This is a genomic window from Parendozoicomonas verongulae (assembly GCF_009711465.1).
GTDB lineage: Bacteria > Pseudomonadota > Gammaproteobacteria > Pseudomonadales > Endozoicomonadaceae > Sansalvadorimonas > Sansalvadorimonas verongulae.
This window is the reverse complement of sequence record NZ_SMME01000867.1, coordinates 1-57,671: the sequence shown is the minus strand read 5'-3', so window position 1 is coordinate 57,671 and position 57,671 is coordinate 1. Positions and strand designations below refer to the sequence as shown.

General features: G+C 51.4%; 48 protein-coding genes, 2 tRNA genes, 1 other RNA gene and 2 pseudogenes (1 of these 53 running past the window's edge). 33 read left to right on the top strand and 20 right to left on the bottom strand.

Annotation, left to right across the window (positions count from 1 at the left end; genetic code table 11):
* The 4 genes from E1189_RS19380 to E1189_RS19365 all read right to left on the bottom strand — a co-directional run.
* Positions 1–978 carry the 5' end (the start) of an AAA family ATPase gene (locus E1189_RS19380; protein WP_155162614.1) on the bottom strand. It extends 1,092 nt beyond the left edge of the window, so 978 of the gene's 2,070 nt are visible here — the first part of the coding sequence; its start codon is at positions 976–978; its stop codon lies beyond the left edge, outside the window.
* 20 nt (positions 979–998) lie between these two features.
* Positions 999–1,217 carry a helix-turn-helix domain-containing protein gene (locus E1189_RS19375; protein WP_155162612.1) on the bottom strand — a complete coding sequence of 73 codons (219 nt, stop codon included), beginning with the start codon at positions 1,215–1,217 and terminating at the stop codon, positions 999–1,001.
* Between the two features lie 119 nt (positions 1,218–1,336).
* Positions 1,337–2,218 (bottom strand): hypothetical protein, encoded by an 882-nt coding sequence (locus E1189_RS19370; protein ID WP_155162610.1) that lies wholly within the window; start codon positions 2,216–2,218, stop codon positions 1,337–1,339.
* On the bottom strand, positions 2,215–3,450 hold the full coding sequence (locus tag E1189_RS19365) for a hypothetical protein (protein ID WP_155162607.1): 1,236 nt from the start codon (positions 3,448–3,450) through the stop codon (positions 2,215–2,217). The genes E1189_RS19370 and E1189_RS19365 overlap by 4 nt, the downstream gene beginning before the upstream one ends.
* A 294-nt stretch (positions 3,451–3,744) precedes the next feature.
* On the opposite strand from E1189_RS19365, the gene E1189_RS19360 reads away from it, so the two are divergent.
* Positions 3,745–5,070 (top strand): site-specific integrase, encoded by a 1,326-nt coding sequence (locus tag E1189_RS19360; RefSeq protein ID WP_155162605.1) that lies wholly within the window; start codon positions 3,745–3,747, stop codon positions 5,068–5,070.
* A gap of 292 nt (positions 5,071–5,362) precedes the next feature.
* Positions 5,363–5,468, top strand: a pseudogene (locus E1189_RS26315) (pilin); the annotation flags it as partial.
* 620 nt (positions 5,469–6,088) lie between these two features.
* Here the strand turns inward: E1189_RS26315 and E1189_RS19350 are convergent.
* Positions 6,089–6,673 carry a tropomyosin gene (locus E1189_RS19350; protein ID WP_155162602.1) on the bottom strand — a complete coding sequence of 195 codons (585 nt, stop codon included), beginning with the start codon at positions 6,671–6,673 and terminating at the stop codon, positions 6,089–6,091.
* Positions 6,674–7,082: 409 nt separating this feature from the next.
* On the opposite strand from E1189_RS19350, the gene xisR reads away from it, so the two are divergent.
* Together xisR and E1189_RS19340 are read left to right on the top strand one after the other, a co-directional pair.
* Positions 7,083–7,274 carry an excisionase family protein gene (gene xisR, locus E1189_RS19345; RefSeq protein WP_155162600.1) on the top strand — a complete coding sequence of 64 codons (192 nt, stop codon included), beginning with the start codon at positions 7,083–7,085 and terminating at the stop codon, positions 7,272–7,274.
* A 4-nt stretch (positions 7,275–7,278) separates the two neighbouring features.
* Entirely contained in the window at positions 7,279–8,529 is a 1,251-nt protein-coding gene (locus E1189_RS19340) for a tyrosine-type recombinase/integrase (protein ID WP_155162598.1), read from the top strand.
* A gap of 310 nt (positions 8,530–8,839) precedes the next feature.
* On the opposite strand, the gene ssrA is transcribed toward E1189_RS19340, so the two are convergent.
* Positions 8,840–9,204: a transfer-messenger RNA gene (gene ssrA, locus E1189_RS19335) on the bottom strand.
* 85 nt (positions 9,205–9,289) lie between these two features.
* Positions 9,290–9,763, bottom strand: a complete 474-nt coding sequence (smpB, locus tag E1189_RS19330; RefSeq protein WP_155162596.1) for an SsrA-binding protein SmpB — start codon at positions 9,761–9,763, stop codon at positions 9,290–9,292.
* Positions 9,764–9,935: 172 nt separating this feature from the next.
* Between smpB and E1189_RS19325 the strand changes: the two genes are divergently transcribed.
* The 4 genes from E1189_RS19325 to E1189_RS19310 all read left to right on the top strand — a co-directional run bounded on the left by E1189_RS19325 (position 9,936) and on the right by E1189_RS19310 (position 12,760).
* A complete protein-coding gene (locus tag E1189_RS19325) occupies positions 9,936–11,339 on the top strand; it encodes a sodium-dependent transporter (protein ID WP_155162594.1) in 1,404 nt (467 codons plus the stop codon).
* A gap of 27 nt (positions 11,340–11,366) precedes the next feature.
* Positions 11,367–11,798: a type II toxin-antitoxin system RatA family toxin gene (locus tag E1189_RS19320; protein WP_329602128.1), complete on the top strand. Its 432-nt coding sequence runs from the start codon at positions 11,367–11,369 to the stop codon at positions 11,796–11,798.
* On the top strand, positions 11,791–12,114 hold the full coding sequence (locus E1189_RS19315) for an RnfH family protein (RefSeq protein WP_155162592.1): 324 nt from the start codon (positions 11,791–11,793) through the stop codon (positions 12,112–12,114). Before E1189_RS19320 ends, E1189_RS19315 begins: the two co-directional genes overlap by 8 nt.
* Positions 12,115–12,202: 88 nt before the next feature.
* Positions 12,203–12,760, top strand: a complete 558-nt coding sequence (locus E1189_RS19310) for a Uma2 family endonuclease (protein ID WP_196221530.1) — start codon at positions 12,203–12,205, stop codon at positions 12,758–12,760.
* A gap of 49 nt (positions 12,761–12,809) precedes the next feature.
* On the opposite strand, the gene E1189_RS19305 is transcribed toward E1189_RS19310, so the two are convergent.
* Entirely contained in the window at positions 12,810–13,268 is a 459-nt protein-coding gene (locus tag E1189_RS19305) for an outer membrane protein assembly factor BamE (RefSeq protein WP_155162588.1), read from the bottom strand.
* Between the two features lie 85 nt (positions 13,269–13,353).
* On the opposite strand from E1189_RS19305, the gene fur reads away from it, so the two are divergent.
* The gene (gene fur, locus E1189_RS19300) at positions 13,354–13,755 is read left to right on the top strand and encodes a ferric iron uptake transcriptional regulator (RefSeq protein WP_329602127.1); all 402 of its coding nucleotides are present in this window, start codon (positions 13,354–13,356) and stop codon (positions 13,753–13,755) included.
* A 64-nt stretch (positions 13,756–13,819) separates the two neighbouring features.
* Here the strand turns inward: fur and E1189_RS19295 are convergent, their stop codons facing one another.
* The 3 genes from E1189_RS19295 to recN all read right to left on the bottom strand — a co-directional run bounded on the left by E1189_RS19295 (position 13,820) and on the right by recN (position 18,240).
* The gene (locus tag E1189_RS19295; RefSeq protein WP_155162586.1) at positions 13,820–15,058 is read right to left on the bottom strand and encodes a hypothetical protein; all 1,239 of its coding nucleotides are present in this window, start codon (positions 15,056–15,058) and stop codon (positions 13,820–13,822) included.
* Entirely contained in the window at positions 15,059–16,453 is a 1,395-nt protein-coding gene (locus tag E1189_RS19290; RefSeq protein WP_155162583.1) for a hypothetical protein, read from the bottom strand.
* An 83-nt stretch (positions 16,454–16,536) separates the two neighbouring features.
* Complete coding sequence (gene recN / locus E1189_RS19285; RefSeq protein ID WP_155162581.1) at positions 16,537–18,240, bottom strand: DNA repair protein RecN; 1,704 nt, start codon at positions 18,238–18,240, stop codon at positions 16,537–16,539.
* Positions 18,241–18,440: 200 nt separating this feature from the next.
* On the opposite strand from recN, the gene grpE reads away from it, so the two are divergent.
* Positions 18,441–19,049, top strand: a complete 609-nt coding sequence (gene grpE / locus E1189_RS19280; RefSeq protein WP_155162579.1) for a nucleotide exchange factor GrpE — start codon at positions 18,441–18,443, stop codon at positions 19,047–19,049.
* 77 nt (positions 19,050–19,126) lie between these two features.
* Here grpE and E1189_RS19275 read toward each other — a convergent pair whose 3' ends face one another.
* Entirely contained in the window at positions 19,127–20,254 is a 1,128-nt protein-coding gene (locus E1189_RS19275) for a hypothetical protein (protein ID WP_155162577.1), read from the bottom strand.
* Between the two features lie 2 nt (positions 20,255–20,256).
* On the bottom strand, positions 20,257–20,757 hold the full coding sequence (locus E1189_RS19270; protein WP_196221529.1) for a tetratricopeptide repeat protein: 501 nt from the start codon (positions 20,755–20,757) through the stop codon (positions 20,257–20,259).
* A 438-nt stretch (positions 20,758–21,195) separates the two neighbouring features.
* Between E1189_RS19270 and dnaK the strand changes: the two genes are divergently transcribed.
* Together dnaK and dnaJ are read left to right on the top strand one after the other, a co-directional pair.
* On the top strand, positions 21,196–23,121 hold the full coding sequence (dnaK, locus tag E1189_RS19265; RefSeq protein WP_155162572.1) for a molecular chaperone DnaK: 1,926 nt from the start codon (positions 21,196–21,198) through the stop codon (positions 23,119–23,121).
* Positions 23,122–23,227: 106 nt separating this feature from the next.
* Positions 23,228–24,379, top strand: a complete 1,152-nt coding sequence (gene dnaJ / locus E1189_RS19260) for a molecular chaperone DnaJ (protein WP_155162569.1) — start codon at positions 23,228–23,230, stop codon at positions 24,377–24,379.
* Positions 24,380–24,445: 66 nt separating this feature from the next.
* Here dnaJ and pdxY read toward each other — a convergent pair whose 3' ends face one another.
* Complete coding sequence (pdxY, locus tag E1189_RS19255; protein ID WP_155162567.1) at positions 24,446–25,309, bottom strand: pyridoxal kinase PdxY; 864 nt, start codon at positions 25,307–25,309, stop codon at positions 24,446–24,448.
* Between the two features lie 152 nt (positions 25,310–25,461).
* Here pdxY and dapB point away from each other — a divergent pair, with 152 nt between their 5' ends.
* The 4 genes and pseudogenes from dapB to greA all read left to right on the top strand — a co-directional run bounded on the left by dapB (position 25,462) and on the right by greA (position 31,483).
* Positions 25,462–26,265 (top strand): 4-hydroxy-tetrahydrodipicolinate reductase, encoded by an 804-nt coding sequence (dapB, locus tag E1189_RS19250; protein ID WP_155162565.1) that lies wholly within the window; start codon positions 25,462–25,464, stop codon positions 26,263–26,265.
* A gap of 258 nt (positions 26,266–26,523) precedes the next feature.
* Positions 26,524–27,657 carry a glutamine-hydrolyzing carbamoyl-phosphate synthase small subunit gene (carA, locus tag E1189_RS19245; RefSeq protein WP_155162563.1) on the top strand — a complete coding sequence of 378 codons (1,134 nt, stop codon included), beginning with the start codon at positions 26,524–26,526 and terminating at the stop codon, positions 27,655–27,657.
* A 131-nt stretch (positions 27,658–27,788) separates the two neighbouring features.
* Positions 27,789–31,002, top strand: a pseudogene (gene carB / locus E1189_RS19240) (carbamoyl-phosphate synthase large subunit).
* Positions 31,003–31,006: 4 nt separating this feature from the next.
* A complete protein-coding gene (gene greA, locus E1189_RS19235; protein ID WP_155162561.1) occupies positions 31,007–31,483 on the top strand; it encodes a transcription elongation factor GreA in 477 nt (158 codons plus the stop codon).
* A 72-nt stretch (positions 31,484–31,555) separates the two neighbouring features.
* On the opposite strand, the gene yhbY is transcribed toward greA, so the two are convergent.
* Positions 31,556–31,867, bottom strand: coding sequence for a ribosome assembly RNA-binding protein YhbY (gene yhbY, locus E1189_RS19230; protein WP_155162559.1), 312 nt, complete (start codon positions 31,865–31,867; stop codon positions 31,556–31,558).
* A 158-nt stretch (positions 31,868–32,025) separates the two neighbouring features.
* On the opposite strand from yhbY, the gene rlmE reads away from it, so the two are divergent.
* The 13 genes from rlmE (at position 32,026) to truB (ending at position 45,570) form a co-directional block, all read left to right on the top strand.
* On the top strand, positions 32,026–32,646 hold the full coding sequence (gene rlmE / locus E1189_RS19225) for a 23S rRNA (uridine(2552)-2'-O)-methyltransferase RlmE (RefSeq protein WP_329602126.1): 621 nt from the start codon (positions 32,026–32,028) through the stop codon (positions 32,644–32,646).
* Positions 32,647–33,010: 364 nt separating this feature from the next.
* The gene (gene ftsH / locus E1189_RS19220) at positions 33,011–34,975 is read left to right on the top strand and encodes an ATP-dependent zinc metalloprotease FtsH (RefSeq protein WP_155162557.1); all 1,965 of its coding nucleotides are present in this window, start codon (positions 33,011–33,013) and stop codon (positions 34,973–34,975) included.
* 144 nt (positions 34,976–35,119) lie between these two features.
* Complete coding sequence (gene folP / locus E1189_RS19215; RefSeq protein WP_196221528.1) at positions 35,120–35,974, top strand: dihydropteroate synthase; 855 nt, start codon at positions 35,120–35,122, stop codon at positions 35,972–35,974.
* Between the two features lie 76 nt (positions 35,975–36,050).
* The gene (gene glmM, locus E1189_RS19210; RefSeq protein WP_155162555.1) at positions 36,051–37,388 is read left to right on the top strand and encodes a phosphoglucosamine mutase; all 1,338 of its coding nucleotides are present in this window, start codon (positions 36,051–36,053) and stop codon (positions 37,386–37,388) included.
* 150 nt (positions 37,389–37,538) lie between these two features.
* Entirely contained in the window at positions 37,539–38,303 is a 765-nt protein-coding gene (tpiA, locus tag E1189_RS19205; RefSeq protein ID WP_155162553.1) for a triose-phosphate isomerase, read from the top strand.
* Positions 38,304–38,306: 3 nt separating this feature from the next.
* Positions 38,307–38,756 carry a preprotein translocase subunit SecG gene (gene secG, locus E1189_RS19200; RefSeq protein ID WP_155162551.1) on the top strand — a complete coding sequence of 150 codons (450 nt, stop codon included), beginning with the start codon at positions 38,307–38,309 and terminating at the stop codon, positions 38,754–38,756.
* A gap of 61 nt (positions 38,757–38,817) precedes the next feature.
* A tRNA-Leu gene (locus E1189_RS19195) sits at positions 38,818–38,903 on the top strand.
* A 146-nt stretch (positions 38,904–39,049) separates the two neighbouring features.
* Positions 39,050–39,126, top strand: a tRNA-Met gene (locus tag E1189_RS19190).
* A 385-nt stretch (positions 39,127–39,511) separates the two neighbouring features.
* A complete protein-coding gene (gene rimP, locus E1189_RS19185) occupies positions 39,512–39,967 on the top strand; it encodes a ribosome maturation factor RimP (protein WP_329602125.1) in 456 nt (151 codons plus the stop codon).
* Between the two features lie 77 nt (positions 39,968–40,044).
* Positions 40,045–41,538, top strand: a complete 1,494-nt coding sequence (gene nusA, locus E1189_RS19180; protein WP_155162546.1) for a transcription termination factor NusA — start codon at positions 40,045–40,047, stop codon at positions 41,536–41,538.
* A 25-nt stretch (positions 41,539–41,563) separates the two neighbouring features.
* Positions 41,564–44,143 carry a translation initiation factor IF-2 gene (gene infB, locus E1189_RS19175; protein WP_155162544.1) on the top strand — a complete coding sequence of 860 codons (2,580 nt, stop codon included), beginning with the start codon at positions 41,564–41,566 and terminating at the stop codon, positions 44,141–44,143.
* Positions 44,144–44,233: 90 nt separating this feature from the next.
* On the top strand, positions 44,234–44,632 hold the full coding sequence (gene rbfA, locus E1189_RS19170) for a 30S ribosome-binding factor RbfA (protein ID WP_155162542.1): 399 nt from the start codon (positions 44,234–44,236) through the stop codon (positions 44,630–44,632).
* A gap of 2 nt (positions 44,633–44,634) precedes the next feature.
* Positions 44,635–45,570 (top strand): tRNA pseudouridine(55) synthase TruB, encoded by a 936-nt coding sequence (truB, locus tag E1189_RS19165; protein ID WP_155162540.1) that lies wholly within the window; start codon positions 44,635–44,637, stop codon positions 45,568–45,570.
* Between the two features lie 76 nt (positions 45,571–45,646).
* On the opposite strand, the gene E1189_RS19160 is transcribed toward truB, so the two are convergent.
* Positions 45,647–47,185, bottom strand: a complete 1,539-nt coding sequence (locus E1189_RS19160; RefSeq protein ID WP_155162537.1) for a BCCT family transporter — start codon at positions 47,183–47,185, stop codon at positions 45,647–45,649.
* Between the two features lie 93 nt (positions 47,186–47,278).
* Positions 47,279–48,244, bottom strand: coding sequence for an agmatinase (gene speB / locus E1189_RS19155; protein WP_155162535.1), 966 nt, complete (start codon positions 48,242–48,244; stop codon positions 47,279–47,281).
* 163 nt (positions 48,245–48,407) lie between these two features.
* Between speB and E1189_RS19150 the strand changes: the two genes are divergently transcribed.
* From E1189_RS19150 to E1189_RS19135, 4 genes are all read left to right on the top strand, one after another.
* On the top strand, positions 48,408–49,331 hold the full coding sequence (locus E1189_RS19150) for a LysR family transcriptional regulator (RefSeq protein ID WP_155162533.1): 924 nt from the start codon (positions 48,408–48,410) through the stop codon (positions 49,329–49,331).
* 262 nt (positions 49,332–49,593) lie between these two features.
* Positions 49,594–49,863, top strand: coding sequence for a 30S ribosomal protein S15 (gene rpsO / locus E1189_RS19145; protein WP_155162531.1), 270 nt, complete (start codon positions 49,594–49,596; stop codon positions 49,861–49,863).
* Positions 49,864–50,276: 413 nt separating this feature from the next.
* The gene (pnp, locus tag E1189_RS19140) at positions 50,277–52,376 is read left to right on the top strand and encodes a polyribonucleotide nucleotidyltransferase (protein WP_329602124.1); all 2,100 of its coding nucleotides are present in this window, start codon (positions 50,277–50,279) and stop codon (positions 52,374–52,376) included.
* 108 nt (positions 52,377–52,484) lie between these two features.
* Positions 52,485–52,766, top strand: coding sequence for a hypothetical protein (locus tag E1189_RS19135; protein ID WP_155162529.1), 282 nt, complete (start codon positions 52,485–52,487; stop codon positions 52,764–52,766).
* Between the two features lie 65 nt (positions 52,767–52,831).
* Here E1189_RS19135 and rpoD read toward each other — a convergent pair whose 3' ends face one another.
* From rpoD to rpsU, 3 genes are all read right to left on the bottom strand, one after another.
* Positions 52,832–54,655 carry an RNA polymerase sigma factor RpoD gene (gene rpoD / locus E1189_RS19130; protein WP_155162527.1) on the bottom strand — a complete coding sequence of 608 codons (1,824 nt, stop codon included), beginning with the start codon at positions 54,653–54,655 and terminating at the stop codon, positions 52,832–52,834.
* Positions 54,656–54,929: 274 nt separating this feature from the next.
* A complete protein-coding gene (gene dnaG, locus E1189_RS19125) occupies positions 54,930–56,840 on the bottom strand; it encodes a DNA primase (RefSeq protein WP_230460535.1) in 1,911 nt (636 codons plus the stop codon).
* A gap of 288 nt (positions 56,841–57,128) precedes the next feature.
* Complete coding sequence (rpsU, locus tag E1189_RS19120; RefSeq protein WP_155162525.1) at positions 57,129–57,344, bottom strand: 30S ribosomal protein S21; 216 nt, start codon at positions 57,342–57,344, stop codon at positions 57,129–57,131.
* Between the last annotated feature and the right edge of the window lie 327 nt (positions 57,345–57,671).

Below are 57,671 nucleotides of genomic sequence, written 5' to 3'. Positions count from 1 at the left end.
ACCGGCCAGCAGAAGAATGCCACCCGGTGTGAGAACCCTTGGGGCGAGCAAGTCCTCCGGCATTGGGCGCTGGTCGTCCAGCAGTTCGGCAAAGCTGTAAGTGGGGATGACGGGTGGTTTGTCGGGAGGTGCGGGAATTGTGGCTGTCGAGAGAAGAGCTTCACAATCCATGCCCTCAGCCAGAGCATCAGCAGCATCCCACTTCTCTGGTTTGTTGTCTGGAATGGTTATTGTGCGAACCTTTTTTGCCCCTGCGTAACGAATCACTGATGCGATGCGCTGGGCGTAATCCTGCCCTGGCTTGTCGTTGTCTGGCCAGATGATGATGTCTTTATCGGCTAACGGTGACCAGTCGGTTTTCTCTACGGGAGCATTGGCCCCGCCGATAGCTGTGGTGGCGCAAATGCCCTTATTGATCAAAGCCTGAGCACACTTCTCTCCCTCCACCAGCACCACGGAATCACATCTGGCTATGCCTGCAAGGTTGTAAAGCGGGCGAGGGTTGGGAGCTTTCCAGCGCTGGGTTTTGGCATCCCGCACTCGGAACTCTTTGCGGTGTGCTTTTACCGAGTTGCTGCGATGGAAGTGATCGTAACGGGTAACAGTGGCAAGCAAAGTGCCGTCGGTATCGTGGTAGTGCCAGTGGGTCGTTTTCTTTCTGGAGAGTTTTGGGAGATCGGGTACGGTGCCCAGCCATTGCTGGACATTCTCCAGTGAGGCAGGAAAGTCACATCCTTTCACCTGCTGGATAAGATGAAAAATATCCCCACCTTCTCCGGTAGCGAAATCAATCCATAACCCAGCCCGTTCTCCCGAGAGTGTCACCTTCAGGCTTTTGCCCGGCTTGCCGCTGATGTCCCCAACCAGAAACTCATTGCCCGCTAACCGACCGGTGGGCAGGAGTGTCTGGAGGAACTCGGGAAAGGATGGCAGAAGGCGGTGTAAAAGCTCCTGGGGTTTCGGAGTCCCTGTGGGCATCCCTGATGTCCTGTTGAGTGTTAATTCTTGCGAGGTGGCAGAGAGGTGCCCTGACGCAGGCGGGTCTCTTCATAGCGCAAAATATCCTGCTCCCGATAAAGGATGCGCCCGGTGATTTTCAGGTACTCTGGCCCGAGACCCTGTGTGCGCCAGGTTTTCAGTGTGACGGCCGACATCTTCCAGCGGTCGGAAAGTTCGTCGGTGGTGTAGAGCTTTTGTTCTTTCGATTGGCTGTCCATGCCTGTTCCTCGTTTTTTGTTGTGTACTCTTTGAGCGTGGAACAGGTTGGGCAGATGAATGGGCAGTTGAGGGCAGGTGAACGGGCAGATGAGGTTGTGAGGCTTCATTTTATGCGCGGTCAGGGTTTACGGATGCGGTATTCTCCGTGCTTCCGTGTTTCAAAGTAGGTTTTGAGAAACGTGGAATTCAGCAGAACACTCAGCCTTGGTTTTTGGCTGGTGCTTCCCGCCATCAGCATCATTTCAGAGCCTTTGCGCCATGGATTGCTGGAATGATAGGCGTCCACATAGAGTTCAATGATTTGAGAGGTCATGCCGCCGTTGACCGGTTCACGCCTGTTGCCCCAGTGGAACGTACGTGTTTCGTCATCCCAGTCCACATCCCTGTATGTGTGGCGAGAGAGGTGTTCCAGTACAGTGCACAGCCTTTGACGGGACAAGCCTGTGTCTTCCATCAGAAGCTGGTCGGTGATGCTGAACAGTTTTTGAGAAACCGGCGACTGGTGTTTATGGGTGTAACCCGTGAGTACCAAGCCGTTTGGGAGTGTCTGTCGGCCATAGTAGCGTTTTATCGCTGTGAAAATTTCAGAATTGGGTATCTGGCCGCGGCTTTGAAAAATACTGTAAGACCGGTGATTGAACGGGATATGCCCAAGCAGCCAGATCTGGTTATCCCGCAAGGTAGTGAGAGCACCTTTGAGTTGGAAGCTGTCGCGGACTCTGGTCAGCCATTGCTTTGGGGTAAAGTGGTATTGACGAAAATAACTCGCGTCCTCCTCTTCCAGTATTCCATCGTGTGTCTGAGTGTACCACCTGCCATTCCGCTTACCGCTCCAGTGTGGATGGTGGGGAAGGTTTGTTCGAAAGCCGACAGGTGTATAGCAGCCGCTGCCAAGAAGCGCATGGGTGTTGGTTTGCCCAAAGCTCTCCACCAGCTCGCTGTAGTAGTGGAGATGAGTGTTGCGATGAAATACCTGTTGGTGGCATGCGTCAAGGTTCATGCCGGTTGCTCCCCGGTGCTCACAAAAATTTCAGACAGTAAGCTTTCAAAGCTCACGTCTTCAGGCTGACTGTCATGGAGCCAGCGGGGGAGCAGTTCATTCAGAATGCGTATAAAGCGTTCATGGGTAGGGTGAAGGCTGATAGTTCCGTCGGCCATGACATCAAAGACGACACTCCCGGGATGGCCCGAGGTATAGATAACCTCAAAGGTCATTTCCCTGATCCGGTAGTGGAGGGGCACAGCCTCGGAACCGGTGAGGTTGAGCATTTCAGCATAGGCATCATGTTCCTGACTGATCCCTTCAAAGGATGCGTTTCCTGTTGTATGGGTATTGGCAAGAATGAACTTTTTGATAAACACGCTTTGGATATCATCGGTTGCATCCCAGTCGAAGGTGGGGCGGGTGCGCAGGAGGTGTAAGGGCAAAGGCTCTCGCGGGATAAGCCTGGGGTGGTTGTCGGCTGGAATACCCAGAATAGTTTCAGCAAAGGCACTGGATAGCAGCTTTTGCTCGCTCTTTTCCTTGGCTAACACCTCATACTGTTGCTGTTCGGGCGTGTAAAGAATGACGCTCTCTCGCACGGGATAAATCGTAGACCCAACTAATTCCAGCCCTTGGTTTTGCAACTCTGTCAGCAGTGTTCCTTCCCCCTCGCGGTAAATCACAAAGTGGTGGCGTGTGACAGGCTCTCCGTTTGTGAACTCTTTACGGGTAAATGCTCGAACCTGTATGTCTTCCTTTTGCGTCTGGAGCAAGCGAGCCAGTTCTTCCTGAAATGGTTTGCAGTCAGGAGACTGAGGAAGAGGGATGACTCTGTGTGTCTGGAAGAGAGTGCCCTGACCGCTGTCGCAGAGATTAAGGCTGTAGCGGATATCTTCAGCTTCTACAAAGTGCTCATTATGGAAGATAAAGCACCAGAGCAGCTGGTTGACGGGCTGTTTATCGAACGCATGAAACTCCGGTGTGAGCACCATAGATTTACGCAGCGTATCTATTCCTCCTTTGTAGTTCATCAGCTTAATCCGTTTGGCGACAGTGGTGAGGTATTGGTAGTGAGCAACAGGGGCTGTTTCACAAAACTTAACCAGCTGATCCGCGACTTCCGAGGCGGGTTGCTCCCAGTCCACGTCTGGCAAATCCATTTTATGTCGCAAGTGAAGCTCTTTGATGAGCTGAGAGTCGGTATTGCTAAGGAGAAACAGCAGATTAAGAAATTCTCGAGTATCCATAGGAAAAATCACTCAATAGATTGCAAAGCCTCTTTTCGAGGAACGAATTGGATAAAAAGTGCAGGAAAGGTATCAAAGGGTAAATAGGTATCGATTGGGGTAAATAGGTATCGATTGGGGTAAATGCGGCTCTTGTGAAAAGGCGCAGCTGTTTCAAGAGTTAATAAGGAGGGATAAGAAAGACGGAATACTGGTCGAGGTAGATGGTTTCCCTGACTTCGACTTGCTATAGGCGCAGTGTTTAGCCTGAATGTCCGGCACCAAAAACGTCATCCATAAAAAGGAAAAAGGGCTATGACCAGAAGTGTGAGCGAGCTAAATTTCGATCATTTGCCTCGCCCCAAAAGTGTACGGCTGCGGGTGTTTGCCCATACTCTGGCCGTTGTCGTGAATTTCACCTATCGCGGCCACCGCATACGGGAAGTGTTTGTTCGCCGTGACCTGCCTGTGGGAGGAAGCTCCTCTGAACTGTTCGCCTTTGAGAACCGGCTACTGCGGGATATGAAAGAAGCGGCCGCTCTTCTGAAGAGTATTCGTGATGAAATTGCCCACGGGATTTTTGATTTGTCGCTGCACTTTCCTGAATCCAAAAGTCTCGAAATACTGGGTATGGCCACCACTAAACCGAGAGACACGACGGTTGCTGGTTATCTGAACCGTTATCTGGAAAGGGCGAAAACCACCACGCGGGCGGTGACGGCTGGTAAATATGAAAAGATGGTCAACAGCCACCTGCTGCCCGTATTCGGCCATTTGCAGGCCAATGAGCTGACAGCGGGAATGATTCGGGACTGGGCGCATACCAGAAGCCTGAAAACCCGGCGTAAAACCCTCAGCAATATTCTCTCCCCTTTGCGCATGGCCATGGACGACGCTGTGCTGGATGAGGTGATTACCACCAACCCGGTACGCAAAATCAAACTGGATAATATTGTGGCGGCCTCTTCCCGGGGTACTGGTTTCAAGGTGGACCCCTTCACCCAAAGCGGGCGGGACAAACTGCTGGCGGTGATGGAAAGCCCCATCCGCAATATGTTTCAGTTCGCGTTTTACACCGGCCTGCGCACCAGTGAGCTGCTTGGCCTGACATGGGACAAGGTGGATTTTCATAACCGGCAGGTGCTGGTGGATCAGGCCATGGTGGAAGGAAACCTCGGGCCGGTGAAAACAGCAGGCAAGGGCGCAGAAGAACGCAAGGTGCTGCTGCTCGATCCGGCCTTTGAAGCGCTGCAAGCTCAACGGGCACACACCCAGCTACTGGGTGAAACTTCCAATGGCGACAATTTTGTGTTCCGCAACCCTCGCACCGGCCAGCACTGGCAGGATGATACGGAACTGCGCAGGCAAGCCTGGCAACCAGCCTTTAAACGCTCCGGCGTGCGCTATCGCAACCCGTACCAGACTCGCCATACCTACGCCCATATCTTAATTCGGCAGAATGAAAACCTCTGGTGGATTGCCAACCAGATGGGCCATGTGGGTATTGAAATGCTCAACCGCCACTACGGCGGCTGGCTGGAGGACTATGATAAGCAGTACCTGCCCAAGCGATTGTTTAAGGCCGATTCGGCAGAGCCAGCAAAGTCAGTGTCTCAATCCTCCACCAGCGAAACAGCCTGAAACAAGAGAATCAGACGACAAATGCCATAGAACGTCATTTGCCAAAATGACGTTCTATGGCACCCGTGTTACTTATCTACACACTTTGGTTGTCATATGCCTGCCGAATTCCCCTCTGCCCCGTTATTGCTCATGGTTTGCGACTTGCGCTGCAAAGTTGGCACGATGATTGATAAACCCTTAGCGAGACGACAGCCATCTGGATTGGCTGGCACAGGTTCAGGAACAACCGGGTTGACTGTCTCGTTACGGACGCCCGGTTGGGCACATAACAAAACTGAGGGGACTAAAAATGAAGAAGAACCAGGGTGGTTTTACTCTGATTGAATTGATGATCGTTGTTGCGATTATTGGTATTTTGGCTGCTGTGGCTATTCCGCAGTATCAGAATTATACGCGTAATGCACAGGCGATGGCTGCTTTAAGTGAAGTAAAAGCATATCAAACAGCTATTGCGGTATGTGCAACAACAAACCCGATTCAGAATTGTACACTCACAACTACTGGCTCAATAACTTCAGTTCCTGCAGCTGCAGGAAAAGTAACTGAGGGTACGTATTCTGCTGATGCATACGCAGAATTGGTAGTTACTCCTCGTGGCCCTTTTGGTACTCAGACTCTGACTTTCCGATCTGATGCAGTTGGTACAAACTGGCAGGTTGTGTGTGCAAATGGTGGTAATGCCACAGCTAATAACTTATGCGCAACAGATGCAGTTACTGACTACCCTGGCGTGGTTGCTTCATTCTGATTATAAACAGGCTAGAAGGGGGCAGGTTCATTTAACCCTTTGCCTCTAAGCTCAAGCCTACTGGAAAGCCGACAGCGATGTCGGCTTTTCACATATTTGGCTCCGACCCCATTTAACAAGCTGCTGGTGGTCGTCCTCTCTTGCCCGTGTTGATCTTCCGTCCAAGTGCCGTCTCGATCTCTTCCCGAAACCTGTCGTTACCCAGAGTCATTGACACATTGTGGAGCTGGCGGGGGGATTTTGTAGTTTAACCGGCCGTGCCGCCGGTTATGCTTGTTTGAGATGGTTGACGATGATGGTGAGGGTATCTTCGATTTTATCGAAGCGTTCCCGGTTTTCCTGTTTCATCTCATGGACTTCCTGGCTCAGATCATCGACTCTGGTGCTCAGGGTATCGACTTTGTTATCCAGCGCATCGACTCTGTTGCTCAGAATATCGACCTTGTTGTCCAGAGCTTCAACTTTGCTGTCCAAGGCGTCGACTCTGTTGCCCAGGATATCGACTTTGTTGTCCAGAGCTTCGACTTTGCTGTCTAAGGTATCGACTCTGGTGCTCAGGGTACGAACTTCACCACCTAACTTGTCGACTTTGCTGTCCAGAGTGCCAACCCTGTTCTTCAGGGTATGAACTTCACCACCCAACTTGTCGACTTTGCTGTCCAGAGTGCCAACACTGTTCTTCAGGGTATGAACTTCATCGCCCAACCTGTCGACTTTGTTATCCAGAGTATCAAATTTCCTGTCCAGCACTTTTATATCAGCGCGGGTCCCGCCGACGATTCTGACCACATCGGTCAGCGTGTTAAGGCTGTGATCGGATTCACTGCTGGTGACTGTGGCTGCAGCGCTCATTCTTATACCCCCTGAAACTGTGAGGAGGACAGAATAGCAGAAAAATTATTGGCTATTCGTTATTTGCACAGGCAAAACGAGATGCACACCAGCATAAACCGGCAATACATCGTGACCTCTGGAAGCTTGTTAACAACCATCATTACAGTGGTGGCTGTGAACTGGTATTTTCATTGAGATGTTATCCGCCACCAGCACTAATGGCTCGATAAGTATAAATAGGTAGTTTTCGGTATAAATAGGTATCTGTCGCTCCACAGTATCTTCTCCAACACTTAATAAAGCAGTTAAGGCTTATGTCCTCTGATGCGAGTCAGGGAGACTGCCACAACTTGCTATACCGGCTGAAATTAGCGTGTATGTGCCGGTGCTTTTTAAGAGTGTTGAACAAAAAGAATGGAGAAGAAAAATGCTGAAATGGGTGAAGGCCACACGTTACTTTGAACTCTCGGGTGATACCCGGAGCGCATTCGATCATAAAAGAAAGCGGGGCATCTGGCGGGAGGAAAGGGAGTTTCGAAAAGCGGCCGATGGAGTGTACTGGGTGAACCTGGAGGCCGTGGAGCTTTGGGCTGCGAAAAGTCTGGCGAGCAAGGGGTAATGAAATGGATTTCGATCATATCCCAAAGCCCAAAGGAATCCGGTTTCTGACATATCCCCGTTCTGTTACGGTTGTCGTTTATTTCACCTATCGTGGAATCGGGCTGCAGGAAACGTTTGTTCGCCATAGCTTGCCGCTGACAGATGATACAGCCGGGCGGCTGGAGCTGGAGAGAACTCTCCGGCTGGATGTCCGGGAGGCCACCCGTTTACTGAAGACCATTGAGAGTGAAATCAAACGGCAGATATTCGATCTGGCCAGCCACTTCCCCAAATCCAAAAAGCTGAAGCTGTTTAATCCTCAGGCCAATAAGCCTCGGGATATCACAGTGGAAGGTTATCTGCGCCGTTATCTGGAGCGGGTGAAAACCTCGAACAAAGCCGTCACCTTTGAAAAGAACCGGCTGATTTGTGAAAACCAGTGGATACCGGCCTTCGGCAAGCTGGAGGTCACGGAGCTGACTGCGGGCATGGTGAGAGATTGGGTGCATAAGAAAAGCCTGAAAGCCAGCCGCAAAACCGTCAGCAATATCATTATCTCCCTGCGCATCGCGCTGGACGACGCTGTGATGGATGAGGTGATCACTACCAATCCCGTGCGCAAGCTGCGCATTGATAATATTGTGGCGAACAGTGCCAAGCAGAGCGGTTTCAAGCCCAACCCTTTCTCCTCGAAGGAGCGAAAATCCCTGCTGGCCGCTATGGAGGGGCAGGTGCAGAACCTGTTCCGGTTTGCTTTCTACAGCGGTTTGCGCACAAGTGAGCTGCTGGGGCTGACATGGGAGAAAGTAAATTTTGAAGAGCGTTACGTGCTGGTGGATCAGGCCGTTGTCGATGGTGAGCTGGGACCACTGAAAACCGCAGGCAAAGGTGTCGAGAGCCGACGGGTTTTGCTTGTAGATGAGGCTCTGTGGGCGCTGAAGGCCCAGCGGGCGTTTACACAAATGGCTGGCGGCTTTGTGTTCCACAACCCCAACACCGGCCAACCCTGGGCCTCAGACAACGCCTTGCGCCGTCAGGGCTGGAAACCAGCCTTCAAACGCTGCAAGGTGCCTTACCGCAACCCGTATCAGACTCGCCATACCTACGCTCACATGATGATTCGTGATAATGAGAATTTGTGGTGGATCGCCAACCAGATGGGGCACAAGGGGATTGAGATGCTGAACCGTCACTATGGCGGCTGGCTGAAGGAGTCTGGCACAGATTACCGGCCGAAGATCTTTAGTGAGGCGGCCAGTGAGGTGGAGGGTTAGCTCTGCAGGCTGATTGTTCTCCCGCCGTCGTTTGTCCCACCAGCTGTACTTTTCCCTTTCTTCAAAAATAAAAAGTAGAGATGTTGACCGATGCTTTTGGGGCTTCTACTTTCTTACTCTCTCATCGTCTATCGGGATGTAGTGATTATTGCTGGTGCAGAAATTATTCGAGAAATATTCGAGTTTTCTTCGAGTGGTCAGGTGATTACATAATAATCAGGGTGAATCATCGCACTTGGCTAAGTGTTTGATAGTAGGGGATATAGTTCGCCTGAACCGGCATGGGATTGTGTAGATTCATCCAAAGGAGTGGTGGAGGCGGGGGGATTTGAACCCCCGTCCGCCGGCACTCTGCCCTTGGCTCTACATGCTTAGAACTGCCTTTGATTTAACTTTGAACGATCCGGCAGGCGGGATTAACAAAGCGATCCTGGTAAGTTTTAGCTGTTCCGCGTCAGGCCCGCAGAAGGCAGCGATCCTGTTTAAAGTTGCGATCAGTACCAACCAACAGAAAAGTCAGAGTGATCGGGAGAGGCTGGTTTTAAGCAGCCAGAGCTCCTTGGAAGTTGTCGTCATTGGCAACTAATAAAATGTAACAATTGATTTTACGAGAGCTGTTACCCACTCGACATGCACCTCGGGTTTCGTCACCGTCGTCGAATCCTAATCGCCCCCGGTGGGTTTGCTTTCGTAGGGCTACGAAAGCCGAAACCTGTTGTATATTCTAAATGAATCTTATGGGGTGGGGTCAATAGATATTTTACCCACGTCCCATTACGCGCTGCTTTTCGATGTTCCACTCGCGCTCTTTAGTGGTTGCGCGCTTGTCGTACTCTTTCTTGCCTCGTGCCAGGCATACCTGTGCCTTAATCAGGTGTTGCTTCCAATAGAGTTTGGTGCACACACAGGTTTTACCGGCCTGTTGTGTTTCTGCGAAAAGTTTTGCCAGCTCTCTTTTGTGTAACAACAGCTTTCTGTCCCGGCGTGGGTCAGCAATCACGTGGGTCGATGCTGTTGCGAGTGGGGTAATCTGGGCGCCAATCAGCCAGGCTTCGCCGTCTTTCAGCAGAACATAGCTATCGACCAGCTGGATTTTTCCCTGCCGGAGACTTTTCACTTCCCAACCACTGAGGGCAACGCCCGCCTCGAAGGTTTCATCAAGGTGATAGTCGTGGCGAGCCTTCTTGTTGACTACGATGCTGGAATCACCAGCCTTCTTGGATTTCTTTGCCATAATGCCGGAATTATACGTGCCTGTTGCCCAAATGCCATGATAGAACTATTCGTAGTATCCTGTCGGTTGCGGATGTATGCATTCTCTTAGCGGTTGTACCTTATAAGTAAACCGATAGAATGGCAGCTTTCTCGTGTTTAATTGAACAAAAAACTGTTTTTTGAGGAATTTCATGGCCGAGCAGCAAGCGGCACTAACTGCCCAAACTTGGACTCATCGCTGGACATTTGTTCTAGCCGCGGCCGGTTCTGCCATTGGTCTGGGCAATCTTTGGAAGTTTCCCTATATCACCGGCGTGAACGGTGGTGGTGCATTCGTACTCGTTTATCTGATTTGTATTGCCGTTATCGGCCTGCCAATTATGATGGCGGAAACCGCACTCGGGCGTCATGGTCGTCACAGTCCGATTGTTAGCATGCGTGAGCTTGCCCGCGAGTCTGGCGTAAGTAAGTGGTGGGGAGCTGTTGGATGGCTGGGGGCACTCACCGGTTTCCTGATTCTCTCGTTTTACAGCGTTGTGGCTGGTTGGGCGATTGATTACACCCTGCAAATGTTCTCTGGCACATTTCAAGGAATGAGTGCAGCAGAGATTGGCAGTAACTTTGATAGTATGCTGGCCAATCCTGTTCAGCTTACCCTCTGGCACAGCATCTTTATGCTGCTTACCGGTTTAGTGATTGCAAGGGGCGTTCACAAAGGGTTGGAGAGTGGAGTTCGGGTGATGATGCCTGCACTGATGGCTCTTCTTTTGGTTGTGCTGATTTACAGTGCAACCAGCTCTGGCCACTTTATGGAAGGCCTGAGCTTTTTGTTCTCTTTCCACCCTGAAGACTTAAGCTGGGATGCTGTGCTGGCTGCTATGGGGCATGCATTCTTTACTCTGAGCCTTGGCATGTGCGCCATCATGGCATACGGTGCTTATATGCCGAAAAAGGCTTCCATCGCGCGTACGGCAAGCTCAGTCGTACTGCTGGATACCGCGATTGCGTTGATGGCGGGTATGGCGATTTTTCCTCTGGTGTTTGCGAACGGTATGGAGCCGGGAGCGGGGCCCGGCTTGTTGTTTGTGACTCTTACTTCGGCTTTTGTCTCTCTACCCGGCGGTCAAATGATCGGTGGCTTGTTTTTCCTTCTGGTTGTACTCGCGGCCTTGAGCTCAGCTATCTCCCTTGTCGAGCCAACAGTGGCCTGGGTTGTTGAGCGATTCTCTATCGGTCGAGCAGCTGCAACAGTGGCTTATTGTATTCTGGTTTGGTTGTTTGGTCTCGGTACTGTTTTCTCGTTTAATGAATGGTCTGGCGAAAGCGCGCAGCTGTTCGGGATGACCTTCTTTGAGTTTATTGACTACCTCACAGCTAACATTACGCTGCCTCTGGGCGGCCTATTGATTGCGGTCTTTGCCGGTTGGACGATGAAGCGTTCTCATATTTATAAGGAGCTGAATATTCCATTGGGAGCCTTCAATCTCTGGCGGGCAATGTGTCGGGTTGTTGCACCCATTTGCGTGCTCACGATTTTTTACTTCTCAACCATTGAAGAACCGCTGATGGAGTTGCTGGGTATAACTGGGAAGTAAGTGCAAGTTTGTAAATAAGGACAACGAGTGAAGAAAGTACAGCGCTCTGCATTGGTGATGCACTCTGCAGAAAATATGTATCAGCTGGTGAATGACGTAGAGTCCTATCCCGGTTTTTTGCCCTGGTGCTCCGGGGCAGAGGTTATCGAGAGAACAGACACAGTGCTGGAAGCGCGTGTGAATGTGAGCCGTGGTGGGGTGTCTGGCAGTTTTGTAACGCGCAACACCATGTGGCCCGGTGAGCGCATTGAGATCGGTCTGAAAGAAGGGCCCTTTACAGCGCTCACTGGTATCTGGACATTCAAGCCACTGATGGAAGGTGCCTGTAAGGTATCCCTTGATCTCGCTTTTGATATGAACCGCGGTTTACTGAAATCTACCGTAGGCAAAGTGTTCGAGCAGGTTGCATCCACTATGGTTGATGCATTCTGCACCCGGGCCGATGAGGTATATGGATAAGCGTGTGAGCAGTAAAGAGATTACCGTTGAAGTGGCCTATGCCCTTCCCGAGAGGCAAAAAATTATCAGTTTGCTGGTACCGGAGGGCACGACTCTGTATCAGGCTGCTGAGCTGTCAGGCATTTGTGATGACTTTCCTGAGTTGGATTTGGCTTCGGCCAAAATGGGGATTTTCGGGAGGGCTGTTCCCAAACCTGCAGAACAAGCCATGAAAAGTGGAGAGCGAGTCGAAATCTATCGTCCCCTCATTGCAGACCCGAAAGAGGTTCGCCGTAAGCGGGCTGAGAAGGCAAAGGCTGCGAAAGCGGCGGAATAACTATCACCGCCACCGTGTAAGGCTCTTTTCTGACTAGACTCTGTGGTTCATAATTTTGAGCATAGAGTTTCCTCCAATGCAGACCCTTATGGACAGCTTTCCCATTACCATAGAGCAGTATCACGAGCATGAACGAGCAAATGGTTGTCGCTACGAGTTCGTGAATGGCTACATCTATGCCATGGTGGGAGGAAGTCGCAGGCATAATCTGCTTACAGTTACGCTGGCTCGCCTGCTGGGTAACCACCTCGAAGGTTCATCCTGTCAGGTGTATGCCTCAGATATGAAAGTGAAGGCGGGCAGTCCGTCAGATAATATCTTTTTCTACCCTGATGTTATGGTGGCCTGTGGCCGTGGAAAACAGGATCAGTATGTTGAACATGAGCCCAGGCTAATTGTGGAGGTGCTTTCCCCGGGTACCGAGCAGCATGATCGTTTAGGGAAACTGGAAGCCTACACACAAATTGCTTCACTCCATGAATATGTACTGGTAGATCAGTCAACCTCGAAAATTGATACTTACCGCCGGGCAGGATGTCAGTGGAGGCTGTTTCGTTACAGGGAAGGAGATTATGTACAGTTTGAATCTATCGACTTTGAGGTGGCTGTGGAGAGGATTTATCGCAGTGTAATTGGCATCGTTTGAAGGGGTCTTTGGTAAGAACCTTTTTCAGGTTCTTACCGGTAAGGCTTGTTCAAATACTCTCGGAAGTATCCTTCTCAGCTTTCTGCTTGGCGCTCTGGGCATCATCATTGGCCGATTTACTCACCTGCTCAGCCACAGTGTTGTCGTTACCGCCTGGGTAAACATCCCCTTCAAAGGAGGCGAGTTTATCGTCCCTGAAGAATACACTCAGGGTTTGCTGGGTGCGAACTTTACCGCCTGGCTGGAAGCTGTATATGTAATCCCAGCGGTCACTGTTGTAAGTATCTGGCAACAGTGGTGCGCCCATAACGAAACGAACCTGCTCGCGGGTCATGCCGGGACGCAGTTGATTGACCATGTCCTGGGTTATGACATTGCCCTGTTGTATGTCTATTTTATAGGCACCTGGGAAACTCAGCAGTTTGGCGTTGCTATCTGAAAACCAGGAGCACCCACCCATAAGGGTTGCTGACAAAACCAGAGCAAACGTTGCCTTTAGCTTTTGCATCGTCTACCGACTTCCACTATCTTGGACGGAAATGAGATAATACCCAGCTTATTACATCTCCAGGGGTTTAGAAAGGGATACTTGAGTGGAAAATCAAGAGCTTCGTAAGGTCGGTTTAAAGGTTACATTGCCCCGGGTCAAGATTTTGCAGATTCTGGAGAATGCTGCAGATCGCCATATGAGTGCAGAGGATGTTTATAAGGCGCTTATTGAGGCAGAAGAGGATGTCGGGCTGGCTACTGTATATCGTGTACTGACACAGTTTGAAAGTGCCGGTTTAGTGATTCGTCATAACTTTGATGGCGGCCACTCAGTATTTGAACTGGCAAGCGGTGAGCACCACGATCACATGGTATGCATGGATACCGGTGATATTATTGAATTCCGGAATCAGGACATTGAGCGTCTCCAGCATATGATTGCTGAAGAGCATGGCTATGACCTGGTGGATCATAACCTTGTTCTTTACGTGAAAAGTAAGCGGTAATTCCCGCTAGCCTCAGGTTGTGTAAAAGGGCGAACCCCGTGAGAGTGAGGTTCGCTCAGTGTGTTTAATCCAGCTGCAGATCAGCTGTAAAATCTAAACTCACATCAAACATATCTCTGCCAATAAGCCCTTGTTCTCGGCCAGTGAGGGTTCGGTTTGCTGCTCCTTTCTGCATTTCAACAGCAAATGATGGCGGAGAGATCAGCTTTGGGTGGTTAGGCATCTGATGGGCCGAAGCGAGAATCTTCAGCGCTTTCCTTTGTGACTGCTCAGCATATTGGAAGGCTGTAATGGCGTAAGTGAGAGTCTCCTGCAGGGATAGTTTGAATTGATTTTGCATGGCGAGAAACCCCCACCTCTTGAATGATGATTCACTGAACTCTGTTGAATGAAAATCTCTGGTCATTTGCCATCCGTAAAGTATTCCAAAGTAAATGCTGTTGGCTGCATCTATTGGGTATGCGAGGTAGTCGTCTATGCCTGGGCTACTCCCACCTTCCAGAGTTAAAAATCCATCTGTGTCTGTCATCACGGGATAGTCGGCTGTAGGTATATGTGCCTGAATGTAAACGGGTAACCCTGCTGTAACCTGTGAATGAGCATCCAGCATATTGTTGATGATGGGGAGCAACTGAGTCATGTCACTCTCACTCCATGGAGAGATTGTATTCAGGTGTTCGGCAATGGATGTCCAGAGAACGGGAGCCATAAATAGAAGTCGAGGGCAGTGCACTGCCTTGTCATGAGGGCTCCCCGGGCGGCACTGATAGGTCATCAGATCGTAGGCATAAAGATACTCACCCATTTTCTTTTCAATGTTGAGAAGTGTTTCTGCAATTTGGCTGGCAACATCTGCCGTTAACGTAGCCGAAGTGTGCTCTTTCAGCAGGCTGTTTAAAAGACTCAGATTTCTTGCAACCAAATCCTTGGTGAGTGTGTAAGTTGTATTTTTGTTGTTGCCTGGATACATCGGAGATTGATTATTCTGAATCATATTAACGAGATGATTCAGTTCAGCGAGAACTCCCTGCATCGCTTCAGTTTGATCCATCTGCATTCTTTTAGCCTCGGTGTAGAGGCTGCTCATATCCCGCAGAGTGTTGCCATAACTGTTAAAGGCATTAACAACAATACAGGCCTCTTCCGACATCTCTGCTCTCACAGAGATATCTCGCACTCCCTGGCACTCATACTGTAAAGCTTTAAGGCTGTCGCCTGAGAAATAATGAGCAAAAGTGTTTGTGGTCAGAATGCTGAGGAAAATAAAAAACCGAAGGGGTTTAAAAGTGAGTACCTCCTTCATTTATTTCTTCTCCGTATACAGAGTGATGGCCTGGTGTGTCATTTTTCTTATGGCGATTGCTCCATAGGCATGTTGGTAAGCAATCGACTTATCTGAGCTATCCAATGCAGAATCTCTGTGGATGGCGAGCTGACCTTCAATGACTGTTTTCAGTTGGGCTGTCGCAGGTGTGCCATTAAGTATGTGGTTGGTGCAGTGTTCCGTTTTTTGTTGACTGTTTCCGCCGCTGCTTTGGGTGAAGTAACGACAGGCTCTTATATCCCACAGGTAGCCAATCTCTTTGAGTGGCTCCGCCAGAAGGCTGATGGTGCCCTGCAGTCCGTTAAAACCACTAAGGTCGAACAGTACGGCAGTTAAAGCCAGTGCTGTTTGCATTCCGGCTTTACTGTTATCCAGCGTCAACATCAGGCCTTTGTGTGTGGAGATGGTCTGCTTCAGTGCAGCAACCAGTTTGGAGATAGCCTGATGTTGTTCAATAGTTTGTGGCAGGCTCAGCTCATGAGCCATAGCAGTGGTGAGAGCTGCGCCACTGAGTTTAACTGTCGCTGCGCGCTCAAAGTCTCGGTTGGTTGGCGACCAGTAAGGAATATCTTGTGTGTGCATGCCCAGGTGAATAGTGCCAAGCCCCTGTGTGGGCTTAAGAAAGATGTGCAGCAGCATGAGCTCAGCATAAAGATCGTCAAGGCCGGTTTGCTCAAACGTTAAGAGGCTGGCGGTAATCCTTTCTGCAAAGGCATCCAGAATTTCCTGATGGGTAAATGAGGTTAACACTTCATTGATAACACGCTGATCAATGGTAATGCGGGTGACTGGCCTGTCCACGAATCGCAGCTTCCAGTAGTCTGGATCACTATCAACCTTTAAAAGCTGGGTGTGAATGCTGTCAAGTGTTTCCTTGAGCTGCTTATGAAAACCTGAGCCGGATTGGTGTACGTGAGGCTCCGGGTGCTCTTGGTTATCGCTAAAGAAACTCTGATCACTCGATTTATACCTGTCCTTTCGTACTGTGCGGGGTCTTTCCAAAACCCTCTTGAGGTGTTTCCTATAGCGCCCTTTCTCCATTGTCTCAAAGGCCTTTTTCCAGTTCCCGTGGGTGAGAACCTCTTTGGTGACGGCCTGTTGGGTTTTAAAAAGCAGGATATCATCGGCTGGCAGAAGTTCCTTATGGGTTTCCACATCTGGGTCAAGTTCGCCATTTAGCTCATCAAGGGTTTTCAACTCGGCATAGTCAAAGCTGTCAATATCACTATTACCGGGCGTAATGCTGAACCAGTGCTCTAGTGTCTGGGTGAGTTTTTGCTGAACCTCTTGAGGGCTGCCGCCTGCATAAGCAAACAGAGACAACGTAATAACAGTCAGTAAGAAGGCTGTGACGGTGAGGGGGGATTTGGCCATAAGACTGCTCTCCGGTCGTGGAAGGGTTCACTTCCATGTGACACCAGAAAGCAGGGATAGTTGGTAACAGGGTGGTTAGTAAATTAGGACGCAGCCACTGTAACAGGAGTAGAAAGAGCGGGAGTAGCACGCACAATCATCTCTTCGGCATGGGCGAGGGTCTGCTCGGTAATCTCCAGACCTCCAAGCATGCGAGCCACTTCCTGAGTGCGTTTCTCTCTATCCAGTGAGGTGATACGGGTGCTGGTACTGTTCTTACCCAACCTCTTGCTTACGTGCAGGTGGGTATGGCCCTGGGACGCAACTTGTGGCTGGTGGGTCACACACATGACCTGGCCACGGTCACCCAGTTCACGCAGCAGGCGACCAACAATCTCGGCGGTTCCGCCGCCAATGCCCACATCCACTTCATCGAATACGAGAGTCGAGATGCCGGAGGTGTGGGCGGTAATCACCTGAATCGCCAGACTGATGCGGGATAGCTCACCACCAGAAGCCACTTTGTCCAGAGGCTTGGGAAGCGAACCGGGGTTAGTCGTCACAAGAAAGCGAATATCTTCCATACCCTGGCTGTGTGGCATATCCGTAAGGGCTGTGAGTTCAACTTCAAACTTACCTTTCGGCATGCCCAGTTCGTGAATGTGTTTGCTAACGGCCTTATTTAATTTTCCAGCACCTTTCCCGCGTTTATCGGAAAGCTTTTTGGCAGATGCGAAATAGTCAGCCTCTAAAGTGGCAAGCTCGGCTTCCAGCTCTTCAAGTTTCTCATCACTGCATTGCAGGCTTTCAAACTCCTGTTGCAGCTCAGCGTGAAAGCTGTGAACTTCGCCAGGCAGAACATTATGTTTACGGGCCAGCGTGTAAACAGACGACAGCCGTTCTGTTACATCGGCAAGACGTGCCGGATCAGCTTCGAAGTTGTCCACAAAACGGGTCATTTCACCGATAGCTTCTTCCACCTGAATCTGTGCCGTGGAGAGCATTTCAACGGTATCCTGAAGAGCAGGTAAATCAAGGCCGAGATCAATCAGCAGCTGTTGGCAGACAGTCAGACTATGGAGAACATTGCCGCTGTCGTTTTCTGAGCACAGATTCAAAACCTGCTGACAGGTGTGCAGGCTGGTCTCCGCATTGGTGAGCTGCTTTTGTTCGCTTTCCAGCTCTTCTACTTCGCCCTCTGCAATGGAAAGGCGATCAAGTTCTTCCACCTGATACTGCAAAAGCTGGATGCGGGCATCTTGTTCCTGTCCACGGTTGCGTAGCTCATCAAGCCGGGATTTGTGGTTTCTCCATGTTTGCCAGCTGTCGTGCACTTGGGTCGCAAGGCGTGTGCAGCCCGCGTATTCATCCAGCAGTTTTTGGTGAGTGGCTGGGCGCAACAGAGACTGTTGCTCATGCTGGGCGTGAATATCCACAAGCATCTCCCCCAGCGCCCGCAGGTCAGAAAGCGGTGATGGGGTGCCGTTGATATAACCACGGCTGCGGCCTTCTTTGGTGATAACACGCCGTAGAATGCACTCCCCATCAATATCCAGATCTTTGGCTCTTAGCCAGGTATTGGCCTCTTTCAGGCTGGAGATATCAAAAGTGGCGCGAATATCGGCGCGCTCACAACCGGGGCGCACGCAGTCGTTACCGGCTCTGGCTCCCATGGCAAGGGAGAGTGCGTCCAGCATAATGGATTTGCCCGCGCCGGTTTCGCCGGTGATCACGGTCATACCTTTAGGTATGTCCAGATCCAGTTGGTCAACGATGGCGTAGTGGCTGATAGACAGATGGGTGAGCATGGGAAAGGTCCCGGTTACGTACCTGTTTTTTTATACAGTAATCGGCAATGGGTTAGAGTGCAATCCCTTCAAGGTAAAAATCCTGTAGCAGGCACTTGAATGTTGTGAGTGAGCCCCCAATATATGCGTCAGAGATTTTTAACTGATGCACGCAGCCCCCTTGTTGTGAAGGGAGTGTAGCTGGTGATGGGAGTTGTAGAATGACTGAAGAGCAAAACAAGCCTGAAGAACACGTGGAAGAAGTTGCAGCTGAAGAGGCTTCAGCTGAGGCGGTAGAAGAAACCGTTGAACAGCCAGTTGAAGGTGCAGATGAGCAGGCCGGTGCGGAAGAAGATGCCATGTCCGTGCTGCAAAATGAACTGGTACGTGCTCAAGAGGATCTGCAACAGGCCAAAGAAACAGCCCTGCGCGCTGCGGCAGAAGCCCAAAACGTTAAGCGTCGTGCTCAGCAGGATGTGGAGAAAGCCCACAAGTTTGCTCTGGATAAGTTTGTAGAATCCCTGCTGCCAGTGGTAGACAGCCTGGAAAACGGCCTCAAGAGCGTAGAAAGCAGCGATGGTGCCCACGATGCCATGCGTGAAGGTATGGAGCTGACCCTGAAACTGTTTGTCGACACCCTGAACAAGCATCAGGTTGAGCAGCTGAACCCTGTTGGTGAGCCTCTGGATCCGAACTTCCATCAGGCAATGACCATGGTGCCTAACCCGGACATGGAGCCAAACACGGTTATGGATGTGATCCAGAAGGGCTACACTCTGAATGGTCGCTGCGTGCGCCCAGCAATGGTTGTGGTAGCGAAAGCCCCATAATCTTGCCTGTTGGCACAGAAAAAAACGGGAGCCTCGTTTGGAAGCTCCCGTTTTTTATGGATTTTTAACAGCTGTGGTCAGCCTGAGGTATAGCGGAAGGAGGCAATGTCGTAGGCTTCCTGGTTGGCATCAGTGGCTGCGGTTTTGGCGTTTTCTACGTCTTTGATGATCTCGTTCATCTGCTCTTCCTGCTCACGCATCAGAGCTTCAAACTCTGCCAGCCAGCTGTTGTCTTCCCAGGTTGATTCTGTTGTTTCGTCCGCTGCTGCATTTGCTGTCACATTGTCACCTTCCCCATTGTCAGCCACTGTGTTTACGCCAGACTCCGGTGTGGCTGGCAGTGGTGGCAGATTTTCTATGGAAGCCGTTCCACCAGCATCCAGCTGGGCTTGTAATAGAACAACTTCCTTAAAAAATTCGACCTCACCACCTTTCGTTAAAAGGTTGCCTTCACTGCTACTGTGTTTGTTGACCAGTTTATTGAGGGCGCTGTAAGTGGAGTCATCGATTCGCCCTTCGGTGTGCAGTTTGTCGAGCAGTACCCGTGTTTTTTTCCTGGGCTCATCCGTGAGTTGCTCAAAGGGCGCATAGCTGCTGAATTCATCAACCACCTCCCTGAGCTCTGGTGATAGCTCTGGAGGTGGTGTGTCGACAAGGCCATTAATTTGAAGGTCGATGATGGCAACCTTCTGCATGGCTTTGTCATATTCGGCATTCATTTGTTTTCCGTATCCTGCGGCGCCCGCTATACCGAAGGAGAAAGCATTAGCAAAAGCGAGTTTGACCTTGGCGCATTTTCCCTGAGACTGAGCCTCACTTCTTTCGTGTTTCAGTTCTTCCAGCTCGGTTTTTCTCTCTTCTTGAGTTTTCTTGACTTCAGCTCTGTTCGCTTCGGCATTAGAAATGGCCAGTTCGTCCTGAGTCTGTGAGGTTTCCGCCTGCAGGCCATTGAGCAGTGATGACAGGTCTGTCGGGCTTAAGCCTGCAAGATATTTGGCCGCTTCCGGATTGGGTTGCGGAATACCTGCCGTAGGGCTGGATTTGGTTGTAGACTGCTGACCTTCTGTACGGCTGACGGTAAGGTTGTCGGAACCAACTTTACCCGTGCCGTCTGTTTTGCCAACCTGATCCGTACTCTGAACCGACCCAGGGCTCCCAGGCTGTATGCGTGGCTGGCCGCCGACACCTCCATCAATACCTGCCATGGTCAGCCCTCACTCTTTGGTTGTTTTTTCTTGCCGGAACCTTCCAGAATGCGACTGGCAAGCCTCCACTCCCGATTAAATTCGCTCTTGTCAGCAGAAAGTTGTTCTGCCACTTGCATAAGCGCCTTGGCCTGCTTTTTATTCTTGTTTTTTATCATGCACAGGGAGAGGTTCAGGATAGGGCGAGGATCTTGCGGATCCATATTCACAGCCTCTTCCAGAATGATCTGGGCGGCTTCATAGTTTTGCAGGCGATATTCACAGGCACCTAATGCAGCAAAATATTCTGCGTTAGTATGATCCTGAATGCACAGGTAGCGCATGATGCCGCGGGCTTTCTCAAACTTCTCATTTTGATAGTTTTGATGCCCAAGGCCATATATGGCATCCAGCAGTTGCTGGTCCATCTTCTTTATGCTGGCGATGGTGTGGCCCTGAAAGAGCATGCCTATGCCTTCCGGAGTGATGCCACTGGCGTCGAGTATTTTTCTCAGTACACCCATCTGCTTTACCCTGACTAAAGGTCTCTGTGGATGGGGTAACGGCATTGTCAGCTAAAGAGTTTAGGGTTCTCGCTATTCTCTTGGATTTAGCTGCAGGTTCCCGTCGCAGTCGTGGAATAGCTGAATTATCAGTGGGTTAAGGGCGCTGTTTTCTGACGCTTTCCGGGCCGTATAAACAAAGGGAGCGAAAAAAATCTGAAAAAAATGATTTTCCTCCCTTGAAAAGGTTTTTCCCCGTTCCCATATATCCAGCCAGATAGTCGCAGGGCTGCAAAATGAAGCACCCGGAGCTGGCTAAGGGTAAACCCCCAGAATTTTTCAATCTGTGCCTGAATCGCACATTTGAATGTCAGGCATGGGTTTGGGGGCAGGCACAAGCGGCCCCCACAGAATTTTCAGTATTACATTGGTTTTAAACGTTTTTCGGAGTGTGTTTCGATGAGCAAAGGCAAAATTATCGGTATCGATCTGGGTACCACCAACTCTTGCGTATCTGTACTGGATGGTGACAGCGTTAAAGTTATCGAGAACGCAGAAGGTGCCCGTACTACGCCTTCCATCATCGCTTACACCGACGATGGCGAAACTCTGGTAGGCATGCCTGCCAAGCGTCAGGCCGTAACTAACCCTGATAAAACCCTGTTCGCAATCAAGCGTCTGATCGGTCGTCGTTTTGAAGACAAAGAAGTTCAGAAAGACATCGAGATGGTGCCTTACAAGATCGTTAAGGCTGATAATGGCGATGCCTGGGTTGACGTAAAGAACGAGAAAATGGCCCCTCCTCAGATTTCTGCGGAAATCCTGAAGAAGATGAAGAAAACTGCTGAAGACTACATCGGCGAGAGTGTTTCTGAAGCTGTTGTAACTGTACCGGCTTACTTCAACGACGCACAGCGTCAGGCCACTAAAGACGCTGGCCGTATCGCAGGTCTGGACGTTAAGCGTATCATCAACGAGCCAACGGCTGCGGCTCTGGCTTACGGTCTGGACAAAGCCAAGGGCGACCAGACTATCGCTGTATACGACCTGGGTGGTGGTACCTTCGATATCTCCGTTATCGAAATCGCTGATGTAGACGGCGAGCATCAGTTCGAAGTGCTGTCCACTAACGGTGACACCTTCCTGGGTGGTGAAGACTTCGATATGCGCATGATCGAATTTTTGGCTGACGAATTCAAGAAAGATCAAGGCATCGACCTGAAGGGCGACCCTCTGGCTATGCAGCGTCTGAAAGAAGCTGCTGAAAAAGCTAAAATCGAACTGTCCTCAGCAACACAAACTGATGTGAACCTGCCTTACATCACTGCTGACGCGACCGGTCCTAAGCATCTGAATGTGAAAGTGACCCGCGCCAAGCTGGAATCTCTGGTAGAAGAGCTGGTTGCTCGCTCCCTTGAGCCCGTACGTCAGGCGGTTAAGGACGCTGATCTGGGCGTTTCTGATATCGACGAAGTGATTCTGGTGGGTGGTCAGACCCGTATGCCTCTGGTTCAGCAGAAGGTTGCTGAATTCTTCGGCAAGGAAGCTCGTAAGGACGTAAACCCTGATGAAGCTGTCGCTATGGGCGCTGCTTTGCAAGGTGGCGTACTGTCTGGCGACCGTACCGACGTTCTGCTGCTGGACGTAACTCCGCTGACTCTGGGTATCGAAACCATGGGTGGTGTGATGACTCCTCTCATCGAGAAGAACACCACTATCCCAACCAAGAAGTCTCAGGTGTTCTCCACCGCAGAAGACAACCAGTCTGCAGTAACTATCCACGTACTGCAGGGTGAGCGTAAGCAGGCTCACGGTAACAAGTCTCTGGGTCAGTTCAACCTGGAAGGTATTCCTGCTGCACAGCGTGGCATGCCTCAGATTGAAGTGTCCTTCGACCTGGATGCCAACGGTATTCTGAATGTATCTGCGAAAGACAAGAACACCGGTAAAGAGCAGTCTATCGTGATCAAGGCCTCTTCCGGTCTGTCCGATGACGAAATCGAACAAATGGTTCGCGATGCCGAAGCTAACGCTGAGGAAGACAAGAAGTTCGAAGAACTGGCTGGTGCTCGCAACCAGGCAGATGCCATGATCCACGCAACCCGCAAGACTCTGGAAGAAGCTGGCGATAAGGCTTCTGAAGAAGAGAAGAGCGCTGTGGAAACTGCGATCAAGGAACTGGAAGAAGCGCTGAAGGGCGACGACAAAGACGCTATCGAAGCCAAAACTCAGGCTCTGGTAACAGCTTCCGGCCCTCTGGCTCAAAAGATGGCTGATGACGCTGGTGCCCAGCAGCCAGGTGCTGATGCACAGCAACAGTCTTCTGCGAAGGACGATGACGTTGTTGACGCTGAGTTTGAAGAAGTGAAGGACGACAAGAAGTAATTTCATTGACTTCTGTCTCTCACTTGAGTCAGTGATTCCTGCGCGGGAGCTTGCTCCCGCGTTTTGCTTATAAAAAGGTTATTCCGCTCCAGGTTAAAAAACGGTTATGTCGAAAAGAGATTATTACGAGGTTCTCGGGATTGCCCGGGATGCCAGCGACAAAGAGATGAAAAAGGCTTATCGCCGGATGGCGATGAAGTTTCATCCTGACCGGAATCCTGGTGACGAGCAAGCCGAAGAAAGCTTCAAGGAAGTTAATGAAGCTTTTGAAATTCTTTCCGATCCCCAAAAGCGCGCCGCTTACGATCAGTATGGCCATGCGGGCGTCGACCCAAGCATGGGTGGCGGTGCTGGTGGCTTCGGCGGCGGTTTCGGTGGCGCTGGTAACTTCGGCGACATCTTTGGTGATGTATTTGGCGATATCTTCGGTGGCGGCGGAGGTGGCGGTGGCCGCTCCAGCGTTCAGCGCGGTGCCGACCTGCGTTACTCCCTCGAACTGAATCTTGAAGATGCAGTGCGCGGTGTAGAGAAGAAAATTCGTATTCCAACACTGGTTGAGTGTGGAACCTGTCATGGCTCCGGTGCCAGGAAGGGCACATCTGCTGCAACCTGTGGTACCTGTAATGGTCATGGTCAGGTTCGCATGCAGCAGGGTTTCTTTGCTGTACAGCAGGCCTGCCCTGAATGTCACGGCTCCGGCAAGGTGATCAAAGATCCATGCCGTGACTGCCACGGCGAAGGTCGTATCCAGGAATACAAGACACTGTCCGTTAAAGTGCCCAAAGGCGTGGACACTGGCGATCGTATTCGTCTGTCAGGCGAAGGTGAAGCGGGAGCAAACGGTGGCCCAGCGGGTGATCTGTACGTTCAGATTGACGTGCGCGAGCACGATATCTTCCAGCGTGACGGTAAGCACCTTTACTGTGAAGTGCCTGTTACCTTTACTGATGCGGCTTTGGGTGGTGAGCTGGAAGTGCCAACCCTGGATGGCAAGGTTAAGCTGAAGATTCCTCCGGAGACTCAGACGGGTAAAATGTTCCGCCTGCGTGGTAGAGGAGTGCTTCCTGTTCGCGGTGGTAATCAAGGCGATTTGATCTGTAAGGTGGTTGTGGAAACCCCTGTGAAACTCACGTCTCGCCAAAAAGAACTGCTGGAAGAGCTCCAGAAGAGTTTTGAAGGTAACAATGATAAGCATTCACCTCAGAAGCGCGGCTTTTTTGATGGCGTGAAGAAGTTCTTCGACGGTATGGCTTCCTGATAAGTCCCTCTCTGCGCTCCTCTTCTTAACTGCCCGGCCTTATGCCGGGCAATTCTTATCTTGCTTTTAATTCGCGCTAACGCTGGTGGCCATAAATTGCTGTGGCGGAGTGACATACGCATCTTGTGAAGCAATGAGCTGCAGCTCACGACTACCGGTTGCCCATGTCTTTTCAAACAGCGCAAAAATGGCCCCCGCTGTGTGCTCAAGCGTTTTTTTGAGATTGCGAGTACGCAGATATTTCGCCAGGAATATAGCGGCTGTAGCATCGCCAGACCCATTCACTGGATAAGGAAACTCCAGGCGTGGAGTTGCCACAATCCAGGCTTCGTTTTTGTCGACGGCCAGCATCTCAATCACACCGGATTGCGCATCAGTACGGATCAGGCTGGTGACCAGTACTTTGGAGGGGCCGATTTCCTGCAGTTCTTTGACTGCATTCAAGGCATTTTCCAGTGTGTTGACCTTATGACCAGTCAGAAGCTCCAGCTCAAAGTGGTTCGGTGTGAGGATGTCGGCACGCTGCAGTACACTCTTTCGGAAAAACTCAGGAATGCCGTCGCGCACGAAGATGCCTCGATCTGTATCGCCGATAACAGGGTCGCAGCAATACAGAGCATCCGGGTTAGCTGCCTTCACTTTATCTACAGCCTCCAGAATGGCTTCCCCCAGCTCAGGAGCCCCCATATAACCAGAAAGAACGGCCGTGCACTCTGGTAGTACGCCACGGTCTTCAATACCGCTGATCACTTCTTTAACAGTATTTGGCTCAAACACCGGGCCACGCCAGGAGCCATGCCCTGTGTGATTGGAGAACATAACCGTATGCACGGGCCACACTTCAAAGCCCATACGTTGCAGAGGGAAAACGGCAGAAGCATTGCCCGCATGGCCGTAAGCCACATGGGACTGGATAGACAGAATATTCATGTCTGAAAAACTCATTCAAATGAGGACTACAAGGTTGGTGCTATGGTGCAGTAATTTGTTTATATGTGCACCCTTCATATTTGCCTTGTGGAGGCATGCTGCGATAATTCCCATCGACTCAATATGAATGGATCAGGGCAACAGGAAAAAATATGACAAGAATAGCTGTGGCTGGTGCCGCCGGGCGTATGGGGAAAGCACTGGTTCAGGCCGTGCATCAGGATGAAACAACAATCCTCACTGTTGCCACTGACCGCCCGGGAAGCACTTTGATCGGTGCTGATGTGGGTGAGCTGGCAGGTATGGGGCGTATTGGTGTGGCTCTGCAGGATGATCTTGCCTCAGCAGTAGATAGCTTCGATGTGCTGATAGATTTTACCTCCCCCGAAAGCACCATGAATCATGTGGCTATTTGCAAGGCTGCAGGTAAGGGTATCGTAATCGGCACTACTGGCCTGAATGATGATCAGAAAGCTGCCCTTAAAGAGGCTGGCAATTCCATTCCTGTTGTCTTTGCCCCCAATATGAGTGTGGGTGTGAACCTGATCTTCAAACTGTTGGAAACCGCCGCGCGGGTGATGGGAGAAGAGAGCGATATCGAGATTGTCGAAGCTCACCACCGCCATAAGGTCGATGCTCCTTCTGGCACGGCCCTCCATATGGGTGAAATTATCGCTAACACTTTGGGGCGTGACTTGAATAAGTGTGCAACGTATGGCCGAGAAGGTTATACCGGAGCGCGGGATAAAGACACCATTGGTTTCGCAACGATTCGGGGCGGCGATATCGTTGGTGAGCACAATGCCATGTTTATTGCAGAAGGTGAGCGAGTAGAGATTGGTATTCGTTCTGCCAGCCGTGCGACTTATGCCAATGGTGCTGTACGTGGAGCCAAGTGGCTGTCTGGAAAGGGGAAGGGGTTGTTTGATATGCAGGATGTACTCAATTTGAAGTAAAGAATTGCGTGGTACCTCCTGTGAGGGATTACGTAAATACACATTGTGGTCATGGACGATTTTGCAGCCCTTTGGTAGGATGCCCCAAATATTTGCCTGCGATTTGGTGGTTTGGCGCGCAAAACCATCAGAAAGGATGGCAATGTTTGCGAAGAACGAAGAAAAATTGAGGCGAGATGGAACACGGTTGCATCTCGCCTTTTTGCGGACTGAATATGACAATAGCAGCACAGTAAACATGTGCAGCAGGAGGGCGCTTTGAGCAGGACGGCCATACTTGCTCTTGAGGACGGCAGTATCTTCCACGGAATCGCCATCGGCTGCGATGGTGAAACCAGTGGTGAAGTCGTTTTCAATACCGCAATGACTGGGTATCAGGAAATTCTCACCGACCCTTCCTACGCCCGACAAATCGTAACCTTAACCTATCCCCATATTGGAAATACCGGCACTACGCCGGAGGATGAAGAAGCGAAGCGGCTCTGGTCTGCTGGCCTTGTCATTCGGGATCTCCCTCTTTTAGCCAGCAACTGGCGCAACTCCCAACCCCTCAATGAGTACCTTGAAGACAGCAATATTGTTGCCATCGCGGATATTGATACCCGCCGGTTGACCCGTATTTTGCGTGAGAAAGGCTCCCAGAATGGCGCTATTGTTGCTGGCCCTGAAGCCACCAAAGAGCGTGCTCTGGAATTAGCCAAAGCCTTCCCGGGTTTGAAAGGCATGGATCTGGCGAAAGAGGTCACTACCCAGGAAAACTACGCCTGGACAGAAGGTGTTTGGGAGCTGGAATCAGATAGCCATATTGATCGCGCCGACTCAGCGCGTTTCCATGTGGTGGCTTACGATTTCGGCGTAAAGCGCAATATTCTGCGTATGCTGGCGGAGCGTGGCTGCCGTCTGACCGTTGTACCGGCCACTACCCCTGCCAGAGATGTGCTGGCCCTGAACCCGGATGGTGTTTTTCTGTCTAACGGCCCCGGTGATCCTGAGCCCTGCGAATACGCCATTCAGGCCATTCGTGAGATTCTGGATGCCCGGCTGCCGGTGTTCGGCATTTGCCTTGGTCACCAGCTTCTGGCTCTGGCCTCCGGCGCGCAGACCATGAAGATGAAGTTTGGTCACCATGGTGCCAACCACCCGGTTCAGGATCTTGCCTCTGGTGAGGTGCTGATTACCAGTCAGAACCACGGTTTTGCGGTATCGGAAGAGAATCTGCCAGAAAACCTCCGTGCAACCCACAAGTCGTTGTTTGATGGTTCCCTGCAGGGCATTGAAAGAACGGATGTGAGTGCATTCAGCTTTCAGGGGCACCCCGAAGCCAGCCCTGGCCCCCATGACGTAGCCCCCTTGTTTGACCGGTTTATTACTGAGCTGGAAAAGCAGCGATAGCCTGAATATGGTGTCAATTCACTTCCTCTTATCGTGGAGGCTGGCACCATAAACAAAATGCACGATTGTTGTACTTGAGGGGCTTCACCCATCCCCTTGGCATACGAATACAGAGCGCAGAAGAAAATATCATGGCGAAACGGACAGACATTAAAAGCATTCTGATTCTCGGTGCCGGCCCGATTGTGATCGGTCAGGCTTGTGAATTTGATTACTCTGGCGCTCAGGCCTGTAAAGCCCTGCGAGAAGAAGGCTATCGCGTCGTTCTGGTGAACTCTAATCCAGCCACTATTATGACTGACCCGGTTATGGCTGATGCGACTTACATCGAGCCGATTCGCTGGGAAACTGTTGAAAAGATTATTGAGAAGGAGCGCCCTGACGCCGTACTGCCCACGATGGGGGGGCAGACCGCACTGAACTGTGCGCTGGACCTTGAAAGTCATGGTGTGCTGGAAAAGTACGGCGTAGAAATGATCGGCGCAAACGCCGAAACCATCGATAAAGCCGAAGATCGCAGTAAGTTCGATACGGCTATGAAAAATATCGGCCTGGAATGCCCCAGAGCCGGAATCGCTCGCAGCATGGAGCAAGCCTACAAGGTTCTGGATGAAGTGGGCTTCCCCTGTATTATTCGTCCGTCGTTTACTATGGGTGGTACCGGTGGTGGTATTGCTTATAACAAAGATGAGTTTGAAGAAATCTGTGCCCGTGGTCTGGATCTTTCCCCAACCAATGAGTTGCTGATCGACGAATCACTGATCGGCTGGAAAGAGTACGAAATGGAAGTTGTTCGCGATAAAAACGACAACTGCATCATTGTCTGCTCCATCGAAAACTTTGACCCAATGGGTGTCCACACCGGTGACTCCATCACCGTAGCGCCAGCCCAGACCCTGACCGACAAGGAATACCAGATCATGCGGAACGCCTCTCTGGCGGTACTCCGTGAAATTGGTGTGGAAACTGGCGGTTCTAACGTACAGTTTGGTATCAACCCTGATGATGGCCGTATGGTTATCATTGAGATGAACCCCCGTGTCTCTCGCTCTTCTGCTTTGGCTTCCAAAGCCACTGGCTTCCCCATCGCAAAAGTGGCAGCCAAACTGGCGGTGGGTTACACACTGGATGAGCTGCAGAACGACATTACCGGCGGCGTAACTCCGGCATCCTTTGAGCCTGCTATTGATTACGTTGTGACCAAGATTCCCCGTTTCGCCTTTGAAAAATTCCCACAGGCTGATGCGCGCCTGACCACTCAGATGAAATCTGTGGGCGAAGTGATGGCCATCGGTCGTACTTTCCAGGAATCCATGCAGAAAGCTCTGCGCGGTCTGGAAGTGGGTGTGGCTGGCTTTGATCCTATCGTTGACCCTGAAGGTCCCGGCGCAGAAAGCCGTGTTCGTGAAGAGTTGATTACTCCTGGAGCGGAGCGAATCTGGTATCTGGCGGATGCGTTCCGTCTGGGGCTGCCCCTTGTGGATATCTTCCAGCTCACCAAGATTGACCCCTGGTTTCTGGTGCAGATCGAAGACATTCTGAATGACGAAGCCAGTGTCGCCGCCAGCAAGCTGGAAGATCTGACTTACCCAGTCCTGCGGCAAGCTCAAGCGGAAAGGCTTCAGTGATGGCCGTCTGGCCGCGCTGTTGGAAGTAAAAGAGGCAGAAGTGCGCAAGCATCGTCAGGAGCTGGGCCTGCGACCTGTGTTCAAACGTGTGGATACCTGCGCGGCAGAATTTGCTTCTGATACTGCCTATATGTACTCCACCTATGAGGAGGAGTGCGAAGCACAAGCGTCTGATCGCAAAAAGATTATGGTGATCGGCGGTGGTCCGAACCGTATCGGTCAGGGTATCGAATTCGATTATTGTTGTGTGCACGCGGCGCTGGCCATGCGCGAAGACGGTTACGAAACCATTATGGTGAACTGTAATCCGGAAACTGTGTCTACCGACTATGACACTTCTGATCGCCTCTACTTCGAGCCTGTCACTCTGGAAGATGTGCTGGCGATTGTGGATGTGGAACAGCCTGACGGTGTGATTGTTCAGTACGGTGGTCAGACCCCACTTAAGCTGGCTCTGGCGCTGGAAGCGGCAGGTGCAAAGATTATCGGAACCAGCCCTGAAGCCATCGATATGGCCGAAGATCGTGAACGTTTCCAACAAATGATCCAAAAACTGGGACTGAAGCAACCTGCTAACGCCACTGTGCGCAGCCTGGAAGAAGCGATTGTTGAAGCCCGCAAGATTGGCTATCCGCTGGTGGTGCGCCCTTCCTATGTGCTGGGTGGCCGGGCGATGGAAATCGTCAGCACTGAGGCTGATCTGAACCGTTATATGAACGAAGCGGTGCAGGTATCCAACGATAGCCCTGTATTGCTGGACTTCTACCTCACTCACGCAGTAGAAGTGGATGTGGATGCCATCAGTGACGGCAAGGACGTTGTGATTGGTGCCATCATGCAGCACATCGAGCAGGCCGGTATCCACTCAGGTGACTCCGGTTGCTCCCTGCCTCCCTATGATCTTCCAGAGGATGTTCAAGAGACTATCCGCGAACAGGTGAAAGCCATGGCGCTGGAGCTGGGCGTGGTTGGCCTGATGAACGTGCAGATGGCGATTCAGGATGGTGAAATCTACGTGATTGAGGTGAACCCCCGTGCGTCCCGTACTGTGCCATTCGTGTCCAAGTGCATCGGTGTGTCTCTGGCGAAGATTGCAGCGCGGGTTATGGCCGGTGCTACCTTGCAGGAACTGGGCTTCACTAAAGAGATTGTGCCTGAGCAGGTGTACGTGAAGGAAGCGGTGTTCCCGTTTAACAAGTTTCCGGGTGTCGATCCGATACTCGGCCCTGAGATGAAGTCTACGGGGGAGGTGATGGGTGTGGGTGATACCTTCTCTGAAGCCTATGCCAAGGCTCAGCTGGCGGTGAAGATGCAATTGCCTGAAAGTGGAACCGCTATTCTCAGTGTGCGTAACCGGGATAAGCCAAGGGTTGCCGAGCTGGCAAAACTGCTGCAGAAGATTGGGTTTAATATCATCGCAACCCGCGGTACTGCTGAGGCTTTGAGCAAGGCGGGCATTGACGTTCCGGTTGTGAATAAGGTGAAGGAAGGGCGTCCTCACCTTGTGGATAAAATCGTGAATGGCGAAATTGCTTTAGTGGTTAATACTACGGAGGGTCGTCAGGCGATAGCTGATTCATTTACAATCCGTCGATCAGCGCTGACGAATAAAGTTCTCTATACCACGACAATGCCGTGTGCCATTGCGGTTGCTCAGGCAATCGACTTTGGGCCGGAGAAAAGCGTCAGACGACTACAGGATCTACACGAAGGATAATTGCATGCAACGCTACCCTATGACAGTGGAGGGAGAGCAGGCTCTCCGCGAGGAGTTGCAGACTCGGAAAACCAAGGATCGTCCGCGCATCGCTGCGGCTATCGCGGAAGCGCGAGAACTGGGGGATCTGAAAGAAAACGCTGAGTATCATGCGGCCCGCGAACAGCAGGGCTTCAATGAAGGGCGTGTTCAGGAGCTGGAAGGTAAGCTGTCCAACGCTCAGGTGATCAATGTGACAGAGATCGAAAACACGGGAAAGGTGATCTTCGGTGTGACTGTCACGCTTTTGAACACCGATGATGAGTCTCAGGTGACCTACAAAATCGTGGGTGAAGATGAGGCTTCTATCAAGGAAGGCAAGCTGTCTGTCACTTCTCCCATCGCTCGCGCCATGATTGGCAAGGAAGAGGGGGATGTTGTAGTAGTGGCGACCCCGAGCGGTCAGATAGAGTATGAGATCGAAGAGGTTCAGCACATCTAACGGACAGGCTGGGTATGAAAAACGGCAGGAGCCTGGCGCAACTGCCGTTTTTTTTATACCTGCTTATGAGTTTTAGGAAACTACGCGCAACAGGTTGGACAGGCGAGGGTTTGGCTCTTTTGCAGGTTTTAGAATCAGGGCAATTTTGCCGATGGTCTGGATCATTTCTGCGCCACAAGCTTCGCACAGTTCATCCATAAGATGTTTTTTGGCTTCGCGGTCAGTGATAGCGAATTTTACCTTGATCAGTTCGTGATCACCCAGAGCTCGCAGGGTTTCCTCAACAACGCCTTCGGTGATGCCGTTTTCGGAAACAATAACAACGGGCTTCAGCTTGTGCCCGATGGCACGCAGTTCCCGCTTTTTCTCGGCCTTCAGCGCCATGGTGGATTCTCCTGGAATTATCAGAATTAGGAAGTATAAACAGGGGGCGCATTCTATAGGGAAGCTGGTGGGATGCAAGATTATGCGGATTGGGATAAGTACGGGGATTGGTTAGAATGCGCTCTCGAATGCCAGTGAGTTGTTGAGGAAGTAAGTTAGTGGCGAGATCAAAAAGCAGCGCAGGCTGGCTGAAAGAACATTTTGATGATCAGTATGTGCAGCAGTCCCAGCAGGACGGTTATCGTTCCCGGGCAAGTTACAAACTCCGTGAGATTGCTGAAAAGGACAAGTTGTTTCGCCCCGGAATGACTGTTGTTGACCTTGGTGCAGCTCCTGGCGGCTGGACTCAGGTGGCTGGTGAAATGATTGGCGGAAAAGGGAGGGTGGTAGCCTCTGATATTCTGCCTATGGACCCTATCGCCGATGTGGCATTTGTTCAGGGTGACTTTACTGATGATGCCGTACTGGCCGAAATTCTTGAGGCTATTGGTGCGAATCAGGTGGATCTGGTTATTTCCGATATGGCGCCAAACATGAGTGGTGTAAAGGCGGCCGACCAACCCCGCGCCATGTATCTTGTTGAGCTGGCTCTGGACTTGGCTCGTCAGGTGCTGAAGCCTGGAGGCTCCTTTCTGGTGAAAATTTTCCACGGCGAAGGTTTTGACGAATACTTGAAAGATATGCGCAGTAGCTTTACTTCGGTTGTAACCCGTAAGCCTGGCGCATCCCGTTCGCGTTCCCGTGAAACCTATTTATTAGGTCGCAATTTCAGGGGTTAAGGTCAAAGATAACTTCTGGCTTTTGTAAAAAAATGTTTTTTTTGGATATCGGGGTTGTAAAGAGAGGTAATCGCCCCCAAAAAGTTCTGACGGCAGTCTTGGGCTGTGAACAGTGGGCAAGCCTGAGTGCAGGCGACCCGACTTGTACGATGGCAATAGATTTTGGTGATGGGGTGGATAGAAAGAGTCAGTAGGTGAGTGCTGTTTCTGATTTCCATTCTGTAGTAATGTTTGAAGTGTGAACCGCAATTTTTTGCGGCTTTCACTTCCTCAGCTAAGGACGCTCTGGCATTTTCGCCTGATACAGCGCCGCAAGTTATCAGCCGTACCGAATGCGCTCGGTGAGGGTACACATTTGAATGACATGGCAAAAAATTTAATTCTCTGGGTGATTATCGCCCTCGTGCTGTTGACGGTTTTCAAAAACTTCGATGGCATGCAGGCCTCTACACAGAAGGTCAATTACTCGGACTTCGTGACACAGGTGGATAGCAGTCAGGTCAGCCGTGTGCTGATTGATGGCTACACACTGACCGGCACCTATACCAACAATGAACGCTTTGAAGTCAACCTGCCCCCGACTGTTCGGGATGACAAGCTGATGGATGAAATGCTCAGAAACGGTGTTCAGGTTGAAGCTAAGCCCATCGAAAAGCAGAGCATCTGGTCTCAGCTGTTGGTGGCAAGCTTCCCGATTCTGGTCATTGTTGCGGTCTTTATGTTCTTTATGCGCCAGATGCAAGGCGGTGGTGGCGGCAAAGGTGGCCCCATGAGCTTTGGTAAGAGCAAGGCGCGCCTGTTGTCTGAAGACCAGATCAAAACAACATTTACCGACGTCGCTGGTGTTGATGAAGCCAAGGAAGACGTGCAGGAACTGGTAGACTTCCTGAAAGACCCCAGCAAGTTCCAGCGTCTCGGTGGCCGTATCCCACGTGGTGTTCTGATGGTGGGCTCTCCAGGTACTGGTAAGACTTTGCTGGCAAAAGCGATTGCTGGTGAAGCGAAAGTGCCGTTCTTCACTATCTCCGGTTCAGACTTTGTAGAAATGTTTGTGGGTGTGGGTGCGTCCCGTGTTCGTGACATGTTTGAGCAGGCTAAAAAGCAGGCTCCCTGCATAATCTTTATCGACGAAATCGATGCGGTAGGTCGTCACCGTGGTGCAGGCATGGGCGGTGGTCACGATGAGCGTGAGCAGACACTGAACCAGCTGCTGGTAGAAATGGATGGCTTTGAAGCGAACGACGGTATCATCGTAATCGCGGCAACTAACCGTCCAGACGTACTTGACCCTGCACTGCTGCGTCCGGGTCGTTTCGACCGTCAGGTTGTTGTGCCTCTGCCAGACATTCGTGGCCGTGAGCAGATTCTGAAAGTTCACATGCGCAAGGTGCCTTGTGGTGACGACGTTGTTGCCAGCGTAATTGCCCGTGGTACGCCAGGTTTCTCCGGTGCAGACCTTGCCAACCTGGTGAACGAAGCAGCTCTGTTTGCTGCCCGTGCCAATAAGCGTACTGTCGGCAAGCTGGAGTTCGATCAGGCCAAAGATAAGATCATGATGGGCGCCGAGCGTAAGTCCATGGTGATGAGTGAAAAAGACAAGGAAATGACCGCTTACCACGAAGCTGGTCACGCCATTGTCGGTCGCCTCATGCCTGAACATGATCCGGTTTATAAGGTGTCCATCATTCCTCGCGGCCGTGCACTGGGTGTCACCATGTACCTGCCGGAGGAAGACAAGGTCAGCTACAGCCGTCGTTACCTGATTGGCCGTGTTGCATCCATGTACGGTGGCCGAATTGCGGAAGAGATATTGTACGGCAAGGACGGTGTATCCACCGGTGCTTCTAACGATATTCAGCAGGCTACCCAGATGGTTCGCAATATGGTGACCAAGTGGGGCTTGTCCGATAAGCTCGGCCCTCTTCTCTACGGAGAGGAAGAGGGTGAAGTGTTCCTGGGTAAGAGTCAGGCTTCGCACCATCAGGGTGTGAGCGGCGAAACCGCTAAGCTGATCGATCAGGAAGTGCGCGACATTATCGATTACTGCTACAAGACTGCCGAAACTATCCTGACGGATAACCGCGACAAACTTGAGCTGATGAAAGATGCGCTGATGGAATATGAAACCATTGATGCGCCTCAGATCGACGACATTATGGAAGGTCGCAAACCTCAGCCACCTAAAGACTGGGATCAGGGTGATAACTCTTCCGGTGGAACTCAGGCCAAGGCTGAAGGCACCAAGCCTCAGAATGATGCGCCATCTGCTGATGATGACGCAGCTGATGAAGGTGATAAGCCTGTTGGTGGGCCGGCTGGTCAGCACTAACCGCTAGTGCGTGTAAAAAGGGAGCTTCGGCTCCCTTTTCTGCTTTTTGCTTTTGCTGACGCTTTTGAGTTGACTCTCTTCGTAGATTGCTCTTTTGGGCGTATACTTTCCGCTTTCTTCACCTTTGGATCAGTTGTTGCGAACATGCAGACATCACTTGATTGTGCAGGGCGTATTCTTGATTTAACCAGCCCTATTGTTATGGGTATTCTCAATGTAACTCCCGACTCCTTCTCCGATGGTGGACGTTACAACTCCTTGGATCGAGCTATGAGACATGCTCGCCAGATGGTTGCCGACGGAGCTGGCATTATTGATATTGGTGGTGAATCCACCCGCCCGAATGCGCAGCTGGTGTCTGAAACTGAAGAGATTGACCGGGTTGTACCGGTCATTGAAGCCCTGCGTGCAGAGTCTGACGTAGTTGTATCAATCGACACCAGTTCCGCCAGAGTAATGACGGCTGCAGTAGAGGCGGGTGCTGGCATTATCAACGACGTGCGGGCTCTGAGTCGCCCGGGAACGCTGGCGATTGCTGCTGAATGTGATGTGCCGGTTATACTCATGCACTCTCTGGTGGAGCAGCCTGAGCAGGGTTTTGTCCCGCAGTATGATGATGTGGTGACTGCAGTGGCTGAGTATCTGAAAGAGCGTGTGCAGGCTTGTGAGCAGGCTGGCATTCGTCGTGAAAATATTATTCTTGATCCCGGCTTCGGTGGCGGGATGTTTGGTAAAGCACCAGCCCATGATCTGACGCTGGTGAAGCGCTTTAACGAGTTTTTCGGCGAGCACTGCGGTCTGGGCTTGCCTGTTCTGGCCGGTGTTTCACGCAAATCCTTTATTGGTGCTGTGCTGAGTAACACTGCAGATGAGCGTCTGGCGGCAAGCCTGACAGTTGCCGTGATGCTGGCACAGGCTGGGGCGCAGATTATCCGCGTTCATGATGTGAAAGAGACGGTTGATGCGTTAACTATGCTGCAGGCTGTGTCTGCTGCCTAGTTGTCTTTGTAAGATGGTTTAGACGGCGGCCAGTGGTTTGTTTGGCTATGGCGGGCTGCCGGAAAAAGGGAAAGATATGAGTCGCAAATATTTCGGAACAGATGGTGTTCGGGGCCGGGTTGGTGAGTTTCCGATCACACCGGAATTTGTACTGAAGCTGGGTTGGGCTGCGGGTAAGGTGTTTGCTGGTCACGGTGCCAACCGGGTTTTGATTGGTAAGGATACCCGTTTGTCTGGGTATATGTTTGAGTCGGCGCTGGAAGCTGGCTTGTCAGCTGCGGGCGTGGATGCCTGGCTGCTTGGTCCAATGCCAACCCCCGCCATTGCTTATCTCACGCGCACATTTAACGCCAATGCCGGCATTGTGATCAGTGCGTCTCACAACCCCTATTACGATAATGGTATCAAGTTCTTCTCCTCCCAGGGTACAAAGCTGCCAGATGCGGTTGAGCTGGCCATCGAAGAGATGATGGATCAGGATATCGAGGTTTGTGATTCTGCCAGATTGGGCCGCGCTAAGCGCGTGGAAGATGCCGCTGGCCGTTACATTGAATATTGCAAGGCTACGGTACGTCCTCAGTTGGATCTGTCTGGCATGCACATTGTTGTGGATGCCGCACACGGAGCGACCTATCACGTTGGCCCGGATGTCTTTCGTGAGCTGGGTGCGCAGGTGGATACCATTGGTGTAAATCCTGATGGCCTGAATATCAATAAGAATGTCGGCTCTACTTACATGGGTGCTCTTAAAGAGGCTGTTGCCGAGAAAGGTGCTCATCTGGGTGTTGGCTTTGATGGTGATGGCGACCGCGTTTTGATGGTGGATCACACGGGTCGTGAAGTGGATGGCGACGAGCTTTTGTGCATTATTGCCCGTTATCGTCATGCTCAAGGTGAGCTGGCCGGTGGCGTTGTGGGTACGGTTATGTCAAACCTTGGACTGGAAAAAGCAATGGAAGGCGCAGGCATTCCATTTGTTCGTGCTAAGGTTGGTGATCGTTATGTTAATGAGCAATTGCTGGCAAAAGGCTGGCAATTGGGTGGGGAGTCCTCTGGTCATTTGATCTGCCGCCATGTTTCTACGACAGGAGATGGTATTGTTGCCGCCTTGCAGGTTCTGCGAGTAATGGTAGGTACCGGCCGTAGTTTGGCCGATCTTTGTGGTGATATGGTCAAGTATCCGCAAACCATGATCAATGTGCGGATGTCTGAGAGGATGGATCCTCAGGCTAATACCGCCATTGTCGACGCCATTGCTCAAACCGAAAGCGAGCTGGGTGGCCGTGGTCGGGTTCTTCTGCGAACGTCAGGGACCGAGCCGCTGATTCGTGTCATGATCGAAGGTGATGATGCTGATGAAGTGTCTCAGCGTTGTCGCGCCCTTGCTGATGTTGTGGAAGCTGAACTAGGGTAGCAGCAGGCTACTGGCTCTCCATTTCTCTCTGTTTTCACTGTGATCGCACCTGTAAACACAGCTGTGATCGCAGATTTTGGTTGTATGCCCCATTGTCATGTATGTTGAGCATACGCTAACATTCCGTCCCTTCTCATAATGAGGTTTTGTATGCGTAAGCCGCTTGTTGCCGGTAACTGGAAAATGAATGGAACCCGTGAAACAGTGTCCGCACTGCTGGATGGGTTGCAAACCGGTTTATCTGGCGAAAAAGAGCTGGGCAATAAGGTGGATATTGCTGTATTCCCACCGGCAATTTTTGCTCAGCAGGTGGCAGATGCACTCACTTCAACCGCCGTGTCCTGGGGGTTGCAAAATATCTGCACTGAAGAAAAAGGTGCTTTTACCGGTGAAACATCTGTTGTCATGGCGCAGGAATTTTCCTGTACTATGGTTCTTGCTGGTCACTCCGAGCGTCGCTCCCTTTACGGTGAGACTGATGCTGATGTTGCTGCCAAGGTTGACCGTGCAGGTCAGGCTGGGCTGATTCCTGTACTGTGTGTAGGCGAATCGCTTGAAGAGCGTGAAGCTAACCAGACTATGGAAGTTGTGTCCCGTCAGGTAAAAGCTGTACTTGAACAGGCTTCCCCTGCATCTCTGGAAAAGCTGGTTATTGCCTATGAGCCTGTTTGGGCTATCGGTACTGGCCTGACAGCGACTCCAGAGCAGGCTCAGGAGGTTCACGCCTCTATTCGTGAGCTGCTGGCGAAGCATGATGCAGATATGGCAGCCCGTACCCGGATTCTATATGGTGGCAGCGTTAAAGGTTCCAATGCGGCAGAAATTTTTGCCGGGCCGGACGTTGATGGTGGTCTCGTAGGTGGTGCGTCTCTGAACGTACAGGACTTTCTCTCTATCTGTCGTGCTGCGGATTAAAGAATGGAAACAGTAATTCTAATAGTTCATGTTTTAGTAGCTTTGGGCCTGATTGGCCTGATCATGTTGCAACAGGGGAAGGGGGCCGATACTGGTGCATCCTTTGGTGGCGGTGCGTCTCAGACGGTTTTCGGTAGCTCCGGCTCCGGTAACTTTCTATCTCGTACAACCGCAATTCTGGCAACTGTGTTCTTTGTCACCAGTGTGACCCTGGCTATGCTGGCCAAAGACAAGGCTGATGCACTGGCTAACGGTGGTGTTCTGGGTGTACCTGAAGCTGTTCAGGGCGTTCCTGCTCCTGCTGATCAGGGAATCCCTGCTGCATCCTCAGATGTTCCGGAAGTCGGTGATTTTACAGTAGATTCTTCTGAAACTCCTGTGTTAGACTCTGCCGCGTCTTCTGAGGGAGATGCCCCAAAGGTGGAAGCTAATGTGGGCAATGAGACTAAGTAGATCTTATTGCTGTCAGTGTTTCTATAAGTCGGTGGTATTGCGGCTCAGAAGCACTGATTAAGCCGAAGTGGTGGAATTGGTAGACACGCCATCTTGAGGGGGTGGTGTCCTATGGACGTGCGGGTTCAAGTCCCGCCTTCGGCACCAGTTTTTAAAGGAATTAGCAGAAGAGTTTGCAATGTGAGCTCTAGAATTGCTGAGGAATCTTGCTCAGTAAGTTGTCAGGCGGGCTTATTAAGATGGCTTTGTTTGACGGCTTGCAAGTTTTGGCAATATAATTTCAGAGTTTTTGGTGCGGGGTGGAGCAGCCTGGTAGCTCGTCGGGCTCATAACCCGAAGGTCGTCAGTTCAAATCTGGCCCCCGCTACCAACTATTAAGAAAAGCCCCTCAGTGAGGGGCTTTTTGCTATGATCCAAAAAGCTCAGGCAAGCGTTGCTAGAAGTATCTCTTGCTCTGGTCTGTAGTATTGGCAAACTGACAGATGACTAATCAGTTAGTAATTTGATCGGAGATTGATCGGATTTCGGGTTATCCTGAACGGAATATCTGAACATGTATTAGGAATTCGAACTATCGGCTTTCAGCAGGTTTGGCCGCTGATGTCAGATGAGATTCGATTTTACATGGACGCCACTGGCTGACACCTGTCATCTGGAGGTGTCAGTCGAGGATGGGCTTTTTAGCCCATTTTTTGTTGCTGTTACGTGGAGCTTTTCGTGTAGCAGTTTTTGTCGTGAGTGCGAGGGCGTGTGTAGTGGCAGGCAAGCTAGAAGTACTGTCCGAGCTTGTTGAACCCATTGTGAAGTCGCTGGGATGCGTACTCTGGGGTATTGAGTTCGTTTCACAGGGCAGACAAACACAGTTGCGGGTGTTCATCGACAAGGAGAGTGGTGTCGGGCTGGAAGATTGCGAAAGCGTAAGTCGCCAGTTCAGTGCGGTTCTTGATGTCGAAGATCCAATTGCCGGTGAGTACACTCTTGAAGTGTCATCTCCGGGTCTTGATCGTCCGCTGTTCACACTGGAGCAGTATGCGGACCTGGCAGGTAACCAGGTCAATATGCGCTTGCGGGTACCTTTTGAAGGTCGCCGTAAGTACCGGGGAGTGATCCAGGGCGTGGAAGGTGATGAAGTGGTTATCGTTGCAGACGATCATGAATACCTTTTTCCCTTTGACACCATCGAAAAAGCGAATGTGATACCGCAGTTCTGATGCCTGCCCAAGAGGAGTTATCCTCAAGGAATGGATCCGAAAGGGAAGAACCGGTTTAACGATACGCGAGGCAGAGCATGAGCAAAGAAATTCTGTTGGTCGTTGAATCCGTCTCCAATGAAAAGGGAGTACCGCCCGATGTTATCTTCGAGGCGATAGAGACTGCCCTGGCGACGGCAACAAAGAAACGTTACGAGACCGAAGTGGATATTCGCGTTGCGATTGATCGGGCAACCGGTGATTATGACACGTTCCGCCGCTGGACCATCGTAGCTGATGAAGATTTTGAAATTCCTGGCGCTCACTTCACCCTGGATGAGGGTAAAGAGAAGGATGAGAGTCTGGAAATTGGTGATATCTGGGAAGAGCCGGTAGAGTCTATCGCCTTCGGGCGTATCGCCGCACAGACCGCCAAGCAGGTGATTGTCCAGAAAGTTCGCGAAGCAGAGCGTCGCCAGATGGTCGACTCTTATCGCGATAAGCTGGGTGAGCTGGTCAACGGCACCATTAAAAAGGTGAATCGTGACACCCTGATTGTTGATCTGGGCAACAATGCGGAAGCCGTCCTGCGCAAGGATCAGGTGATTCCTCGCGAAACTTTCCGCATGAGCTCCCATGTTCGCGCATTGCTGCACTCTGTATCTGAAGAGAACCGTGGTCCGCAGCTGATGATGAGCCGTACCTGCCCTGAAATGCTGATCGAACTGTTCCGCATTGAAGTGCCAGAGATTGCAGAAGAAGTTATCGAAATCAAGGCCGCTGCCCGTGATCCGGGTTCCCGCGCCAAGATTGCGGTGAAAACCAATGACGGCCGTATTGACCCTGTGGGTGCCTGTGTGGGCATGCGCGGTTCCCGTGTACAGGCTGTTTCCAACGAGCTGGGTAACGAACGTGTTGATATCGTTCTGTGGGACGACAACCCTGTTCAGTTCGTAATTAACGCCATGCAGCCAGCCGAAGTGGCATCCATTATCGTGGACGAAGACAACCACACTATGGATCTGGCTGTAGCGGAAGACAACCTGGCCCAGGCTATCGGTCGAGGCGGACAGAACGTTCGTCTGGCAGGTGAGCTGACCGGCTGGAACCTGAACGTGATGACCGAGCAGGATGCTGAAGCCAAGCAGCTTCAGGAAGCCGACAAGCAGGCTCAGGTATTTGTCGACCATCTGGATGTGGATATTGATCTTGCCCGTACTCTGGTAGGTGAAGGTTTTACCACTCTGGAAGAGGTTGCCTATGTTCCGGTTGAGGAAATGACCGGAATTGAAGGTTTTGATGATGAAGTGGTCAACGAGCTGCGCCAGCGTGCCAAGGACCGTCTGCTGACTCAGGCAATTGCCAAAGAGGAGCGACTGGAAGGTGCACAGCCAGCGGAAGATCTGCTCGGGCTGGACGGTCTGAGTGAAGAGCTGGCTTACGAGCTGGCCGCTAAGGGTGTGAAGACCCTGGAAGATCTGGCAGAGCAGGCAACTGACGATCTGGAAGATATTGAAGGCCTGAGTGCAGAATCTGCTGCAGAGCTGATTATGAAGGCACGGAATATCTGCTGGTTCGGAGAAGAGAACTGAGCTGGCCACTGAGAGGAGAAGTTTTATGGCAGATGTAACGGTATCACAACTTGCCGAGGTGGTCGGAGCTCCGGTTGAACGCCTGCTCAAGCAAATGAGCGATGCAGGTTTGCCCCACAAAAAGGGCGACCAGGCTGTTTCTGACAAAGAGAAGGCGGCATTGTTGGCTCACCTGCGTCGTAACAACAGCGGCACTGTTTCTGCTGCGGACCTTCCTGCGGATGCAGAGCCCAAGCAGGTGACTCTGAAGCGCAAGACTGTTAGCCAGATGAAAGTGGCTGGCGGTGGCAAGAACAAGATTGTGAACGTGGAAGTGCGCAAGAAGCGTACTTACGTGAAGAGCGACGCGAAAGCTGATCTCGAAGCTGAGAAAAAGCGTCGCACTGATGAACGTGGCAAGAAAGACGACAAGGCAGCTGCCGATCGTCGTCGTGACAATGTCCGTCGTGATGAAGACGATACCCGCCGTAAGGAAGGGGCTCGTCGCAGGAATGATGAAAGCGGCCAGCGTCGTACTGACAGTCGCTCCGACCATCGTACTGACGGGCGTTCCGATAATCGCTCTGGTGCAGGTCGTAATGATAACCGTCGTCCTGCTCCGGCTGCTGGTGCAGCGCCAGGTGCTGATGCGCCACCACCACCTCCAAGTGATGACGATCGTCGTCGTCGTCGCGCGGCTCCTGCCAAGAAGAAGGGCGAGAGTCGCAGTGATGATGGTGATCGTCGTCGCAGTCGCGGTGGCAAGGGTCGTAATGGTCGTGATGATCGTTCCCGTAAGCCGCTGTCCCGTAAGCCGTTCAAGTCTAAAGAGCTTGAGCAGCACGGCTTTACCAAGCCTACTGCCGCTGTAGTTCGTGAAGTTGCTGTTCCTGAAACCATCACAGTTGGTGAACTTGCTAACAAGATGGCTGTTAAGGCCGCTGAAGTTATCAAGTACATGTTCAAACTCGGCACCATGGTGACTATCAACCAGGTGATTGACCAGGATACTGCAGCCATCGTGGTTGAAGAGATGGGTCACAAGGTGAAACTGGTGAACGCGGACGCTCTGGAGGATTCTCTGGAGGATGCAGTAGCGGCGGATACTGGTGAAGCGATTTCCCGTGCACCTGTTGTTACCGTTATGGGTCACGTTGACCACGGTAAAACCTCCCTGCTGGACTACATCCGTAAGGCCAAGGTTCAGGCTGGTGAAGCTGGCGGTATTACCCAGCACATCGGTGCTTATCACGTAACCACTGATCGCGGCATGATCACCTTCCTGGATACTCCAGGACACGCGGCGTTTACCGCAATGCGTGCCCGTGGTGCCAAGGCGACCGATATTGTAATCCTCGTGGTTGCAGCCGACGACGGCGTAATGCCTCAGACCGAAGAAGCTGTTCAGCACGCGAAAGATGCTGGCGTTCCTCTGGTTGTTGCTGTGAACAAGTGTGATAAGGAATCTGCTGATCCGGATCGTGTTAAGAACGAACTGTCTCAGCGTGCCGTTATCCCTGAAGACTGGGGTGGTGACACTCAGTTTATCGAAGTATCTGCCCACACCGGTCAGGGTATCGATGATCTGCTGGAAGCAGTTCTGCTGCAATCTGAAGTTCTGGAACTGTCTGCTGTTGCTGAAGGTCCTGCGAAAGGCGTGGTTATCGAATCTCGTCTGGACAAAGGCCGTGGCCCTGTTGCTTCCGTACTGGTTCAATCCGGTACCCTGAACAAAGGCGACAATGTTCTGGTTGGTCAGCAATATGGTCGTATCCGTGCCATGCTGGACGAGAACGGTAAGCCAATCGATAAGGCTGGCCCCTCCATTCCGGTTGAGATTCTCGGTCTGGACGGTACTCCTGACGCCGGTGATGAAATGCTGGCCGTACAGGACGAGCGCAAGGCCCGTGAAATTGCACTGTTCCGTCAGGGCAAGTTCCGTGAGGTTAAGCTGGCCCGTCAGCAGGCAGCCAAGCTGGAAAACATGTTCAAAGACATGGGTTCCGACGAGAAGCGTACCCTGAAGGTTGTTCTGAAGACCGACGTACGTGGCTCTCTGGAAGCGATCACCGCTGCGCTGCATGAGCAGGGTAACGATGAAGTGGATGTTAAGGTTATCTTCGGCGGCGTAGGTGGTATCACCGAAACTGACGCCAACCTGGCGCTGGCTTCCAATGCTATCCTGATCGGCTTTAACGTTCGTGCGGATGCTGCATCTCGCCGTATCGTTGAAAACGAAGGTCTGGGCCTGCGCTACTACAGCGTTATCTACGACATCATTGATGACGTGAAGCAAGCGCTGACTGGTATGCTCAAGGCCGAGTTCCGTGAGCAGATTGTGGGTGTTGCCGAAGTCCGTGATGTATTCCGTGCGCCTAAGATCGGCGCTGTTGCCGGCTGTATGGTTATCGAAGGTACTATGTTCCGCAGCGAGCGCATCCGCGTTCTCCGTGAAGATGTGGTGATCTACGAAGGCGAGCTGGAATCCCTGCGTCGCTTCAAGGATGACGTTAATGAAGTTCGCACCGGTTACGAATGTGGTATCGGTGTTAAGAACTACAATGACGTGAAAGTTGGCGACAAGATCGAGGTGTACAAGTCTGTTGAAGTTGAACGGACTCTGTAATTCCCTGACGTTCTCTGTCTAAAACAGAAGGCGTGCGGCATAGGCGGTTAGACGTCACCGCACGCTTTTTTTATTTGAGCTGTTTTAAAAATGCCAAAAGAATTCAGTAGAACCCAGCGCGTGGGTGACCAGATCCAGCGTGAACTGGCCACGATTCTACAGCTGGAAATGAAAGATCCCCGCCTCGGTATGGTCACTGTCAGTGGTGTTGAGGTGAGCCGGGATATGTCCTTTGCAACGGCCCATGTCACTTTTCTGGGTATCGATGGTAAGGAAGCCATTGAAGAGGCGGTTGAGATTCTGACGGAAGCATCCGGTTTCCTGAGAACTGAACTGGCCCGCCGTATGCGTATGCGCTTTACACCGCAGCTGCGCTTCCGTTATGACGAAAGTCTGGTGCGCGGTCGTCGTCTGTCCTCTTTGATTGATGAGGCTCGCGCAGATGACACGCAAATCGAAAGCCTTGAGAAGGATGACGAGGAGAAGTAATCATGTCTGGTCGCAGACGTTTCCGTGGCCGCCCGGTCAACGGTATTGTGGTTGTTGATAAACCAATCGGTGAGTCTTCTAACGCAGTTCTTCAGCAGGTTAAGCGTTTGTACGGTGCGGCCAAGGCCGGCCACACCGGCAGCCTTGATCCGCTGGCCACCGGTGTTCTGCCAGTGTGCCTGGGGGAAGCGACCAAGCTGTCCCAGTATCTGCTGGACTCCGACAAAAGCTACCGCACAACAGCTAAGCTGGGCATTCGCACCAATACGGGGGATGCGGAAGGTGAAGTCGTTTCTGAGCGTCCTGTGGCGGTGACAGAATCCGATCTCGAACCTGTGCTGGCCAGGTTCCGTGGCCCGATTGAGCAGGTTCCCTCCATGTTCTCCGCACTGAAGCACAATGGTAAGCCGCTGTACGAATATGCTCGTCAGGGTATTGAGATTGAGCGCCCTGCTCGCAAGGTGAACATCTACCGTCTTTCTCTGATCGAGTTCCGTGGCGATGAGCTGGTGTTGGAAGTGGACTGCAGTAAGGGCACTTACATTCGCAGTCTGGTAGAAGATATTGGTGAAATGCTGGGCTGTGGTGCACACGTTGCCGAGCTTCGCCGTCTGAAGGCTGGCCCTTATGAAGAGGTGCAGTCCTTTACTGTTGAGGCGCTGGAAGAAGTACGTAACGGTGGCGGTCATGCCGCTCTGGATAATCTTCTGCTGGCTCAGGATTCTGCTGTAAGTCACTGGCCTGCGGTGATGCTGGGCGAATCCAGCAGCTATTACCTGACGCAAGGGCAGCCGGTACAGGTCTCCCGTGCACCAACCTCTGGTTTTGTGCGTATCTACCGTCAGATTGAAGATGCGCCCAATACGTTCCTGGGTATAGGTGAGATTCAGGATGATGGCTTGGTTGCACCACGCCGGTTGGTTGCCACTAAAGGCTAAAGTTAGTGGCTAGCCCGGGTCATAACCGGGCTGGCACACTATCAAGGGACACTGACATAGAAATCTTCTGACGTTATTAATGTGCTGCCGTTGCCACAGGGATATCTATAGGGTTGCAGTCAGCCCTCAGCATTTTGATAACTGATACCAGGGCGATACCAAGCACAACCATCAGTGGAAGTGCAAAGATCAGACTCACACTCTGCAGTATGGCCAGCCCGGCACCGGACATCATGAGTACTATGGCCAGAGCTGAAGGGAGGATGCCCCACAGCAGCATAAGCTTCTTGCTTGGGTTCAAGTCCCCATTCGCAGAGATCACACTCAGAGTGTAAGTTGATGAATTGAGTGAAGTGATTAGGCCAAGGAACAGAGCGAGAATAATTCCATAGGAAATAAGAGAGCCCAGAGGGAAGTGTTCAAAGACCAGATAGTTAGCCAGTGGTGCATACTGCGCAGCTTCTCGAAGGACTTCTTTACTGGAAAGAAGAGCGGTTGTTCCCAAGCCTGAACCCCAGATATAAATGGCTACTGGCGGTGTCAAAATAGCCCCAAGAATAAACTCACGAATTGTGCGACCTCGGGAGATTCTGGCGATAAATGGACCGACAAAGGGGGACCATGCAATGGCCCAGGCAAAGTAAAACAGAGTCCATTTGCCATACCACTGAGCATCATGGGCGAAAGTGGGAAGCTTTAAGCCTTCCTGAAAAAAGCTGTTAAGGTAGTTGCCGGTTGATGTGAGAAGGACATTAATCATGGTGGTGGTTTCGCCAAGGGTATAAACCATGGCCAGCATCACAATGACCAGCACGGCAAAAATATCTGAGACGTATTTGATGCCTTTTTTCACTCCAGTCATCGCACAGGCAATGACAATGGCTGTAATCCCGATAACCAGAACGGTTTTTATAGTCATGGTGTCGGGTACACCTAACATGTGGCTGAGGCCACTGTTAATTCCCAATGCTGCGAGCCCTGTGGATGTCGCGACACCGGAAGCGGCGGCCAATACACAGATAATATTGACAAGCTTTGCCAATTTTCCCTTGGTTTTATCTTTTCCCCAAGGGAGAAGAATATTGCTGACCATCCCGCTTTGGTTTTTACGGAACATCAAATAAGCGACAGCCAGGCCGAGAACTGCGAACATAGACCAGGCCTGTACACCTTGGTTGAGAAAGAATTTTTTGAAAGCAAATGCTGCGGCTTCAGGGGTTTCCGGTGCAATTCCACCTATCGGGTGGACGTAGTGGGACACCGGCTCAGCGATACCCCAGATGATCATTACTGTACCCATGCCAGCGGAAAACAGCATGCCAAGCCAGGAGAAGGTGCTGAACTCCGGGCGGGAGTCGACTGGCCCCAGTCTTATATTGCCGTACTTACTGAAGGCGATAGCAAGCAGAACCAGTACAAAGGTAAATGTGCCCCCTGAATAGACCCAGCCAAACTTGTTGATAATGTAATTCATGGTGGCAAGGCTCAGGCTGGCCAGGGAGTCTGGAGATATAAGGCCCAGCGTGATAATGCAGCCTAACAGTATGAGGCTGATGATAAGTATTTGATGATCGCCCTTTTGATGGTTATTCGGCTTTATTGTCGTCTCTTTCATGCTCAGAAATTGTCCTGTTTATCTTTGAGCGGAAGCCTTACAGGCTTCCGCATAGAAGCTGGTAGAGCGCTTGATGTATCGACAACTCCGCTGTTAGTTATTTCGTTCGTGGAAAATAAATCCAATACTATTCATAAGAACCTGGGCGGCCAGAATTGCAGTGGAGCCTGTAGGGTCGTAGGCAGGAGCCACTTCCACTAAATCCATGCCGATAATGTTCCCCCTGCTGCGCTTAGCCAAAGCCTGAATGATTTCAATAACATCATAATATTGGAAACCGCCATGGCTGGGAGTTCCGGTACCTGGGGCAATGGAAGGATCAAAGCCATCTATATCAATGGTTATGTAATAAGCCTTATCTTTTGGAATACGATCGAGAACACCTTCTACTCCCAAGCGCCTTACATCACGTACGGAAAGGATATCTGAGCCAGCTTCCCGGGCTGCATTAAAGTCAGAGCGGTTGGAAGAGGAGACGTTGCGAATACCCATTTGGGTCATGCCGGTAATGTTACTCATCTCGGAAGCACGGCGGATGGGGTTACCATGCCCTTCTCGAACACCATGGCGCTCATCAACAAAATCAAGGTGAGCATCAAAGTGAATAACATGAATAGGGCCTTTATCTTTATAGGCTCGCAGTACGGGGGTGGTGATAGAGTGGTCGCCGCCAATCACAACAGGCATGGCTCCAGACTCTAATATTTTGCTGACTGCAAGCTCTGTGTTGGCATGGCTTTGGTGCATATCAGTATGAACAATATCGGCATCACCCACATCGACAATCTTTACCTCTTCTTCTGTCAGGTAAAGAGTGTCAGATTCATGATCGTAAGCACCAGAGTGGCCAAATGAAAACAGAGTTGAGGCTTCACGCACGGCTCTGGGTCCAAATCGTGCGCCGGATCGCCACTGGGTGCCCATATCATTGGGAACGCCCAAAACAGCGACGTCTGCTTTGATATTTTCCCAGTCCGTGCAAATCTCGGATTTGGCAAAGGTACAATGTCCTACGAATGGCAAGTTCAGACGGCCAGCCTCATAACCATTTTTTTCCATGATCAGTCATCCCATTGATTGGCGATTAGAGAAAGCTAGATCAATGTAGCGCTAGCTTTAGATGGATAAAATCCTTCATATCTGTTGTTTATATCGAAAAATACGATGAGATTAAAAAATAAGATTTTAGTCATCTTTAATTACTTTTAACGACTGGTGGCGTATGAAACAGGTACAGGATGTTGATTTAAAGCTACTGCGAACATTTGTCGAAATTGTTAATAGCGGTGGGTTTTCGGCGGCTCAGTCGGTATTAAATATTGGTCAGTCCACAATCAGTGAATATATGAACCAGTTGGAAACCCGTTTGGGTGTCAAGCTTTGTTCACGGGGGCGCAGTGGCTTTCAGCTGTCCGAGCCAGGAAGAAAAGTTTATAACGCAGCACTGCAGTTGTTGCGCTCTGTTGAAGAGTTCCGCATTGAGGCTACACATCTGGCCGAGTCACTTGAGGGTGAGTTAAGAATTGGTTTGATTGACAACACTATTACCAATGCAGAGTTTCGTTTTGTTGATGCTGTTCGAAAGTTCAATAACATAGCTGAAAAGGTACGCATATATATCCAGGTGCTTTCCCCCCATGAGCTGGAGCAGAGCATACTGAATGGGCGTATCCATGTGGCTGTTAGCCCGTGCCCGATAAAAATTTCCGGAATTTGCTATGAAGAGTTGTTTACCGAGTTACACCTTGTGTATTGCGGTATTGGGCATCCCTTTTTTAAGCAGGAGCCTGTTCTGGAGGATATCTGCAAAAACAAGATTGTTGTTCACGGTTATGAGCATGAGGTTGATTTGAAGATGTTGAATGCAAGTACATCTTCTGCGGTGGTGAACAATATGGAAGCCGAAGCCCTGCTGATTATGACAGGACGTTATATTGGCTTTCTACCCGCCCATTATGCCCAGCACTGGGTGGATCGTGGAGAGCTGAAACCCGTGCTTTCAGACAGTCTTCACTATGAGTCACCGTTTTACTTGATGACCAAGTCCGGAGACAGTCGGTCACAGGTTATGGACGCTTTTCTGGAGCATTTTCGGGCATGTATGAGGGACTTACCACCAAAAGGCCAGCCAACTACGGGAATATAGCCCCTGCAGGGACTGTTCTGGAAGAAAAGAGCCCCAGCTTTCTCCTTGTAGAAGGCGCTTGTTCGTAACTCATCGTTACAACTGAGTGCAATTGCGGGGTGAATAATCCCGAATATGGGTTTAGAATACCGCTTTTGTCAGATGGCGTTCCTTCCAGGGCTCCAAGAGCGATCTGCGGGAGCAAATTCTGGCGTTTCAGGGTGGCTGTTAATATGCGCGGCCAATCCTTTGATTCATGCATATTATTGATTGGAGTTACACAATGTCTCTGACTGTAGAGCAAAAAGCTGAAATCGTAGCTAAGTACGGCCGTGGCGAGAACGACACTGGCTCCCCTGAAGTTCAGGTAGCCCTGCTGACCGCCAACATTGAAGGCCTGCAGTCTCACTTCAAGGCTCACATCCACGATCACCACTCCCGTCGTGGTCTGATCCGCATGGTAAACCAGCGTCGTAGCCTGCTGGACTACCTGAAGAAGAAAGACGTTGAGCGTTACCGCGTTATCATCAAGAGCCTGGGCCTGCGTCGTTAAGATTCTTGATGTCGTTTCATTTGCTGCCTCGAGCGGCATTGAGCGCACAAAGCCGGAAATCAAATGGTTTCCGGCTTGTTTGTATCAGCACACTTTGTAAGTGTGTGATATAAACAGAGAGCACCGCTTCCGGAAACCTCCTGAGGTTAATGGCAGCGGTGTTTTGTTATAACTGTGTATTACAGGTGTAACAGTGTGAGGAGCCGCGATGGAGCGCTTGCTCTCTGTCCGGTGTGAAGGGAAAAGGGTCATGGGGACTGTTTTCTCTTAATTGACTGACTGATCACGGACTCAAGATCAGGGTGCAATCCAGAAGACAGGCTGGTCGGAACTGTTTTGTGGATTGCATCCCAATGAGCATGAAAGTTGCGTAGTCGGTCAGGTACGATGAAATAGTGGAAAGGAAATATATCGTGAATCCTGTAACAAAGACGTTTGACTTCGGTGGCCAGCAGGTCACTCTGGAAACTGGCCGTATTGCCCGTCAGGCTGACGGTGCCGTACTGGCTACCATGGGCGATCTGGTTGTACTGGCGACTGTTGTGGGCGCTCAGTCTGCCCGCGAAGGCCAGGACTTCTTCCCCCTGTCTGTTCACTATCAGGAAAAGACCTACGCAGCTGGTAAAATTCCCGGTGGCTTCCTGAAGCGTGAAGGCCGTCCAAGTGAAAAAGAAACCCTCACCTCCCGTCTGATCGACCGCCCTATTCGCCCTCTGTTCCCTAAAGGTTACATGAACGAAGTTCAGGTGATCATCACTGTACTGTCTACCGACAAACAGAACGACCCGGACATTCTGGCCATGATCGCCACATCTGCGGCGCTGGCTGTCTCCGGTATTCCTTTTGCGGGCCCAATTGGTGCAGCTCGTGTTGGCTTTAACGAAGAGAAAGGCGGCTACCTGCTGAACCCGTCTTACGAAGAGCTGAAAGAGTCTGAGCTGGACATGGTGGTAGCCGGTACTGCCAGCGCGGTACTGATGGTCGAATCTGAAGCCAAAGAGCTGACCGAAGATGAAATGCTGGGCGCTGTTCTGTTCGCTCAGGAAGGTTACAACTCTGCTATCGCCGCTATCGGTGAGTTTGCTGCTGAAGCTGGCAAGCCACAGCGCGAGTGGACGCCTGCTGCTGAAAACACTGAACTGCGTTCCGCTCTGGAAGTAGCTTTCGGTGCAAGAATTGCTGAAGCTTTCGCTATCAGCGAAAAGCAGGTACGTAACACGACTCTGGGTGAACTGCGTGATGCAGCTGCTGAGCAGTTTACTGGTGAGGAAGGTCCTTCCGCTGATGACGTGAAGGGCATGTTCGCCAAGCTGGAAAAGGCTCACGTACGTAACACTATCCTGGATGGCAAACCACGTATCGACGGTCGTGACACCAAGACTGTACGCCCCCTGCATATCGAAGTGGGTGTTCTGCCAAAGACTCACGGCTCCGCTCTGTTCACCCGTGGTGAAACTCAGGCGCTGGTTACAACTACTCTGGGTACTGCCCGTGACGCACAGCTGATCGACAGCCTGGAAGGCGAAAGCCGCGACTCCTTCATGCTGCACTACAACTTCCCTCCTTACTCTGTAGGTGAGTGTGGCCGTATGGGTGGTGTTGGTCGCCGTGAAATTGGTCACGGTCGTCTGGCCCGCCGTGGTGTTGGCGCCCTGCTGCCTACCGAAGAAGAGTTCCCATACACACTGCGTGTAGTATCCGAGATCACTGAATCCAACGGTTCCAGCTCTATGGCTTCCGTATGTGGTACCTCTCTGGCCCTGATGGACGCTGGTGTACCCCTGAAGGCTCCTGTGGCTGGTATCGCCATGGGGCTGATCAAGGAAGACGAGCGTTTCGCCGTTCTGACTGACATTCTGGGTGATGAAGATCACCTGGGCGACATGGACTTCAAGGTTGCCGGTACCTCCGAAGGTGTGACCGCTCTGCAGATGGATATCAAGATTCAGGGTATCACTGAAGAGATCATGGAAATCGCCCTGGAGCAGGCTCTGCAGGCTCGTCTGACCATTCTGGAGCAGATGAACCGCGTTATCGCTACACCTCGTACCGAGCTGAACGAAAACGCACCTATGACCATGACCATGAAGATTCACCCAGACAAGATCCGCGACGTGATCGGTAAGGGTGGTTCCACTATCCGTGGTCTGTGTGAAGAGACTGGTGCGTCTATCGATATTTCTGACGACGGTGTTGTTAAGATTTACGGCGAGAACAAAGACGTTTGTCAGGCTGCCTACGACAAAGTGTACGGCATCACTGCTGAAGCGGAAGTGGGCAAGGTTTACGAAGGTACTGTCGCCCGTATCGTGGAATTCGGTGCATTCGTTAACATTCTGCCTGGCCGTGATGGTCTGGTTCACATTTCCCAGATCGCTGAAGAGCGCGTGAACAATGTGAGTGATTACCTGACGGAAGGCCAGCAGGTTAAAGTTGTGGTTATGGACGTTGATAACCGCGGCCGCATCAAGCTGAGCATCAAAGAGCTGGCTAACATGCAGGATCAGGACTAATTATTTCCTGACCGCTTAAACCTTCTATAAACCCACAAAGGCGACTTCGGTCGCCTTTGTTGTATCTGTATGAAGCTTTCCTGTATCTCTTGTGGAAAGGAGTCCTTTGTGGCAAAAATCGATATGGCATACAGGAATGTCATCGGAACTCTCGCGTATAAAACAGCTCATGGTGATCTTCGGGCGGAAAGAAAATTAGAGAAAGAATTACGAGAGAATAAGAAAGCTGCATCAGTTCTAAGATGGCTTATAAGAAGGGATAAAGTTAAGTGCTACGAGCCAAAGTCGGGGCCTCGAAGGAAAGATAAGACTGCAGACTTCAAGCAATATAAAAAGTCTGCATCTTTCATTTCTGGAGGGCTGCCTAGCTTGGGGAAGAAACGTAGATAAGGAGCATAAAAAAGACGCCCGGAGGCGTCTTTTTTTATGTGCTTAAACTGGAGAAGCGGCTGTGATTACTGCTCGTCCAGGAAGCTGCGCAGGTGATCAGAGCGAGTTGGATGGCGCAGCTTGCGCAGTGCCTTCGCTTCGATCTGGCGGATACGCTCACGGGTTACGTCGAACTGCTTGCCCACTTCTTCCAGAGTGTGGTCAGTGTTCATGTCGATACCGAAGCGCATGCGCAGTACTTTGGCTTCTCGGGCTGTGAGGCCGCCCAGTACGCTGCGGGTCGCTTCGCGCAGGCCCTCTGAGGTCGCAGAATCCACTGGTGAGTGGATGGTGGTGTCCTCAATGAAGTCCCCCAGATGGGAGTCTTCATCATCGCCGATGGGCGTTTCCATGGAGATGGGCTCTTTGGCGATTTTCAGAACCTTGCGGATTTTGTCTTCCGGCATTTCCATACGCTCTGCCAGTTCTTCAGGGGTGGGTTCGCGACCCATTTCCTGCAGCATCTGGCGGGAGATACGGTTCAGTTTGTTGATCGTTTCGATCATATGCACCGGAATACGGATGGTGCGGGCCTGGTCAGCGATAGAGCGGGTAATCGCCTGACGAATCCACCATGTTGCGTAGGTGGAGAACTTGTAACCACGGCGGTATTCAAACTTGTCGACAGCCTTCATCAGGCCGATGTTGCCTTCCTGGATCAGATCGAGGAATTGCAGGCCGCGGTTGGTGTACTTCTTGGCGATGGAGATAACCAGACGCAGGTTGGCTTCGACCATCTCTTTCTTGGCGCGGCGGGCGCGGGCCTCACCGATAGACATCTGACGGTTGATATCCTTGATGTCTGGCAGTGGCAGACCGATATCATCTTCCACAGCCTTCAGCTTGCGCTGGGCGCGGAGGATTTCGACACGCTGGGCCTTCAGGCTGGCAGCCTGGTCGGGGTTGTCTGCGCACAGCTGATCCAGCCATTCCAGGTTGCTTTCGTTGCCTGGGAACTGGCTCAGGAAGGTCTTGCGAGGCAGGCGTGCACGACGGATGCACAGCTGCATAACGGTCTTTTCGCTGGTGCGAATCTGATCCAGTGCGTTACGTACCCGGAAAATCATCAGGTCGGAGACACGGGGGATCAGCTTGATAGCTACGAACAGCTCGGCAGCAGCAGCCAGAGCAGCTTTCGCTTCAGAGCTCTTACGACCATGGGCTTCAATAGCCGCTACAGCAGCTTCGTGGGCTTCAAAGAGTTCGCCGAAGCGGATTCTGGCTTCCTCGGGGTCGGGGCCTGTGTTTTCCTCCTCTTCGTCGTCATCGTCATCATCTTCCAGAGCGTCTTCCGGAATCTGGTCAGCCGCTGTAGCTGGAGCAGGGTCTGGCTCAGGATCGATATAACCGGTGAAGAGGTCGCTCAGGCGGCCTTCTTCTTCTACGATGCGGTAGTAATCGCTGAGAATCAGCTGAATGGTGCCAGGGAAGTGAGCCAGGGCGGTGAAAACTTCACGCTGGCCTTCTTCGATACGCTTGGCGATCTGGATTTCGCCTTCACGAGTCAGTAGCTCTACGGTGCCCATTTCACGCATATACATGCGCACAGGGTCAGTCGTACGGCCCGCTTCCTGCTCTACGGCAGCAAGGGCGGCAGCGGCTTCTTCGGCAGCGTCTTCGTCAGTGGAGCTTTCGTCATCACCGAGGAGGAGGGCATCGCTGTCGGGAGCAGTTTCGAAGACTTGAATACCCATGTCATTGATCATGCGGATGATGTCTTCGACCTGTTCTGGGTCGGAGATGTCATCAGGCAGGTGATCGTTGACCTCCGCATAGGTCAGGTAGCCCTGTTCCTTACCGCGGCTGATGAGTTCTTTCAGTCGGGATTGTTGTTGAGAATTTGCGGACATATCAACCCTTTAACAGCGAGACCCATTCACCACGAAATGTTCCCGGCGCTTTGACAGTAAGCGGTCAATTATAGCGTACAGGACTTGCCATATGCTATATGCCGAGTTTGTAACCCGGCAGATAAACCAGAAATGAAGTGCGTTGGCTTCCCTATGCCAGCGCAGCCTTGCGAAAAGGCTATTTGAGCGATGCCGGAACGACGGGCACCACCGGGAGCTGAGTCTGTAATTGGGGTTGGATTTTTGCTTTTCAACCCCCGGACATGGAATTTTATCAGTGTTTGGCGTCTTTTTCTTGCTTTCTTACAATCCAGCCATCTCGGCTGCGACTGGCTGCCTGTTTCAGACGCTCAATAGCCGTGAGTGGCGTGTCTGGCTCTTGCATATCACCGGTCATGTTCTTCAGACATTGTTTCATGATGCGCTCGGCGTTTTCCATCGGCATGTCTGTGAGCATAAGCTGGTTCAGTCGTTCACCTAATCGGGTTCCGTACCAGCTGCCCAACACGCCGTAGGGGCTTTCGACGGTGTTGCGCATCAGTGACTCGGATAGTGCAGCAAGAAAACGAATGTCGTCGTCTGAGCTGTTGGTATTGAGCTTTTCAGGTTCAATCAGTTTTGCCAGGTCGGGTCTGTCCAACAAAAGCCTGAGTGCACGTTGGGTTGGCTTAAGTTTAACGGCAGGTGCTGTAGACTCTTGCCTGCCTCCTTTAAAGTTTCTGCGTCCACGCTGCTGGTACTGTGCTGAGCTGCCAGCCTCATAGGGTAGAGCAAAATTTTGTTCAGGCACTGTGTGGTAATGTTCACGGGGGGTGTGGTCAACCGGTGCGCTGTGAGACTGCTGTCGTGCAGGAGTATAAGCCTGACTGTTCTGAATGTTGGTCTGCACAATAGACGACACAGCATCTGTGCCAAGGTCACTTAACTCACCCAGCTTTTTGAGCATCAGGGTTTTGAAAGAGCCTTCCGGCAACTTGTGAATAAACGGCGTCACCTTGTGAACAAGGCGGGCTTTACCATCCAGAGTTGTGGTGTCGATTTCCTGCTCGAAGTGGCGGAAAAAGTATACGTCAAAGGGCAGTGCCTGCTGAGTGTCGTTCAGGCGAGCACGGAAAGCATCAGGGCCTTCAGTGCGAACAATGGAGTCCGGGTCTTCCCCTTGGGGAAGGAACAGAAAGCGTATCTGTTTACCATCATCCATTACCGGAATCGCGTTTTCCAGTGCCCGCCAGGCAGCCTGACGACCGGCGTTATCCCCATCAAAGCAGAAAGTCACCTGACTGGTGTGTTTGAACAGGTATGAAAGATGATCGGATGTCGTTGCTGTACCCAGGGTTGCTACCGCATTGGTAATACCTTGCTGCGCCAGTGCAATCACATCCATATAGCCTTCTACCACCAGAATCTGGTTGAGATCCCGGTTGGCTTTTCGGGCTTCATAAAGACCATACAGCTCACGGCCTTTATGGAAAACAGGAGTTTCCGGAGAATTAAGATATTTAGGTTTATCATCACCCAGTACCCGGCCGCCAAATGCAATGACACGACCGCGTTGATCTCTGATAGGGAAGATAATGCGGCTGCGGAAACGGTCGTAGGTGGACTTGCGCTCCTCATTCTCAACCACCAGCCCGGCATCCTGTAGCAGGCGCTGGCGTTCAGGTGTGCTGCCCAGTGCTTGAATCAGGTTGTCCCATCCTGGCGGTGCATAGCCAAGGTGGAATGTGGAAATAGTGTTTGTATCCAGGCCGCGACGCTGTAGATAACTGGCAGCTTCATCCGACTGAGCATGACCTTTCAGTTGTTCGGTGTACCAGTCGGCGGCTTTAGTGAGCAGTTTATAGAGAGTGTCGTACCGCTCCCGTTTCTGAACAGAGCCGCTGTTCTCCCTGGGAACCTGCATACCCGCTCTTCGGGCGAGGGTTTCTACTGCCTCGGGGAAGTCCACATGGTCGTGATCCATGACAAAGCCCACGGCATTGCCGCTGGCTCCGCAGCCAAAGCAGTAGTAGAACTGTTTATCCTGGTTTGCGGAAAAAGACGGGGACTTTTCTTTATGAAACGGGCAGAGAGCCTGATGGTTGCGACCAGACTTTTTCAGGGTAATGCGTTCGCCTATGACATCGATAATATCGGTACGGGCCAATAGGTCATCGATAAAACTCTGGGGGATCAATCCGGCCATAAGCGGTTCAGTGTTCTCGGTGCAGCTGTCAGGTGTTTTTCACTGCTTCAAGGTATCACGGTTTCTCACAATAATGTGATAGAAAGATTTGAGATCGGAATATGGGGAGTGAAAACTGTAGAAGAGGGAAGAGGTGCAGTTTGGGCGATCCCAGCAGGCCTTAAGGTATAACCAACATTATGTTGGCGATAGCTCTACCAGCCTGCAAAGATCTTTTGGTCTAAGCCTGTTTCAAATTATCAGACATCCTGAATGATAACGGCTGAAACGGGTTAGTCCGGCGCTGAATTAGTACAGACGCTCGCGACGACGTTGCTCGCGCTGAACTTTCTTCAGATGGCGCTTGACTGCTGCAGCTGCCTGACGCTTGCGAACTGCAGTTGGCTTCTCGTAATGCTCGCGACGACGAACTTCAGAGAGAATACCAGCCTTCTCACAGCTGCGCTTAAAGCGACGCAGGGCAATATCAAAGGGTTCGTTTTCTTTAACTTTGACAGCAGGCATGCGGGCCTCACCTTCCTTATATATCAGTAGTTTAAAAGTAGTCGAAGATCGACTCGCAAAGTACCCGACAGAATAGAAGGGCATCCGCAAAGGCGCGAATTTTAGAGGTCGCAGGGAGGCGGGTCAATAGCCATCTGTCAAGTGCTTCTGACAATGGCTGTCAGTGTAGCCCACCCTGATGGCTTTTTTCGGGAAGAAATCAGTAGAAATTCTACGAAATAGCCCACTCCCACAGGTGGTTTTCTCAAGGAGGGCACTATATTATTTCCCGCCCATCTGAATCAGAGACACTCCCGCCCCATGAAGGTTCTCGGCATAGAAACATCC

Excerpts from the sequence above, each read along its gene's own strand:
- xisR (WP_155162600.1), top strand. The coding sequence starts at position 7,083 with ATGCTGAAATGGGTGAAGGCCACACGTTACTTTGAACTCTCGGGTGAT.
- E1189_RS19290 (WP_155162583.1), bottom strand. The coding sequence starts at position 16,453 with ATGGCCAAATCCCCCCTCACCGTCACAGCCTTCTTACTGACTGTTATT.
- infB (WP_155162544.1), top strand. The coding sequence starts at position 41,564 with ATGGCAGATGTAACGGTATCACAACTTGCCGAGGTGGTCGGAGCTCCG.
- dapB (WP_155162565.1), top strand. The coding sequence starts at position 25,462 with ATGACAAGAATAGCTGTGGCTGGTGCCGCCGGGCGTATGGGGAAAGCA.
- dnaJ (WP_155162569.1), top strand. The coding sequence starts at position 23,228 with ATGTCGAAAAGAGATTATTACGAGGTTCTCGGGATTGCCCGGGATGCC.
- recN (WP_155162581.1), bottom strand. The coding sequence starts at position 18,240 with ATGCTCACCCATCTGTCTATCAGCCACTACGCCATCGTTGACCAACTG.
- E1189_RS19325 (WP_155162594.1), top strand. The coding sequence starts at position 9,936 with ATGGCCGAGCAGCAAGCGGCACTAACTGCCCAAACTTGGACTCATCGC.
- E1189_RS19270 (WP_196221529.1), bottom strand. The coding sequence starts at position 20,757 with ATGGGTGTACTGAGAAAAATACTCGACGCCAGTGGCATCACTCCGGAA.
- E1189_RS19370 (WP_155162610.1), bottom strand. The coding sequence starts at position 2,218 with ATGAACCTTGACGCATGCCACCAACAGGTATTTCATCGCAACACTCAT.
- E1189_RS19160 (WP_155162537.1), bottom strand. The coding sequence starts at position 47,185 with ATGAAAGAGACGACAATAAAGCCGAATAACCATCAAAAGGGCGATCAT.
- grpE (WP_155162579.1), top strand. The coding sequence starts at position 18,441 with ATGACTGAAGAGCAAAACAAGCCTGAAGAACACGTGGAAGAAGTTGCA.
- E1189_RS19305 (WP_155162588.1), bottom strand. The coding sequence starts at position 13,268 with ATGCAAAAGCTAAAGGCAACGTTTGCTCTGGTTTTGTCAGCAACCCTT.
- folP (WP_196221528.1), top strand. The coding sequence starts at position 35,120 with ATGCAGACATCACTTGATTGTGCAGGGCGTATTCTTGATTTAACCAGC.
- E1189_RS19315 (WP_155162592.1), top strand. The coding sequence starts at position 11,791 with ATGGATAAGCGTGTGAGCAGTAAAGAGATTACCGTTGAAGTGGCCTAT.
- speB (WP_155162535.1), bottom strand. The coding sequence starts at position 48,244 with ATGGAAAAAAATGGTTATGAGGCTGGCCGTCTGAACTTGCCATTCGTA.
- truB (WP_155162540.1), top strand. The coding sequence starts at position 44,635 with ATGTCTGGTCGCAGACGTTTCCGTGGCCGCCCGGTCAACGGTATTGTG.
- rpoD (WP_155162527.1), bottom strand. The coding sequence starts at position 54,655 with ATGTCCGCAAATTCTCAACAACAATCCCGACTGAAAGAACTCATCAGC.
- E1189_RS19150 (WP_155162533.1), top strand. The coding sequence starts at position 48,408 with ATGAAACAGGTACAGGATGTTGATTTAAAGCTACTGCGAACATTTGTC.
- pdxY (WP_155162567.1), bottom strand. The coding sequence starts at position 25,309 with ATGAATATTCTGTCTATCCAGTCCCATGTGGCTTACGGCCATGCGGGC.
- smpB (WP_155162596.1), bottom strand. The coding sequence starts at position 9,763 with ATGGCAAAGAAATCCAAGAAGGCTGGTGATTCCAGCATCGTAGTCAAC.
- E1189_RS19295 (WP_155162586.1), bottom strand. The coding sequence starts at position 15,058 with ATGAAGGAGGTACTCACTTTTAAACCCCTTCGGTTTTTTATTTTCCTC.
- dnaG (WP_230460535.1), bottom strand. The coding sequence starts at position 56,840 with ATGGCCGGATTGATCCCCCAGAGTTTTATCGATGACCTATTGGCCCGT.
- secG (WP_155162551.1), top strand. The coding sequence starts at position 38,307 with ATGGAAACAGTAATTCTAATAGTTCATGTTTTAGTAGCTTTGGGCCTG.
- dnaK (WP_155162572.1), top strand. The coding sequence starts at position 21,196 with ATGAGCAAAGGCAAAATTATCGGTATCGATCTGGGTACCACCAACTCT.
- E1189_RS19275 (WP_155162577.1), bottom strand. The coding sequence starts at position 20,254 with ATGGCAGGTATTGATGGAGGTGTCGGCGGCCAGCCACGCATACAGCCT.
- E1189_RS19310 (WP_196221530.1), top strand. The coding sequence starts at position 12,203 with ATGGACAGCTTTCCCATTACCATAGAGCAGTATCACGAGCATGAACGA.
- E1189_RS19365 (WP_155162607.1), bottom strand. The coding sequence starts at position 3,450 with ATGGATACTCGAGAATTTCTTAATCTGCTGTTTCTCCTTAGCAATACC.
- ftsH (WP_155162557.1), top strand. The coding sequence starts at position 33,011 with ATGGCAAAAAATTTAATTCTCTGGGTGATTATCGCCCTCGTGCTGTTG.
- E1189_RS19360 (WP_155162605.1), top strand. The coding sequence starts at position 3,745 with ATGACCAGAAGTGTGAGCGAGCTAAATTTCGATCATTTGCCTCGCCCC.
- yhbY (WP_155162559.1), bottom strand. The coding sequence starts at position 31,867 with ATGGCGCTGAAGGCCGAGAAAAAGCGGGAACTGCGTGCCATCGGGCAC.
- tpiA (WP_155162553.1), top strand. The coding sequence starts at position 37,539 with ATGCGTAAGCCGCTTGTTGCCGGTAACTGGAAAATGAATGGAACCCGT.
- greA (WP_155162561.1), top strand. The coding sequence starts at position 31,007 with ATGCAACGCTACCCTATGACAGTGGAGGGAGAGCAGGCTCTCCGCGAG.
- nusA (WP_155162546.1), top strand. The coding sequence starts at position 40,045 with ATGAGCAAAGAAATTCTGTTGGTCGTTGAATCCGTCTCCAATGAAAAG.
- rpsU (WP_155162525.1), bottom strand. The coding sequence starts at position 57,344 with ATGCCTGCTGTCAAAGTTAAAGAAAACGAACCCTTTGATATTGCCCTG.
- E1189_RS19375 (WP_155162612.1), bottom strand. The coding sequence starts at position 1,217 with ATGGACAGCCAATCGAAAGAACAAAAGCTCTACACCACCGACGAACTT.
- E1189_RS19340 (WP_155162598.1), top strand. The coding sequence starts at position 7,279 with ATGGATTTCGATCATATCCCAAAGCCCAAAGGAATCCGGTTTCTGACA.
- rbfA (WP_155162542.1), top strand. The coding sequence starts at position 44,234 with ATGCCAAAAGAATTCAGTAGAACCCAGCGCGTGGGTGACCAGATCCAG.
- rpsO (WP_155162531.1), top strand. The coding sequence starts at position 49,594 with ATGTCTCTGACTGTAGAGCAAAAAGCTGAAATCGTAGCTAAGTACGGC.
- glmM (WP_155162555.1), top strand. The coding sequence starts at position 36,051 with ATGAGTCGCAAATATTTCGGAACAGATGGTGTTCGGGGCCGGGTTGGT.
- E1189_RS19350 (WP_155162602.1), bottom strand. The coding sequence starts at position 6,673 with ATGAGCGCTGCAGCCACAGTCACCAGCAGTGAATCCGATCACAGCCTT.